Raw genomic sequence first — 55,912 nt, forward strand, 5'->3', positions numbered from 1 at the left:
CGATCAAACGCAGTTCTTCACTTCATCGCCTGTTCTTTTTCACGGCAATCTTGAGACCTTGCCTTCGAAAAGTGTCGCTGGCGCGCCTGACCAGAAAAGACAAGCTTTCATGGTCGCTCCCACCGCCAATGCAGATGCAGAAACCGATCGCCACCTTGAAAGTTCGTTCGCATTTAATCAGCTCGAGCAGGTAGCAAAAAACTTTACACACGCCGAATTCGTTATGCTTTTGGCGCCTATATTTGGCTACGACATCCCTGCAGAAACCTATATCAAGCTGTACCAAGGACTGAAGAATGGTTCACTCAAACAACCGGTCATAAAGGTAATGAAAAGTTGCCATTACCCTGCTTCATTTGACAACGAAACACGTGAAATTTTGGTACACCAGGCGGCTGCTGATCGCGCTGCAGCGGGCAACGACGACTCATGGGAACTGCTGACCGCGTTGATGCATGAATTTGGCCACTATATTGATTTAGTGCTACGCAGCGATTTGGCCGAGAAAAACCCGGATGGCACTTCTACACTTGCGCCAGATGCAGAAGGCGATGAGGGTGCGAAATTTGCCTACAACATTGCTTTCCTTGATTTTTGCAACAGCAGTGCAACGCCATATGCAAGTTATCGCTCCCCCGCCTTTAACGGCGAACTTAAAGTCGATTACCACGCGGTACAGCAAGCCATACAAAAATCGCAAAATGATGATGCACAGCGTAACGAAGGAAAGGATGGCAACATTGAATTTTTTGGCGCAGGCATGGGCGAACATAATGAAGATCGACCCAGCTCATCGTTCGGCCATCAATCGATCGAACGTGCTTTACGTGACGTCTCAGAACATTTTAGAGTAAGAAAGGTACTTGACCAGATTTATTTCGGGAACTGGTTGCGCGATTACTCACAGTTACTCGATCCTTCTATCGTACGAAAGCCTGAAGCGCCTAGAAACTTTCCCAGAGCGTTTTCTCGCCAAGAGCTAACAGAGCTAGTAGACATTTTTGCCGAATCCGAGTTTGTCGCGAGTCCAGAGGACAAGCCCATATTCAAAGTAACCCCTTCCATATTGGGAGTGTACCGACCTGTAGAGCATATTGACAATCCAACCAATAACTCTCCCAACGGGCCGGATCCGCATACTATCGACAAGGATTTCCAACCAAAAGCCTCCGTTGAATATACTTCTATCGATCCACAAAAGTCGATGAAGAGATATATCGATTTTTCAGCCACATACATGTCTAGTGAGATAAACAAGGCGCTAGCCGCTGGCCCAGGGCCAGAAGGATATCGGCACTTTGGCGCAGCACTTCATGTACTTGAAGATTATTTCGCGCATAGTAATTTCGTCGAACTAAGCTTAAGGAAAGTGGGACACGTTCATGTTCTCCCATGGACATCATCCGCACCTGGAAAGCACAGCCTTCCCGTCATTACGGGGATGTTTGACTCTGATGACGTTATTGCTAGCACGGCAGGAACTATCGCAGATATATTATTCAAGGTGGAATGGAAATTCAAACCGATCGAATCTGGCGAGCGCACGAAATCAGATCGTATCCTACTTATATTACTGCGCGCACATAGTGACCCGCGTATGTTGCAGGCTTATGAAGATTATCTAAAAATAAGAGATAATCTTGCAAAAATACCTGGATATAAATACGTAGGAGCAATCCCGTATTACACTGTTGGATTGATCTCCAATATCCATAACTTCGTCTGCAGCACCTTGCTTCACCTTATTGGAAACAGCGTTGACGATCAACAAATTGTCCGTGTAGGCGACCCCAATACAAACGGATCGACAAACCCAACACATTCTCAACTGGCAAAAGATCACGACAATCATCCATTCCATACCCTAGCTGCGGAATTAGCAAAAATTGCTGTGAAAGAAGTCGGATCAGCCGTTGCATCCCATTGGTGGAAAGGAGAAACAACAGCCGATCCTGCACTGATTGCTCGAGGTTTTCTTACTCATCCATTCGATACGAGTTGGCAAGACAAATTAGTAGCAGATTGGGCAAGAAAACATCCGCAAGAGGTCAAACGTGGGGAGTCTGCAACAGAGTGGGAGGCGATGGAGAAAGCACATAAAGAAGAGGTACTCGACTCAATAGAAAGAGCCAAAAAAACAAACCAAGAAGCTTGGAATTACATCAATAAAAATTTCACCACGCTTTTCAACGAAAAGAATCAAATTAAAAAATGATAAAAATCTTCCTTAGTGGATCAATACTTTCGTTGTTGTTGCTCGCCACCATTTCCGAAGGTGTAGAAATTTCCGATAAATCACCTTCCACGAAAAAAAGAGAACCTACGATGTTAGATCGGTGGAACGAAGTCCGACATCAAGCTGCGCTAGCGACAGGCGCTATAAAAGACACTCCGCCCGCTCGGCATGTGAAAAGATATGCAAAGCCAGAAATCATTATAAAAGGGTCAAGTATTTTTTTTGACGGAAAACTTCTAGAACTTGGTCGCCCATTGACCTCGTGGAAAAATATACTTAAGAGAAATCCACGTTGCGACAAGAAAGAAATCGAATGGTGCGTATGGGAAGATCTAGGATTAGAAGTTTCTACAAATGAGAAGGGTAACTTTGGAGTCAGCTCCGTTACCATTAAGATAAACATCCCAGAGGATTCGCTCAATGAAACAAAAACATCATATTCTGATGGAACGCCTGACAACACATCAAAGGCTGACTGGTTAGCTCGCCACCCCTTCACCGGCTATCTAGAAATAGATGGATTCGGAATTGATAAAGAAACGAAGTTCTGGGAGCTTCAATCGAACATCGACGTTCGTCGAAATTTGAGTTGCGGGCTAAGGAACTGCGAGTTCCCTAAAGGAATATTCGGCCCCAAGAGCAATATCGCCTTACATCTAAATGGCGGAAGCGAATCGGCAACAATTGAAGAGATAGAGATTTATACCACATCTTATTAGTTCTCACGGCCGACTTTCAGGATCAAGGCACTGGCATGATCGAAATGCCTTATTCATATAATCAAGTAAAGCTAGAATTGCAATCGCAAGCCAATCCCGTTCGAATTGCGATCTCTAGCGATAAACGAATACGAACGACAAATGAAGCATCAAGGACGTGGCGTCATTCGCCTCAACGACAAAACCGATCACGGCGGCCAGGTCATCAGCGCATCCTCGGGCACAACCGTGATGGGTGCGGTCGCCGCACTTCAAGCTGACATGACGCACTGCCCAAAGTGTAAAGGTAACTTTGCAATCAAACCTGATGGCGCAGGTGCGCGACATGAAGGCAAGCCTTATGCCTATGACGGAGATGTGACCGAATGCGGCGCTAAGTTGATAACATCATTGTAAATTGACCGCTAAGAGTAGGGTCACCTCAGCCAGCAAAAGCCGCTTTTATGAGATCGTTAGTTTCAGCAGCCTGTCTAGCAATGTTATTGTGGGCCCCGCAATCGCAAGCGGCGACACTGACCAGCTACAAGGTGCGCAACAGTAAGCCGATGAAAGATGTCTTGGTTCAAAATGTGTCGTTTGACACGGCAGCCGGTTTGGACCACAGCGCTATCAAGAAGATTAACACGGCCTTGATAGCTGCGTCTGCTTCATTCGCCAAAGAAGCTAAGGACTGCAGCGCCGCCGCTCAAGGTCACCCATGGGGGTACAAATTAACACTCGAAAAGGTTCTTTTCTCTGAAAAGTATCTAAGCGTAGTTTTTGCCAAATCATCTGTGTGCGCAGGATCTCCAGATATAGAAAAAGAAGCGCGCGTCTTTTCACTTCCAGCTGGTGATCTTGTTCCAGCCAAAGCTTTATTCAAGAACAACTTCCCAGCCGTCAAACTCGTTATCGACGCTCCACCCAACAAGCAATTGATTCGGCTCGACGAGAAAACGGTCGAGACCATGATCGACGATAGCAAGGAGATTTTGAAAGTCTTTGACAAGCGCTGCGATTTTTTTCTAAAGCATACCTCATACCGGATATGGCTGGATGGAAAATATATTATTCTTTTTCCTGAATTCATACAGCCGCAATCTTTTTGCCAGAAAGAATATTTGATTCAACCCGAGGATTAAATTGTCTTGAACGGCGACCAGTTTCCTTCAAGGATCACGATTCCAAGTTGGACAGCCGGTCTGTCTTTCCGGCCGAGTAACAATCGGTCCTGGCCAAGTCGTTCTTGCCGTCGCATAAGCATGGTCAGGTAAGCTGCATGGTCCCGTCACTAGTTGCTATATAGATCTTATCAATTAATTCCAATCGCGGGCCGCAGCGGCGCCCAGCAGTGGCCCACGAGCGACTCGGTCGAACATCGGCGGTGCGCCGCAGTCCCAGCATGATCAGACTGGATGAAGCGGTTAGCCACGATGACAAGCGCCATCTATGCGATCACGCATCGAGACACGGGAACTTCTTATATTGGGATGGCACGGCAGATCGAACGGCGCTGGAGCGCGCATCGGCGCATGTTGCGCAACGGGCCCCACCATTGCGCAGCACTGCAGCGGGCCTGGAATGCGCACGGCGAGGCCGCGTCCTTTTTCTACCGCCTGGAAACTTTCCATAACACGGTCACCGAGGCATTCCTACTCCAGGGGGAGACGGCATGGCGCCAGCTCTTCCACCCAGCATTGTTCAATCCGCTAAGAAGCCGGCAGAAAGCCCGACAGTCCGTACGCGAGCGACGCAGTGGCACCGAGCGCCGCAGTGGCACGGAGCGCCGCCAGTTGCGGGGACGCCGATATAGCGATTTGGCACGCACCAGCACAGCTCGATCACCTCTCGGGCGAAAGGGCCGGCGTGCATAGATGGCAGGAGCTCCTGCCGCGCGCACCCTGCTGCACAGCTTGCTCGAGCGCTATCCGCGGGTTTGCACTGCTCGCTATAAAGGCTGATAGCGCGACAAATTCATTGTTGACGCCGGCGGTGATCAGACACGCCAGTGTGGTCGAGCCTACGCCGGGCGGTCTCCACGTAATGATCGAATGCGCTCGACCTGGCCTGACAACGACACCAAGTCGTTTCGGTCGCGAACGCTCTACGCGTTCAACAACTAACCCGGTAGGCAACCGTTTGGTGGCTATTGCTCAGACAAAATGACTAGTGTCGATTAGTTGCATATTATGGACTTCCTTTGTAGTTACCCACTCAGTTAGTTTTACGGTCCGTCCTGCACTGCAGTCAATTTGCGACGCGCTACGGCCGCAAACTTTGCAGCAAACTGCCCAGTACTAGTGGGCTAAGCTCGAAAGCGGCATAAAAGCCCCCGTCTTTCGAGCGTGCAAATTGACGCAGCAAGCTGGAAAATTGTGCACAGCAGAGCCTGCCAACGGAACAATCCCAATCGCACGTGGCGGCTCGCGCTTTCTCCGAAAGGAAAGGTAAATGCACGACAACGAAATCCTGAATCTTGACGCCGCAGCCAAGGTCGTCCATGCCACTGCGGAGACGCTTCTTCAGTACATCCGCAGCGGCGACCTCAAGGCAGCTCGCGTCGGGAAGCAATTCATCGTTACATACGTCTCCCTCATTCACTTTGTGGAGACGCTGGCCGCCAGCCAAAGCACGGAACGTCGTGCGAAGCGTCCTCAATCCGACGAGGCGAGCGCGGATGAAAGCAGGCTTAACCTGGGACGCACGCCCGCGTTTGTCCAGTTACCAGTAGCCGGAGCAGACGCCGCAGCGACGAAACGCAAGAGGCGACGGCGACAGCTTCCTGTACTGCCGCCGCTGGAGCCTTAAGCGCACCGTTTCACCACAGGTGCGCTGCCAGGTCGCTACCCCGCAAGCTCGCATATCGCCGAAGCATTCGAATATCCTTGTGCCCTGTGATTTTCGCGATCAAGACGTCCGATAGCGTCGTCCGTTCATACAAGCGGCAGGTAGCCTCATGACGCAAATCGTGGAAATGAAGACCCGGTACGCCAGCGAGTCTGAAGATCCTCGCAAACCGTATCGAGAGGTTCCGGGTTGCGACATCGAGCGCTTGTACGTCCAGGTTACCGTCCCAGAACGGAAGAAGCCGGTCTCCTCTATTGGCGATGGTTTCCCGGTGCTTGCTGACGTACTCGGAGAGAAGCGCCACCATCGGGGTTGGCAGTGGCACTTGCCGCGATGAGCCGTTCTTCGTCCGCTCAAGAAAGATCGTGCGCTTCACGAGATTCACCTGGGCGGAATGCAGCGTATAACACTCACGCATACGCATGGCGGTGTGGAGCGCGAGTTCGAACAATAGGCGCTCATCGGCGCGGTCCTGAAGGTAAGCCACGATCTTTGCCTCTTCGTCGTCGGCAAGCCGCCGGTCCCGCTCCTCGTCGACCCGCACCTTCTTGCCATGGGCCGCCAGCGCTTCGGAGTCAGCCTCGGTATAGCTGGCGAACCCTCGCTTCAACAGGCGTAGGGGGTTCTGCGCCATGATCTCAGCATGCTTCCTGGTCATCCAGTCAAAACACCGGGCAAGCGCGCCCTGCCGCTTGCGGATCGTGCCCGGGGCCAGGTGATCGATACGCTTCATGTCGCGAACCCAGGCTTCAGCCCATGCGTAGTTGAGCGAGGCAGTGCTCAGCTTTGCAATGCTCGCATGATTGTGCCGAGCAGTTTCTGGTCCGACAGCGGGACAGAGTTATGCCTGAGATACTCGACGATGCATCGCTGTACTGTCCAGATCTCCTGCTTGGGCGTTTCCCGTTCGAGCAGAGCCGCAGGTACGATCCCCTGAGCGAGAAGCCCTTCGAGTTGCCGACCGTACTGCTCGGCCGCCTCGCGCGTGTCGAAGGTTGCCCACAATGGTTTAGGCAAAAGCTTGTGGACGATGCGTAGCTGGAAGCCGTACGGGCGCTTTGTGATGTTGGCCATGATCTGCGCATCGTATGCTACGGCAAGGCCAAACTGATTGATCCTAGTCGAGCTACACCAAGATGTAGACGGCGATTTAGCCGTCTACAGCGGCGGTGCACCGCAAATTTCGTGCGGTTTGAAACCAGGCTGAACCGGCACTGAAACGCTGTCTTACTGGGGAATTTGGAGGCGAGGACGGGAGTCGAACCCGTCTAGACGGCTTTGCAGGCCGCTGCATAACCGCTTTGCTACCTCGCCCGAGGAGACTTGCTTGACACTGACCTGGCGGGTTATCGACCACATCAGCACGGGAAGGAGACTTCCCTGAATTCTGGAGCGGGAGAAGAGTCTCGAACTCTCGACCTCAACCTTGGCAAGGTTGCGCTCTACCAACTGAGCTACTCCCGCATGGAGTGTACTGCCATATTCGGAGATGAATCACTGGAGCGGGAGAAGAGTCTCGAACTCTCGACCTCAACCTTGGCAAGGTTGCGCTCTACCAACTGAGCTACTCCCGCTTAGGAGTTCATACCGATTTGTAAAACACTGGAGCGGGAGAAGAGTCTCGAACTCTCGACCTCAACCTTGGCAAGGTTGCGCTCTACCAACTGAGCTACTCCCGCATGGAGTCTTACACTTACTGCCGCTTTACTACTTACTGCTAACTGCTGCCCCAACATTGTTGGAGCGGGAGAAGAGTCTCGAACTCTCGACCTCAACCTTGGCAAGGTTGCGCTCTACCAACTGAGCTACTCCCGCGTCGCTGGAAGCTGCGATTATAACTTATTGCCATCAACTTCAGCAAACTTTGGAGCGGGAGAAGAGTCTCGAACTCTCGACCTCAACCTTGGCAAGGTTGCGCTCTACCAACTGAGCTACTCCCGCTTCGTTTCGTTTGCTGCAATGTCTCGCAACAGGCAGGCATTATAGAGATGCTGAGCTATGTGTCAAGGATGGCTCAATAGAAATTCTAAACGGAACCGGATTTTTCCTTGATCAGCGGCCAGGCGCGGCGCAGATAGTAGAACATCGACCAGACCGTCAGCACGCCGGCGATCCACAGCAGGATCTCCCCTGCGATGTGCATGTCGAGCACGGTGAACACCGAATCGTGGAACAGCAGCATCGGAATCGCGACCATCTGCACCGCGGTCTTGATCTTGCCGAGCGAGTTGACCGCCACCGACTTGCGCGCACCGATCTCGGCCATCCATTCGCGCAGCGCCGAGATAGTGATCTCGCGGCCGACGATGATGAAGGCGAGCACGGCGTTGACGCGGTCCAGCTGCACCAGCACCAGCAGCGCGCCGGCCACCATCAGCTTGTCGGCGACGGGGTCCAGAAAGGCACCGAAGGCCGAGGTCTGGTTCCAGCGCCGCGCCAGGTAGCCGTCGAACCAGTCGGTGACGGCGGCGACGATGAAGACCAGGGTCGCCGCCAGATTGCGGTCCGCGACCGGCAGCCAGTGGGTAGGCAGGTAATAGACGCCGACGACGAGCGGAATGAGAGCGACGCGTAACCAGGTCAGGAGAATCGGGATGTTAAAAGGCATAAAGCGGATCAGTGAACATAGCGCCGCTAGTCTACATGGCTCTTGCCTTTTAAACCAGTTGAGCTCATCCAGACGAACGCCGCTCCCGCCAGGCGGACTTGGGTTCCCGCCTGCGCGGGAACGACGGGGGAAGCGCGGGAACGACGGGGGAAGCGCGGAAACGACGGGGGTGCGCGGAGACGACGACGGTGACGCTCAGTGCAACTGCCGATAAATCTCTTCGGCCAGCGTGCTCGAAATGCCTTCCACCGACATCAGGTCCTCGACGCTGGCGTCGATTACCCCGCGCAGGCCGCCGAAGCGTGCCAGCAGCTTCTGGCGGCGCTTGGCGCCGATGCCCTCGATCTCTTCCAGGCGCGAGGCCTGGCGGGCCTTGGCGCGCTTGGCGCGCATGCCGGTGATGGCGAAGCGGTGCGCTTCGTCGCGGATCATCGCCACCAGCATCAGCGCCGCCGATTCCTTGCCCAGCTCCTGCGGGTCGCGGCCGTCGGCGAAGATCAGGGTTTCGAGACCGACCCGGCGCCCCTCCCCTTTCGCCACGCCGACGATATTGCTGACGTCCAGCCCCAGCTCGGAGAACACCTGGCGCGCCATCTCGACCTGGCCCTTGCCGCCGTCGATCAGGGCGATGTCCGGCATCACGCCTTCGCCGCCGGCGACCTTCTCGTAGCGCCGCATCAGCACCTGGCGCATCGCGGCGTAGTCGTCGCCGGGCGTGATGTCGTTGATGTTGTAGCGGCGGTATTCGCCGTTCTGCATCTGGTGGTGGTGGAACACCACGCAGGATGCCTGGGTCGCCTCGCCGGCCGTGTGGCTGATGTCGAAGCACTCGATGCGCAGCGCGTCGAGGTCTTCGGTGTCCAGGCCCAGCACGTCGGCCAGCGCACGCGTGCGCGCCTGCTGCGAGCCCTGCTCGGACAGCAGGCGTGCCAGCGAGATCTCGGCGCCCTTCTGCGCCAGCTCCAGCCACTGGCGGCGCTGGCCCTGCGGCTGGAACACCAGGTTGATGCGGTGCCCGCACTGCTCGGTCAGCGCGTTGATCAGCTCCGGCATGTCGAAGAAGGTGTTCAGGATGAAGGTGCCGGGGATGAACTTGTCGCCGTAGTGCTGGGCCAGGAAGGCGGCCAGCACCTCGACTTCGATCGGGCTCTCCTCCAGTGCTTCGCCGACCTGGGTCGGGAAATAGGCGCGGTCGCCCAGGTGGCGGCCACCGCGCACCATCGCCAGGTTGACGCAGGCGCGGCCGCCCTGCACCACCACCGCGATGATGTCGACGTCGGCATCGCCGACCGTCTCCATGCTCTGCGCGTGCAGCACCTTGGACAGCGCCTGGATCTGGTTGCGCACCGCTGCCGCCTGCTCGAACTTCAGGTTCTCGGCGTAGGCCAGCATCTTTTTTTCCAGGTCTTCCAGCACCTCGGTCTGGCGGCCGCGTAAAAACTTTGCGGCGTTGTCGACGTCGCGCTTGTAGTCCTCGGGCGCGATCAGGTCCACGCATGGGCCGCTGCAGCGGCCGATCTGGTGCAGCAGGCAGGGCCGCGTGCGATTGTGGAACACGCTGTCTTCGCAGGTGCGCAGCTTGAATACCTTCTGCAGCAGCTGCATCGATTCCTTGACCGCCCAGGCGCTCGGGAAAGGCCCGAAGTACTGGTTCTTCTTGTCCAGCGCGCCGCGGTAATAGGCCATGCGCGGGGCGTCGCCACCGGTGATCTTCAGGTAGGGATAGGACTTGTCGTCCCTGAACAGGATGTTGTAGCGCGGCTTGAGGGTCTTGATCAGGTTGTTTTCCAGGATCAGGGCCTCGGCCTCGCTGTGCGTGACGGTGGTCTCCAGGCGTGCGATCTGCGAGACCATCATCGCGATGCGCGGGCTCGACAGATTTTTCTGGAAGTAGCTCGACACGCGGTTCTTCAGGTTGCGCGCCTTGCCGACGTACAGGACCTTGTCCTCGGCGTCGAAGTAGCGGTAGACGCCCGGCAGGCCGGGCAGCTTGGCGACCGTCGCCAGCACCTGCTCGCGCACTTCGACGCCCGGCTTGCTGCCGAGAGCATCCTTGGTAATCGTCGCGTTGAGCTCTTCCTTCATGGCTTGCCAGGCGTCCGGACGGGCGCGCGGCGAGCCCTCGGGCTGGCCTTCGGCCTTGGCCCGGTTCTTGGCGGCGCGGGCGCGCTTGCTCGGCTCCTCGTGCGGCAGGACCGGCATCGCGGCGCCACCGGCGGCCACATACGCGGCCGGGGCCTCGTGGACTTCCGGCGCGGCCGGCGCAGCGGGGACTTCAGGCACTGCCGGGACGTCCGGCAGCTGCTCATTTGATCGAACTTCCTTGGTCACTTGGGTCCTACTCGTTGGAGGGGTGTTATGCCGGCGCCTGGGTCACGACCACGAAGGCGACGCCGTAGTCGGCTTCATCGCTGATCGTCACCTGCGCCGTGAGACGGTGTTCGCGCATGAATTCTTCGAGCGCGCCGCTGCAGACGATGATGGGTTTGCCGCCGGGGGCATTGACTATTTCAGCCGAGCGCCAGGTCATGGGCATGCGCATGCCCAGCCCGATCGCCTTCGAGAACGCCTCCTTGGCCGAAAAACGCGTGGCCAGGAAGCGCAGCCCGCGCACCTCGTTCTTGGCGCGGCGGGCAAGGTATTTCTGCATTTCCTGCGGTCCGAGGATCTTCTCGGCGAAGCGTTCGCCGTTGCGCGCGAGGGCAGCCTCGACGCGCGAGATCTGGACGATGTCGGTGCCGATCCCGTAGATCATGCGCGCCCCTTCTCAGGTCTCCGCCGACGGATTGCCGAGCGCAACGCCGAGGCGGGCATCGACCATGATCGCCTTCATCTCGCGCACCGCATGCTCCCAGCCGACGAACAGCGCGTGCGCGACGATCGCGTGGCCGATGTTCAGCTCGTGGATTTCGGGGATGGCGGCGATCGGCTGCACGTTGGTGTAGTGCAGGCCGTGGCCGGCATTCACGCGCAGGCCGTGCTTGACGCCGGCGCGCACGCCCAGCTTGATGCGGGCCAGTTCGCGCGCGATTTCTTCCTCGTCCTCGGCTTCGGCATAGCGGCCGGTGTGCAGTTCGATCACCGGCGCGCCGACCGCGGCGGCGGCGGCGATCTGCTGCTCGTCGGCGTCGATGAACAGCGAGACGCGGATGCCCTCGCCCGCCAGCTGCCTGACCGCGGCCTCGACCTCCTTGTAGTAGCGGATCACGTCCAGGCCGCCCTCGGTGGTGACCTCTTCGCGGCGCTCCGGCACGAGGCAGACGTCCTGCGGCCGCACCTGGCAGGCGAAGTCGATCATCTCCCGGGTGACGGCGGCCTCGAGGTTCATGCGCGTCAGCAGCTGCGGACGCAGGGCCAGCACGTCGGCATCCTTGATGTGGCGGCGGTCTTCGCGCAGGTGCAGCGTGATCAGGTCGGCGCCGGCCTGCTCGGCCAGCAGCGCGGCGCGCAGCGGGTCCGGATACACGGTACCGCGCGCATTGCGGACGGTGGCGACGTGGTCGATGTTGACGCCCAGGTCGATGACCGGGCCGGTTGGGTGCAGGAAGCTCATAGTGTTCTTTTTGTTTACAGCTGCATTAAGTCAAGCAAAATCTGGCGCGTATTCAGCGGCGCGCCGCCCAGGTGGTAGGCCAGCAGGAAGCGCATCAGCTGCTTGCTTTGCGCCTGGGTCTGCGGGTCGCCATAGTGTTCGTTTTCCATGTCGATCAGGGTCTTGCCGGACACCACAGGCCAGGTATCCGCCGCCTGCGCCCTGCGCGCACCGCGCTCCGGATCGACGACATACATGCCGTCCGGCTCGACCCGCGCGCGGGTACCGGTGTCGCGCACGAGATTGGCGGCAACCCCGGTCTCTTTAAGTAGGGCCAGTTCGAACTTTCGCAAGACGATCTGCGCAGGTTCATTGTGCGCCAATTCGTTGAGCGTCGCCACGTAGTGGTCGAACAGCTTCGGGTGCGGGTCGTCGCGCGCCAGCAGCTTGACCAGCAGTTCGTTCAGGTAGAACCCGCACAGCAGCGCGGTCTTTTCGATCGGCAGCATGCCGCCGACCCAATCGGCGTCGATCAGGGTGCGCAGCTCGGACTTGCCGGAAAAGGAGATCGACAGCGGCTGGAACGTCTGCAGCACCCCGCGCAGTTTCGACAGCGGCCGCTTGGCGCCCTTCGCCACCACGCCGATGCGCCCATGGTCGCGCGTGAACATGTCGACGATGAGGCTGGTTTCCTTGTAGGGATAGCTGTGCAGCACGAAGCCGGGCTGGCCCAGCACCCGGGTGTCGCGCGCCGGGGTGCGGCGGCGTGCTTCGGGCTTGGCTGGCTGGACGGGCGCGGGCGGGCGCGCAGGCACCGGCGCATGCGCCGGTGCGGGTGCGGGCGCCGGTGCGGGCACGGATGCCGGCTCGGGCACCGGATTCGGCAGCGGCGCAGGCGGCAGTGGCGCCGCAGCGGCGGACCGTACGACATAAGGCGCGGCTGCTTCCTGTGCCTCGTCCGGGCGCTCCTTGCTTTGCTCGTCCTGGCCGGCCATGTGGCGGGAGACTGGCTTACTCGTAGCCGTAGGCGCGCAGGCCGGCTTCGTTGTCGGCCCAGCCGGATTTCACCTTGACCCAGATTTCCAGGTACACAGGGCCGCCGAACAGCTTTTCCATGTCCAGACGCGATTGGGTCGAGATCTCTTTCAGGCGCGCGCCCTTGTTACCGATGAGCATGGCCTTGTGCGTATCGCGCTCGACCAGGATGGCGGCGAACACGCGGCGCAGGTTGCCCTCCTGCTCGAACTTCTCGATCAGCACGGTGCTGGTGTACGGCAATTCGTCGCCGACCAGACGGAACACCTTTTCGCGCACGATCTCCGCGGCCAGGAATTTCTCGCTGCGGTCGGTGATGTCGTCCGGGCCGAAGATCGGCGGGTTTTCCGGCAGATGGCGCTGGATTTCCTTTTCCAGCGCATCGACCTGGAAGCGCAGCTTGGCCGACACCGGCACGATGGCCGTGAAGTCACGCATCGCGGCCAGTTTGGCGGCGAAGGGCATCAGCTCGGCCTTGTCCTTCATGCGGTCGGATTTGTTGATCACCAGGATCACCGGCTGGTTCTTCGGCAGCAGGTCCAGCACTTGCTGGTCGGCCGGGCCGAAGGTGCCCGCCTCGACCAGGAACAGGATCACGTCCGACGCCGTGAGCGTGTTCGAGACGGTCTTGTTCAGGGTCTTGTTCAGCGCGTTCGCGTGGCGGGTCTGGAAACCGGGCGTGTCGACGTAGATGAACTGGGCGTCGTCGCGGGTCTGGATGCCGGTGATGCGGTGGCGCGTGGTCTGGGCCTTGCGCGAGGTGATCGACACCTTGGCGCCGATCAGCACGTTCATCAGCGTCGACTTGCCCACGTTGGGGCGGCCGACGATGGCGATGTAGCCGCAACGGAAATCTGCGGGGACGCCCTCGTCCTGTTGGTTGTCGGTCTCGATGTTCATGCGGGTGTTTCCTGTAGATTCATTAATGCGGGCGCTCGCCCTGGTTGCCGGCCTGGTCGGCGCTTTGGTCGGTCGCGATACCGGCCAGCTTCAGCTGGGCCGAGCGCGGGCGGCTCTTGCGGGCGCCGCCGGGGTTCTTCTGCACCGCCTGTTCGGCGACGTCGAGGGCCAGGCGCGCGGCCGCCTGCTCGCCGGCACGGCGGCTGCCGCCGCGGCCAAACACCTGGATGCCGAGCTTGGGCACCAGGCACTCGATCTCGAATTCCTGGCTGTGCGCGGCGCCATGGGTCGCCACCACGTTGTAGGTCGGCAGCGAGATCTTCTTGGCCTGCAGGAATTCCTGCAGCAGGGTCTTGGCATCCTTGCCGAGGGTGCGCGGGTCGACCGAATCCAATAGCGGGATGTAGAAGGCGCGGATCACGTCGCGCGCGCTGTCGAAGCCGCTGTCCAGGAAGATCGCGCCCAGCAGGGCTTCCAGCGTGTCGGCCAGGATCGACGGGCGGCGGAAACCGCCCGACTTCAGCTCGCCCTCGCCCAGGCGCAGGAACTGCGACAGCTCGAGCTTCTGGGCGATTTCGTACAGGGTCTGCTGCTTGACGAGGTTGGCGCGCAGGCGCGACAGGTCGCCTTCGGCCAGGTCCTTGAAGCGCTCGTACAGCACCGAGGCGACCACGCAGTTGAGGATCGAATCTCCAAGGAACTCCAGGCGTTCGTTATGCAGACTGCTGTGGCTACGGTGGGTCAGCGCCTGTTGTAGCAGGCTGGGGTCCCGGAACGTATGACCGAGGCGCGTTTGCAATAACTGAAGATTCATTGTCGTTTCATTGTGTTACGCGGCAGCTTATTTGGCTGCCGTACCATCCTTTGCAGCCACCGCGCCGCTCGGGTCGGTGGTACCGGCAAAGTCGATCAGCAGGCTGACGTTGCCTGCCACCGGAATGCGCTTTTCGTAGGCGAAGCTGACTTCAGCCTGGCCGTTGTCGCGGGTGATCACGAGGTCCGTCGGCGCGATCGCCGTGATGTTGTTGACCTCGGCGTTGCGGACGAAAGCCTGCTGGATCTCGCGGGTACCGGGGCCGGCCGCCTTGGCCGCCGCGATGCCGTTCTTGATCGAGCGGTACTCGGCCCAGGCCGGGAAGATCTTCATCGCCATCACAGCGATGAAACCCAGCACGATCAACACCACGATCAGGCCGGACAAGGAAAAACCGGCCTCCCTGTGCATCTTTACTTGTCGCATCTGCGCCCCCGAAAGAATCAGTGGATACCGCCGATGCGCTTCAGGTTGCTGAAGTTCATCCAGACAAACACAGCCTTGCCGACGATGTTCTGGTCGGGCACGAAGCCCCAGTAGCGGCTGTCTGCGCTGTTGTCGCGGTTATCGCCCATCATGAAATAATTGCCCTCCGGTACGATACAGGTAAATTTATCGTAGGAATAGGTGCAATTCTCGTGATGCGGGAAGTCCGGATCGACCGCAGCGAGGTTGATCGTGCGCTGCCCGTCCATGTTCAGGATACGGTGCGGCGCGTTCGACAGCTTCTCCACGAACTGCTTGTGGTACACCGGGCGCTCGTCGTCGAGGTAGTCGTCCATCGGTTCGTACTGGACCGGCACACCGTTCACGGTCAGGCGCTTGTTCTCGTAGGTGATTTTATCACCGGGCACGCCGATGACGCGCTTGATGTAGTCCTGGCTCATGTCCTTCGGGTACTTGAAGACCATGACGTCGCCGCGCTGCGGGTTGGCGACGTCGATGATTTTCTTGTTGATCACCGGCAGGCGGATGCCGTAGTCGAACTTGTTCACCAGGATCAGGTCGCCCACCAGCAGGGTCGGCACCATCGACGAGGATGGGATCTTGAACGGCTCGAACAGGAAGGAACGCAGGAAGAATACCAGCGCGATGACCGGGAAGAAGCTGCCCGAGTACTCGACCCAGGTCGGCTGGCGCAGGATCGAGGCTTCCAGTGCGGCGCGGTTGCCGTTGTCGACCTTGATGCCGTCCGCGGTCAGCTTCGAGCGGTGGGCGTCGTACTCGGCCAGGGCGGCGTCGGCACGGGCGCGGCGCTGCTTGGAGAGCACGAACAGGTCCAGGAACCAGATGATGCCCGTGACCACCATCGCCACGAAGAGGATTAGCGCAAAATTGCCGAGGATCGGTTGCAGATTCATCGCTTGTTATTCTTCCCGTATTCTTATTTCTCTTCCACCTGCAGGATGGCCAGGAAGGCTTCCTGCGGGATCTCCACCGAGCCGACCTGCTTCATGCGCTTCTTGCCGGCCTTCTGCTTTTCCAGCAGCTTCTTCTTACGCGAAACGTCGCCGCCGTAGCACTTGGCCAGGACGTTCTTGCGCAGCGCCTTGACGTTTTCGCGCGAGATGATGGTCGCGCCGATCGCGGCCTGGATCGCCACGTCGAACATCTGGCGCGGAATCAGTTCGCGCATCTTGGCCGCCACCTGGCGTCCGCGGTAAGGGGCGTTGGCACGGTGCACGATGATCGCCAGCGCATCGACCTTCTCGCTGTTGATCAGCATGTCGACCTTCACCACGTCGGCGGCGCGGTTTTCCTTGAACTCGTAGTCCATCGACGCGTAGCCGCGCGAGGTCGACTTCAGGCGGTCGAAGAAGTCCAGCACGATCTCGGCCATCGGGATCTCGTAGTGCAGCTTGACCTGGCGGCCGTGGTAGGCCATGTCCATCTGGATGCCGCGCTTGCCGTTACACAGGGTCATCACCGCGCCCACGTACTCTTGCGGCATGTACAGGTTGACGTCGACGATCGGCTCGCGCACTTCGTTGATCTTCGACGGTTCCGGCATCTTGGACGGGTTGTCGACGCGGACGATGCTGCCGTCGCGCATCTCGACCTCGTAGACCACGGTCGGCGCGGTGGTGATCAGGTCCATGTCGAATTCGCGCTCCAGGCGCTCCTGCACGATCTCCATGTGCAGCAGGCCCAGGAAGCCGCAGCGGAAGCCGAAGCCCAGCGCCTGCGAAACTTCCGGCTCGTACATCAGGGCGGCGTCGTTCAGCTTCAGCTTTTCCAGCGAGTCGCGCAGCGCGTCGTACTGGTTGGCCTCGACCGGGAACAGGCCGGCGAACACCTGCGGCTGGACTTCCTTGAAGCCCGGCAGCGGCGCCGGCGCCGGCTTGGCCGCGTGGGTCACGGTGTCGCCCACCTTGGCGGCGGTCAGTTCCTTGATGCCGGCGATGATGAAGCCCACCTGGCCGGCCTTCAGCTCCGGCAGCGAGACCGAGCGCGGCGTGAAGATGCCGATGTTCTCGACCAGGTTCACCGACTCGGTCGCCATCAGCAGGATCTTTTCTTTCGGGCGCAGGGTGCCGTTGACCACGCGCACCAGCATGACCACGCCCACATACGGGTCGTACCAGGAGTCGACGATCAGGGCCTGCAGCGGCGCATCCGGGTCGCCCTCGGGCGGCGGCACCTTGGCGATCAGGGTCTCCAGCACGTCTTCCACGCCCAGGCCGGTCTTGGCCGAGCAGACCGTGGCGTCGCTGGCGTCGATGCCGATCACGTCCTCGATCTCTTTCTTGGCGTTGTCCGGATCGGCGTGCGGCAGGTCGATCTTGTTCAGGATCGGCACCACTTCCACGCCCAGGTCGAGCGCGGTATAGCAGTTGGCGACCGTCTGTGCCTCCACACCCTGGCTCGCATCGACCACCAGCAGCGCGCCTTCGCAGGCCGACAGCGAACGCGAGACTTCGTAGGAGAAGTCGACGTGGCCTGGGGTGTCGATCAGGTTCAGGTTATAGGTCTGGCCGTCGCGCGCCTTGTACTGCAGCGCGGCAGTCTGGGCCTTGATGGTGATGCCGCGCTCGCGCTCCAGGTCCATCGAGTCGAGCACCTGCGCGTCCATTTCGCGGTCCGACAGGCCACCGCACAGCTGAATGATGCGGTCCGCCAGCGTCGATTTACCGTGGTCGATGTGGGCGATGATGGAAAAGTTACGTATGTTTTTCATTAACAAAATTCAAAACCAAAAGAGCGGCAGGCGGTATCGCGAGTGCGCTGGGGTGCCGGGAAAATCCAAACCCTGCATTTTACCGGATTTCAGGTCAGAAAGCCCGGATTGCCTACCATCAAGTATTTATCGACATGGCCGATAAGCATGCAAGACCTATAAGTTCATCACATGCAAAGCGCCGACCATGATTATCGCCCCTGACCCGCAAGCCTGGAAAGCACGCCAGCGCCTGCCGCTCCACGAACGCATCCTGGCGCTGCCGCCCGAGGTCTGCGACCTGGTGCGGCAGGTGAACCTCGCATCGAATCTGGACGCGCTGCCGGTGCCGGTGGCGCCGACCCCTGCCCTGCGCCGCGAGCTGGGCGATGCCATCGCCGGCATGCCAGCCGTGGTGCGCGGCCTGGTCGACCCGCTGCTGCTTGGCGTCTGCCTGGGCCATGGCCTGGGCTCCTCGGGCATCACCGACATCGTCGCCGATGCCGAAGGGCGGATCCTGGGCTGCGTGGTGCTGCTCGACATCGGCATGCTGGGGCCGCATGGGGCGAATTCCTGGGCCAGCTGGAAGGAAAACCTGCCCTTCCTGCCGGACGGCGACTTTACGCTGTCGGCGACGATCGCCACGCCCGCGCAGGACACGCGCAGCGGTGCCATGCAGTACCTGCTGCTGCACGAGTTCGGGCATGTCTTGAGCGCTGGCTATTCCTTCCTGCCGGCCTGGTGGGCGCCGGTGCCGGACCAGGCTTTCGCCTGGCTGGACCTGAGCTGGGGCGTGGATGCGGATGGACGCTTCCTGCCTTTATCCGGGTCCGATTTCGAACTGCGCGGCATGGTGGATTTTTACGGCAAGCACAAGCTGGACGGCGATGCATTGGTCACCGCCTGCGCCGGCCTCGAACAAAGCGATTTTTCCAGCCTGTACGGCGCCACCAATCCCTACGACGACTTCGCGGAATGCTTCGCCAGCTATGTGCATGGCGAGCTGCTGGGCAAACCGCAGGTGCTCGAAGTGCTGGCCGGCGGCCAGGCGGTGGCGCAGCTGGAACATTTCTGGCGCAGCCCGCGCAGCCTGGCGAAGCGGCGTTTCATGGAACTGCTGCTGGATGTGGAAGCGGAGTTGACATCCGAAGCCGGCAGCGTGCCGGAGGCGCTGGCGGCCTGAGTTCGCTTCGGAGCGCGCTCAGGGCTCAGGCCGGCTGTTCGAGGCCGAGGTGGCGCCGCAGCGCGGCCTCGTCGAAGAAATAGTGGCACAGTTCGGGCGCGTTCAGATCCTCGCCGAACAGCACCGGCACCAGCTCGTCGAAGCGCGCCACCAGGCTCGGGTCCGGGCTCGCATCGATGTCGACCACATCCACGCTGAAGGGCAGCCCTTCGCGCGCCATGAAATGGCGCAGGGCTGCCAGCATGTCTTCGCACAGGTGGCACCAGCTGCGCGAATAGAGCGTGAACTGCGGAGTGAAGCGAAGCGGCCGGCTCATTTGCTGCGCTTATTGACGCGGCTTGATGACGACATAGCGCGTGACGTTCTCGCGCCGCACCAACAGGGCCACCGGCTTTTTCGGATCGTGCTTGGTCACCAGGCTGTTGAACTGGGCCGCGCTGTTGACCACGGTGTTGTCGATCTGCAGGATCAGGTCGCCCGCCTGGATGCCGGCGCTGGCGGCGCGGCCATCGGCGAAATCGACCTGCACGCCGGCATCGACCTTCAGCTCGCGCTTGTCGGCGGCCGGGATGTCGGACACCTGCAGGCCCAGCGCATTGGTCGACTGCTCCGGCGCCTTCTTCTTCGGCTGCGCCTTGTTGGCGGCCGCCGCCTCGTCCTGCAGCTCGACGATGGTCACCGGCAGGTCCAGCTGCTGGCCACGGCGCCAGACGCTGACGGTGGCGCGGCTGCCGACCGCCGTGCCGCCGACCAGGCGCGGCAGGTCCGAACTCTTCTCGATGTCCTTGCCGTTGAATTTCAGGATGATGTCGCCGGTCTTGATCCCGGCCTTTTCCGCCGGACCGCCCGGTTCGACCATCGCCACTTCCGCGCCGCGCGCACGGCCCAGGCCCAGCGATTCGGCGACGTCGCGCGTGACCTCGCTGATCTGCACGCCCAGGCGTCCGCGCGTGACCTTGCCGGTCTTCTTGATCTGGTCGGCAACGCGCATCACCTCGTCGATCGGCACGGCAAAGGAGATGCCGTTGTAGGCGCCGGACAGGGTCGCGATCTGCGAATTGATGCCGATGACTTCGCCGCGCATGTTGATCAGCGGGCCGCCCGAGTTACCGGGATTCACGGCGACGTCGCTCTGGATCAGCGGCAGGTATTCGCCGGTGTCGCGCGCCTTGGCCGAGATGATGCCGGCGGTGACCGTGTTTTCCAGGTTGAACGGCGAGCCGATCGCGATCACCCATTCGCCGACGCGGATCTTGTTCGAATCGCCGATGCGCAGCGACGGCAGGTTGCGCGCATCGACCTTCAGCACGGCGACGTCGCTGCGGGCATCGGCGCCCAGCACCTTGGCCTTGAATTCGCGGCGGTCGGTCAGGGTGACCGTGACCTCGTCCGCGCCTTCGACCACGTGCGCATTGGTCATCACATAACCGTCATCGGAGACGATGAAACCGGAGCCGACGCCGCGCTGCACCTGCTCTTCCTGGGGTTGCGCCCCACCGCGACCACCGCGACCGCCGCGCGGCGGCATCTGACCGCCGAAGAAGCGGCGCAGGAATTCCTGCATCTCTTCGTCCGGCCCGCCCTGCCCCTGGCCGAGTTTCACGCGCTCGGTGGTGCGGATATTCACCACCGCCGGGCCGACCTTGTCGACCAGGTCGCTGAAATCGGGCAGCCCGGTGACGGGCGCCGTGACGACCGGTGCGGCGCCGGCGCCGGCAGCGGCCGGGACGGCCGCGTGGGCCATGGGGGACATCATCAGACTCGCGCCCGCAAACATGAGGGCCGACAGGAGCGTGCTTCCGTTTTTGCTGGTCATGGGATCGATGGGTGTTGAGGCTTAAATTGATGTAATGGTAAGCCAAAATACCAACCTTGTCGCCACTGTACGGGCCGATTGGGATCGGCTGCCCGGCGCGCGACGGCGTGGACCGTTGACGCAGCCAGGCCAGGCCGGGTCCGCTCAGCGCGGCGCGGCGACGGCGCTGCTTGCGGCCGGCTCGGCGCTGCCTGCCACCCGTTTGGTGGGCGTGGGCTCATCGGCCAGGCGCGCGGCGAGCCGCTCGCTGAAGCCCGGCGACAGGTCGGCGGTGGCCTCGGCGCGCAGAACGTCGCCGATATGGTTGAAGATGTCCCAGGCTTGCCGGCCGTCCGGCTCGCCGAGCGCGGCCATGGCCAGTTCCTGGTCGGTATCGGGGATCTCGCCATCGAGCAGCAGGGAGATGTATTCGCGGTTCTTTTTGTTCGTGTCCATCTTGGGTTCCATTACATCGGTTCGGTGGCAAGATTCCTTATATTTCCTGTGCGCTGGCTACCGACGCTTGTCAGCCGGAATATCGAGCAAGGGCCTCAATTTCTCGGCAATCACTTCGCGCGCGCGGAATATCCTGCTGCGCACCGTACCGATTGGACACGCCATCACCTCGGAGATTTCCTCGTAACTCAAGCCTTCTATTTCACGCAGCACAATCGCGGTCCGCAATTCCAGCGGCAGCGCTTCCATTGCGGCGTTCACCGTGAACGCGATCTGCTTGCTCGCCAAAACGGACTCAGGCGTATTAATGTCTCGCAAGCTGTCCGCGTCGTCAAATCCTTCCGCGCGCTCGGCATCGGCTTCGGTCGAGGTCGGCGCACGCCGGCCCTGGGTGACCAGGAAGTTCTTTGCCGTGTTGATGCCTATCCTGTACAGCCAGGTATAGAACGCGGAATCGCCGCGGAAGTGGCGTAGTGCGCGGAAGGCCTTGATAAAGGTTTCCTGCACCACGTCTTCCGCCTCGGCCGGGTCGTGCACGAGGCGCGACACCAGCCGCATCAGCCGGCGCTGGTATTTCGACACCAGCAGGTCGAACGCCCGGCGATCGCCAGCCTGGACGCGTTCTACCAGCAGTTGATCACACTCGCGTTCGGTTGTCACTGAACGTCCTTGTTGCTTAAGAATTGGCCCGCTGCATCGAATGTTTGCTGCGCCGCCCGGTCGCCAACAGCGCGACCGTCAGCGCCCGCCAGACCCCCGGCCCGACGCTGTCGCGCCACACCGGCAGCACCTGCACGCGGGCGCCGGCGTCGTCCGGCTGCAGCCGCAGCAGCATCAGCGGCGGCCAGACGACGGAACCCGGCAACAGGGTCACGGCCGTCGCGGCTGGCCCGCGCAGCCCTTGTTGTACCGTCAGGACCACCTCGCCGGTTCCAGAAATATCAATCCGGTGCGTCTTTGGCCTGCGCGACCCGGCATGCATCAGCACGGCACCGGCGCCGGCCAGGAGCAGGGCTTGAAACGTGCTCGAGTGAAAGTGTGCGGACGCAAGAAAGCCCACCGCGAGCGCGGCGGCAAACAGGGACAGGCCGGCGCCGGCGAGCAGGCAACGATGGATGCGCGACGGCCCGACGATGGCGGAAACCGCTATCGACATAGGCGATCGACACTTTTGAAAGAATTAAAAACAAAACGCCCGTCCCTTAGACAGGGACGGGCGTTTTTGGTTCAGACCTTACGAGCTGCTCAGACCTTGGCGAACACCAGCGTACCGTTGGTTCCACCGAAACCGAAGGAGTTCTTCACCGCATAATCGATCTTCATTTCACGCGCGGTATTCGCGCAGAAGTCCAGGTCGCATTCCGGATCCTGGTTGAAGATGTTGATCGTCGGCGGCGACACCTGGTTGTGGACTGCCAGCACCGTGAACACCGACTCGAGGCCGCCGGCGCCGCCCAGCAGGTGGCCGGTCATCGACTTGGTCGAGTTGACCACCAGCTTGCTTGCGTGATCGCCGAAGGTGCGCTTGATGCCCTTCACTTCAGCGACGTCGCCGACCGGGGTCGAGGTGCCGTGCGCATTCACGTACTGCACCTGGTCCGGGTTGATGCCGGCGTAGTTCATTGCCGACACCATGCAGCGCGAGGCGCCGCTGCCGTCTTCGAGCGGCGCGGTGATGTGGTTGGCATCCGCGCTCATGCCGAAGCCGACGACTTCCGCATAGATCTTGGCACCGCGCGCCTTGGCGTGTTCGTACTCTTCGAGCACCATCACGCCGGCGCCCTCGCCCAGCACGAAGCCGTCGCGGTCGCGGTCCCAGGGACGCGAAGCGGTGGCCGGATCGTCGTTGCGCGAGGACAGCGCACGTGCCGAGGCGAAACCGCCCAGGCCCAGCGGCGAGATGGTCGACTCGGCGCCGCCGGCGATCATCACGTCGGCATCGCCGTACTCGATCAGGCGCGCTGCCGCGCCGATGCAGTGCAGGCCGGTGGTGCAGGCGGTGACGATGGCCAGGTTCGGGCCGCGCAGGCCTAACTTGATCGACAGGTCGCCCGAGATCATGTTGATGATCGAGGCCGGCACGAAGAACGGCGAGATGCGGCGCGGGCCGCGGCTGTCGTACTCTTCCTTGGTCGCTTCGATCATCGGCAGACCGCCGATGCCCGAACCCACCATCACGCCGATACGATCGGCATTCTGCTCGGTGACTTCGAGCGCCGAATCCTGCAACGCCTGGATACCTGCGGCCATGCCGAAATGGATGAAGGTATCCATATGGCGACCTTCCTTGCCGGGCAGGTAGTCCTCGACGTTGAAGTTCTTCACTTCGCCCGCGAAACGGGTCGAAAATGGCGTTGCGTCGAAACGGGTGATATTGGCGATGCCCGATTTGCCCGCCAGGGCGCTTTCCCACGCTTCGGCAATGCTGTTACCGATCGGGGAAATGCAACCCAGGCCAGTTACGACGACACGACGGTTGCGTGAACTCAAGCGTTTCTCCTGAATTACTGTATGGCTTAGGCCTTGACGTGCGCTTGTGCGTACTCGATGGCTTGACGGACGGTGGTGATCTTCTCGGCCTGCTCGTCCGGGATTTCCATTTCGAATTCGTCTTCCAGTGCCATCACCAGTTCAACGGTGTCCAGGGAATCAGCGCCGAGATCGTCAACGAACGAGGAATCGATTTTGATGTCTGCTTCCGCAACACCCAGTTGCTCAGCGACGATTTTTTTAACGCGTTGTTCGATATCCGACATGTTATAGCTCCATTAGGTATGTGTTGCGGAAAGTGCGCGCATTTTATCAGGGTTTGCGCGTTGAAAAACTATTTTCAGCGTTTGACGCTATTTCTATTGAAACTACTGCTAAAAGCTGAGATCTGGTTTAATTCATGTACATGCCGCCGTTCACGTGCAGCGTCGTGCCCGTGATATAAGCGGCTTGCGGACCGGCCAGGAAGGCCACTGCGTGCGCAATATCTTCCGGCTTGCCCAGGCGGCCCAGCGGAATCTGGGTCAGCAGCGCTTCGTGCTGGCCTTCGCCCAGGGCCTTGGTCATATCGGTATCGATGAAGCCCGGCGCCACCGCATTCACGGTGATGTTGCGGCTGCCGATCTCGCGCGCCAGCGCGCGGCTCATGCCTTCCACGCCGGCCTTGGCCGCCGCGTAATTCATCTGGCCCGGGTTGCCGCTCGAGGCCACCACCGAGGTGATGTTGATGATACGCCCCTGCTTCGCCTTCATCATCCCGCGCAGCACGGCGCGCGACAGGCGGCCGACGGCGCTCAGATTGGTGGCGATCACGCTGTCCCACTCCTCGTCCTTCATGCGCATCGCCAGGTTGTCCTGGGTGATGCCGGCATTGTTGACCAGGATGCCGATGCTGCCGACGTTCTTGCTGACATCGTCGATCACGGCCGCGCACTGGGCGGCGTCGGTGACGTTCAGGACCATGCCCTTGCCGCCGAATTCGGCCAGGTAGGCGGTGATGGCTTCGGCGCCGGCGTCGGTGGTGGCGGTGCCGACCACTTTCGCGCCCTGGCGTGCCAGTTCGAGTGCGATGGCCTTGCCAATGCCGCGCGATGCGCCGGTAACGAGGGCGACTTGGTTTTGCAGGTTCATGCTAAATCCTTGCTCTATTTGTTCTTATGTCAGACGGCGTTATTGCCTTGAATCGAGGCCAGCACGCGTTCCAGCGATGCCTGGTCGACCAGGGCTTCGCCAACCAGCACCGGGTCGATGCGCTTGGCCATGCCGATCAGGGTCTTGCTCGGCGCGCACTCGATCACCTGGGTGACACCGTCCGCTGCCATCTTCTGCATGGTCTCGACCCAGCGCACCGCGCCGGCCGCCTGGCGCACCAGGGCGTCCTTGATCGCTGCCGGATCGTGCAGGATAGCGACGTCGACGTTATTGATCAAGTCGATCTGCGGCGCATGGAAGTTCAGGCCGGCCATGTACTCGCGCAGGCGGTCCGAAGCGGGCTTCAGCAGCGAGGAGTGGAAAGGCGCCGACACCGCCAGCTTCATGGCGCGCTTGGCGCCCTTGGCCTTGGCGACTTCGCAGGCGCGCTCGACCGCGGCGGTATGGCCGGCGATCACGATCTGGGTCGGCTCGTTGAAGTTCACGGCTTCGACGATTTCACCCTGCGCCGCCTCGGCGCAGACTTCGCGCACGGCATCGGCCTGCAGGCCGAGGATGACGGCCATCCCGCCCTGCCCCACCGGCACCGCGTCCTGCATCGATTGGGCGCGGAAGCGCACCAGTGGCACCGCGTCCTTGAAGTCGATCACGCCCGCGGCCACCAGGGCCGAGTATTCGCCCAGGCTGTGGCCGGCCACGACGTTGGGCTTCGGGCCGCCGGCGGCGATCCAGGCGCGGTACACGGCCACCGCCGCGGTCAGCATGACCGGCTGGGTGTTGGTGGTCAGGTCGAGGTCTTCCTTCGGGCCTTCGGCGATCAGCTTGCCGAGGTCCTGGCCCAGCGCGTCCGATGCTTCGGCCACGGTCTGCTCGACGACCGGGTTGCCGGCGAAGCCGTTCAGCATGCCGACGGCCTGGGCGCCCTGGCCCGTAAACAGGAATGCGAAGTTCTTCATTTCTAGTCTCTTTCTTGTTGGTTCTTTACATGCGCGCGAGAACCGCGCCCCAGGTAAAGCCGCCGCCGACACCTTCCATCAGGATGTTCTGACCGGCCTTGATGCGGCCGTCGCGCACCGCCTGGTCGAGCGCCAGCGGAATCGACGCGGCCGAGGTATTGCCGTGTTCGTTGACGGTCACCACCATCTTCTCCGTCGGCAGGCCGAGCTTTTTCGCGGTGCCGTTCATGATGCGGATGTTGGCCTGGTGCGGGATCAGCCAGTCGATATCCGACGGCGGCATCTGCGCGTGTTCCAGCGCCTCGTAGGCGACCTTTTCCAGCACGGTCACGGCCAGCTTGAACACCGCCTGGCCATCCATGTACAGGAATTTTTCGCCCGAGATGGCGGCATTGGTCGGATTCGTCGGGCCGCACAGGATGTCGCCATGGCTGCCATCGGCGTGCAGCTTCACCGCCAGCACGCCCGGCTCTTCGGACGCGCTCATCACCACCGCGCCGGCACCGTCGCCGAACAGCACGCAGGTGCCGCGGTCGTTGAAGTCGAGGATGCGCGAGAACACCTCGGTGCCGATCACCAGCACATTCTTCGCATTGCCGGCCTTGATGAAGGCGTCGGCCGTGGACAGCGCATACACGAAGCCGCTGCAGACGGCCGCCACGTCGAAGGCGCCGCCGTTGTTGCGGATGCCCAGCTTGTTTTGCACGATGCAGGCCGTGCTCGGGAAGTTGCCGTAGAAATCGGGGGTCGAGGTGGCGACGACGATCAGGTCGATCTGCTCGGGCGCCAGGCCGGCTGCTTCCAGGGCCCTGGTGGCCGCCTTGACGCCCAGGTCGGAAGCGCTCTCGTCGGCAGCGGCGTAGTGGCGCGCCGAGATGCCGCTACGGCTCACGATCCACTCGTCCGAGGTCTCGATGCCCTTGGCGGCCAGCTCTGCCGCCAGGTCGTGGTTGGTGACACGCCGCGCCGGCAGATAGCTGCCGGTGCCGATGATTTTGCTGTACACAGTCATTGCTTAGCCCTGCTGAGTGGTTGCGCCTGGCGCCTGCGGGTCGGATGCCTGCGGCATCAGCTCGCTGATCATCGCCGACAGCTGTTCCTGCACGTTGTATTGCGCAGCATTATATGCGCGCCTGATTGCCCAGTCGAAAGCAAATGCATTCGCGCCGCCGTGGCTCTTGAAGACCAGGCCTTTCAGGCCCAGCAGGCCGGCACCGTTATAGCTTTCCGGGTTCAGCTTCTTCAGCGATTTGCGGGCCAGCAGCGCGCCCAGCTTGGACATCGTGGTCTCCATCAAGGTTGCCTTGACGAAGCGCGACAGGCCCTCGACCGCCTTCAGGGTCACGTTGCCGACGAAGCCGTCGCAGACGATCACGTCGACCGTGCCCTTGAAGATGTCGTTGCCTTCGACGTTGCCGTGGAAATTCAGCACGCCGCGCTCATGGTCGGCGCGCAGCAGCGCGGCGGTGGCCTTCACCACTTCGTTGCCCTTGATTTCCTCGGTGCCCACGTTGAGCAGGCCGATGCTCGGGCGGCGCTGCTCCATCGCCTGGAACAGCACGGCGCCCATGATGGCGAACTGGTGCAGGTGATGGGGCTCGCAGTCGACGTTGGCGCCCAGGTCCAGCATATAGGTCGGGCTGCCCTTCTGGTTCGGCATGATCGAGCAGATCGCCGGACGGTCGACGTCGGCCAGGGTCTTGAGGACGTAGCGCGAGATCGCCATCAGCGCGCCCGTATTGCCGGCGGAGACGCAGACATCGGCCTGGCCCTCCTTGACCAGCTCGATCGCGACGCGCATCGACGAATCCTTCTTGCGGCGCAGCGCCACCTCGATCGGATCGTCCATCGCCACGACTTCGGTGGCGTGCTTGATGCGCAGGTTCGGATGCTTGTCCGCGTGATGTTTCTTGAGTTCGGCGCGTACCTGGTCCTCCAGGCCGACCAGGATCAGCTGGGCCTGCGGTTGTTGCTTGAGGAAGGCGAGCGCGCCGGGAATGGTAACTGAGGGGCCATGATCGCCGCCCATGCAGTCAATGGAAATTGTAATTGTCATTTTTCGGGATGAACCGCGCTGCCTCAGGGACGGGCGGCGGCGTGTCCTCGCGCGGCGAGTTGCCGGCCGGACTCAGCGGGATCGAAAACGACGGTACACACAGCAGGTATGCAACCGGAATCAATATCGCAAAAGAGAAAACGGTGCCACGCACTTGACATACGTTGCACCGTTTTCATGGAACAAAACAGCAAGACGCCGATTACTCGTCGTTCTTGGTCTTGATCACTTTGCGACCACGGTAGAAACCGTTCGGGCTGATGTGGTGACGCAGGTGGGTTTCACCGGTGGTCGGCTCGACGGCCAGATTCGGTGCAACCAGGAAATCGTGCGAACGGTGCATGCCGCGCTTCGACGGGGACTTCTTATTCTGCTGAACTGCCATGATGACTCCTAAACATAAGTTCTAAAATTCTAACACAATCGACTTGCAATACCATGCTAATCGAGTATCCCAGCGGCAATTAACTACCTTGCCGACATGTTTTAACGCTGCCTACATCTTGCTGACGCTGCCATACTCGACTGCTGCACGCGTTTGACACGTCTCTTGAGCGCCCGAATGCTTTACCGGCATCCGCTACGCAAAACTTTCAACTACCAATTATTCTGATTTGAGGTTCTTCAGTGCCGCGAATGGCGATACCTTCTCGGACTTCAAGGAGTCCATCAACTTGGTATCAGGGCACACCTCATGCTTCGGTGCCTGCGGCAGGGCCAGCAGGGCTTCATCTTCCAGCAACTGCATGATATCGGCGCTATGGCTGCCGACGATCACGTCGATGGTTTCATCGTCGAGGATTTCCTCGATCTCATCCGCTTCCTGGTCGTCCTTGCCGAGTACCAGCATGGTCGACGAATCGAGTTCATAGCCGAACGGGGCCAGGCAACGCTGGCAGACCAGCTGGACGGTGCCGGAGACGGACAGCGTCATCGACGGGTAACCCTGCTTGGTCTGGCCGCCCTGGATGGACCAGGTAAGCTGGCCCGACGCATCGGCGCAATCGGCTGCCAGGCGGGGCATGTCAGCCACCGGTGTGACACCTTCTCGATAGCCGTTGTTCCGACAAAATTCGAAGGCGTCGATGACAAAAGCGCTCATTTGGAAAAGCTTCCCCGGAAAACCTGCGATAATAACAGGCTTCTTCCCGCTCAGTCAAAGAATTCCGCACCGCAGTCGCACTGGCGTCGCATCCCGACCCCGCCGGTTGCAAGAACCATCGGATTTGCTTGCCGGGAAGGCCTATCTATTTGTTTTGCTTATGAATATTGGACTGGCCGACATGATACCAAGTTCCGCCGCAGCCGGCACGCCCTTACGCTTAATCCTCGCTTCCAGCTCCGCCTACCGGCGCGAACTGCTGTCCCGGCTCGGCCTGCCCTTCGAGGCGATCGCCCCGGATATCGACGAAAGCCCGTTGAACGGCGAAGCGCCGGAAGCGACCGCCCTGCGGCTGGCGCGCGAAAAGGCCGCCGCCATCGCGCGCAGGCATCCGGGCGCGCTCGTCATCGGCTCCGACCAGGTCGCCACGCTGGACGGCGAACAGATCGGCAAGCCCGGCGACCACGCCCGTGCCCTGGCCCAGTTGCAGAAGATGCGCGGACGCCGCGTGACTTTCCACACGGCGCTGTGCCTGTGGGACGGCCGCGACGGCAGCGCGCAAGTGGAGAACGTGCAGGCCTTCGTCAGCTTCCGCGACCTGCCCGACCACGAGCTCGACGCCTACCTGCGCATCGAGCAGCCCTACGACTGCGCCGGCAGCGCCAAGAACGAAGGTCTCGGCATTGCCATTCTCGAACGCATCGACAGTACCGACCCGACCGCCCTGACCGGCCTGCCGCTGATCGCCCTGACCGGCATGCTGCGCCGCGCGGGCGTGCGCTTTTTCGAATAACAAAAAATCTTATGCCAGGCACTCTCTACCTCGTCCCCAACACCCTCGGCCCGCTCGAGGCCGCACCGAACGCCCTCTCGCACATCCTGCCCGAACAGGTGCAGGATATCGCCTCGAAGCTGGAATATTTCGTGGCCGAGAACGCCAAGACGGCGCGCGCCTTTTTGAAACTGGTCGCGGTCGACCATCCGCTGGCGCGTCCGCTGCAGGAAATCAAGATCTCGGAACTGAATGTGAACACGCCGCCGGCCGCCCTGAGCGCCCTGCTGGCGCCGCTGCTCGACGGGCACGACATGGGCCTGGTGTCGGAAGCCGGGGTGCCGGCGGTGGCCGATCCGGGCGCCGACCTGGTGCGCCTGGCCCACCAGCATGGCATCCAGGTGCGTCCGCTGGTCGGCCCGTCTTCGCTGCTGCTGGCCGTCATGGCAAGCGGCCTGAACGGCCAGAGCTTCGCCTTCAACGGCTACCTGCCCACCGATGCGGCCCAGCGCACGAAGCGCATCCAGCAACTGGAACAGCGCTCGCGCAGCGAGAGGCAAACCCAGCTGCTGATCGAGACGCCCTATCGCAATGCCGCCATGCTGGAAGCCCTGGTGAATGCCTGCCAGCCGGGCACCCTGGTCTGCGTGGCGACCGATTTGTCGCTGCCGACCGAATCGGTACGCACGCTGACGGCGGCAAAATGGAAGGCGGCGCTGGCAGCGAACAAGGGGCCGGACTTCCACAAGAAGCCGACCGTGTTCCTTTTATTGGGTCAATAAGAGTCAGTGCGTGGTGGCGTGGGCGCCGAGTCCACGTACCCAATCGAAGGCCGCCAGCTCGATCTCGCGGATCTGCTTGACCGACAGCCCGAGCTTGCCCAGCGCGCGCGCCAGACTGCGCCCGCCCTGCTTGCCCTCCAGCTCCTCGGCCACGCTCAGCATCGCGCCGTAGTTGCCGGCGCGGTCCAGCAGCGCCGCTTTCACTTCCTGCGAAACGTCGACGCGGTCGAGGATGGCCGCCATCGGGATCGCCAGCAACGCATCCATCAGCGACATCATGCCGATCGTGAACGCGGTTTCGGCGCTGGCCGTGTCGCCCGGATGCAGGGCCTGGCTCATCAGCTCGAGCAGGCGGCCGCGCGTGGTGGCCATCTGCAGCAGCGGCGAATTCAGTTCGACGCGGCCATCCGGCGTGCTGTACAGCAGGATCTGCAGCCAGCGCTGCAGCTGGCTGCGGCCGAGCTGGACCACGGCCTGCGACACCGATTCGATATGGCCGTCGGGTCCGGCGGCGCGGCTGTTCACCAGACGCAGCAGGTTCAGGCTCAGCAGCGCATCGCGCTTGACCGCGGCTTCGATGGCGGCATTATCGGCATTCGAGCCGATCAGCTCCAGCAGACGCAGCACGACCAGTTCGGACGGCGAAATCTTCTTGCCCGACAAAATGGCCGGACGCGCGAAATAATAGCCCTGGAAATATTCGAAGCCGAGTTCCAGGCACAGACGGAACTCTTCGACCGTCTCGACCTTCTCCGCCAGCAGCTTCTGGCGGGCGCCGCGCAGACTGATGGCCAGGCGCGTCAGCTCATCCCTGCTGACGCCCTTGAGGTCGATCTTGATCACGTCGACGAGGTCGATCAGCTTGCTAACCTGCTCGGAATGGCCTATAACATCGTCGAGGGCGAACTTGAAGCCGAGCTCTTTCAGCTCCCGGACCCGCGCCAGCACCGCCTCGGTGGGCAGCACGGTTTCCAGGATCTCGAGGATCACCCGGTCCGGCGACAGGAAGCGGACAAAGTCGCTCATCAGCACCACTTCGTCGACGTTGACGAAGGCAAGCTGCTCACCCACCACCTGCTCCATGCCCAGTTGGGACGCATGGGAAATGACGGTGGCGGTCGCGGCGGCGTAATCGGTCAGTTGCGCGTCCTCGTGCTCCGGGGCGGCGCGAAACAGCAGCTCGAACGCCACCAGCTTCTGGTCGCGCCCGAGTATCGGCTGGCGCGCCAGAAAAAATTCTTCGGACGGCATGGACGTGACAGCCGTTGCATCCGCGTGCATCGTAAAAAACTCCTGAAAATCAATTTCGGCAGGCACACGCGCGCCGGGGCCGGGGCGAAGCCCGGCACCAATGGAACTATACTACAGAGTCGAAAGTCTTTACATTTCGATATCGTATCAAATCGTTACTTGCGCTTCGGGCCGCGGGCGGACGATGTCGCCTGTTTGGCCTGGTCGGCGTAACGGAAAGCGGGCGTGCGCTTTTTGGCGGGAGCGGCGGGCGCCTCCCCTTCGGCTTTGGCCGCCGCTTTGGGCGCGCGGTCGCCGTAGGGCTGACCGGGCAGGCGCAGGCTGCCGGCACCGGACAGCGGGCTGGCGCGGCGCGCATTGCCGATCGGCTTGCGCGGGCCGCCGGTATCCAGGCCGCGCGGATTGGCGGTGCCGGTCACCTGGGTACCCTTTTCGATACGGAAAGTGGCGCCGCTGTCCTGGCCCAGCACCTGCACCAGGTAGGGCATGGTCTCGCGCAGCGTCGCTTCCAGCGTGTAGGGCGGATTCAGGATGAACATGCCGCTGCTGTGCATGCCGGTGCCGTCCGGGCCCGGCGTCGCCACGGTCAGGGTCACGTGCAGCCATTCCTTGGCCGGCAGGCGCTTCAGGCGGTCGGCGAACTGGCGCGACTCCATGCGCTGCAGCACCGGATACCAGATCGCGTAGATGCCCGACGGGAAACGGCCAAGGGCTTCCTCGAGCGCGTCGCGCACGTGCTTGTAGTCGAGCTTGACTTCATACGGCGGGTCGATCAGCACCAGCGCCCGGCGCGAAGGCGGCGGCAGCAGCGCTTTCATGCTCTGGAAACCGTCGGCGTGCTCGATCAGGATGCGGCGGCCGCGGGCGCGCTCGCCCTGCTCGGCCTTGTGCGCTTCCAGCTTGCGGAAATTCTCGACCAGCAGCCGCGTATCCGCCGGATGCAGTTCGAACAGGCGCAGGCGGTCCTCGGGACGCGCCACCTGTTCGGCCACGTAGGGCGAGCCCGGGTAGTAACGCAGCTTGCCGCTGGGGTTCATGCCGCGCACCAGGTTCACGTAATCGGCCAGCGGGGCCGGCAGATCGTCGCGTTCCCACAGGCGCGCGATGCCCTCCAGGTACTCGCCGCTCTTGACCGCCTGCGCACTGTCGAGCGCGTACACGCCGGCACCCGAATGGGTGTCGATATAGGTGTAGGCCGTGTCCTTCTGGTTCATGTACTGGTGCAGTTGCACTTGTACAAAATGCTTCAGGACATCGGCGTGATTACCCGCGTGATAGGCGTGGCGGTAGCTGAACATGGTATTTCCAAGGATGAGGCGAGAAAGCCGCCATTATCGCTTAGATGCGCCCCGTTCCCAAAAATTAAAAAACCGCAGCGTCTTGCGAGCGCTGCGGCGGTCCGCGAACAACGGAGGAAACTGATTAAAAGCGTTTAGCGCTACGCGACTTTTTTCTCGTCGAAGAACTGCTCATCTTCAGTCGAGCCATGGAGAGCGGTCGTCGAGCTCTGGTTCTGCTGGATGGTCTGGGTCACGGCATCGAAGTAGCCGGTACCGACTTCGCGCTGGTGCTTGACCGCGGTGAAGCCTTTCTCGGCGGCGGCGAATTCCGCTTCCTGCAGCTCGACGAAGGCCGACATGCCGCGCCGCGCATAGCCATGCGCCAGGTTGAACATGCCGTAGTTCAGGGCGTGGAAGCCGGCCAGGGTGATGAACTGGAATTTGTAGCCCATCGCGCCCAGCTCCTTCTGGAACTTGGCGATGGTGGCGTCGTCCAGGTTCTTCTTCCAGTTGAACGAAGGCGAGCAGTTATAGGCCAGCATCTTGCCCGGGAATTTCTCGTGGATGGCTTCGGCGAAGCGCTTGGCGAAGGCCAGGTCCGGCTTGCCGGTCTCGCACCACACCAGGTCGGCGAAGGGTGCGTAGGCCAGGCCGCGCGAAATTGCCTGCTCGACGCCGGGCTTGACGCGGAAGAATCCCTCGACGGTGCGCTCGCCGGTGCAGAAAGGCTGGTCGTTGGCGTCGACGTCGGAGGTCAGCAGGTCGGCCGCTTCGGCATCGGTGCGGGCCACCAGGATGGTCGGGGTGCCCATCACGTCGGCGGCCAGGCGTGCCGCGGTCAGCTTCTCGACGGCTTCGCGCGACGGCACCAGCACCTTGCCGCCCATGTGGCCGCACTTCTTGACCGAGGCCAGCTGGTCTTCGAAGTGGACGCCGGCGGCGCCCGCTTCGATCATCGACTTCATCAGTTCGAAGGCATTCAGCACGCCGCCAAAACCGGCCTCGGCATCCGCGACGATCGGTGCGAAGTAATCGATGTCGTCCTTGCCTTCCGACCACTGGATCTGGTCGGCGCGCTGGAAGGTGTTGTTGATGCGCTTGACCACCATCGGCACCGAATTGGCCGGATACAGCGACTGGTCCGGATACATCTCGCCGGCCAGGTTGGCATCGCCCGCCACCTGCCAGCCCGACAGGTAGATCGCCTTCAGGCCGGCCTTCACCTGCTGCATGGCCTGGTTGCCGGTCAGCGCGCCCAGGGCGTTGACATAGGGTTCGTTATTGATCAGGTCCCACAGCTTTTCGGCGCCGCGGCGCGCCAGGGTGTGCTCGATCTGCACCGAGCCGCGCAGGCGCACGACGTCCTCTGCCGTGTAGTTGCGGGTCACATTCTTCCAGCGCGGATTGGTGTCCCAGTCCTGCTGCAGGGCGGCGATTTGCTGTTCACGAGTTGCCATGCTGTTTCTCCTGATGATGAATGGTGAAAACCGGGTTGGAGGGAAGCGTCGTTGGGAACATCATAATCTTGGTTGTGCACAGCACAAACACTCTTATATAAGACAAAGGATCATTTTTATTTCTATTTCAATCAATGACTTGCGCTGATCATTTCATGATACGAGAACAGATTTCTTAAAATGGAAACGGGTCCACCCATTCTTTTCGTGCGGTTTTCATATTCGTGGAGAGCATTCCGGATGGTGAAAAATGATCGCCGTGAGCCGATCTTGCCTATCCACGGCCCAGCCGATCATAAGTTGCCACCCAGAATTAAAAATTGAAGAGCGTCAGCGATTCAAAAGAAGTGAACGATCCCAAGCTGCAGGCCGCGCGCATCGGCACCGGCATAGGCCAGCGGCAGACCTGCCACCGCGGCGCCGTTCAGGGTGTAATTGCCGATGTTGCGGTTGCGCAAGTAAGACAGGGTGGAATACAACTGCGTGCGCTTGGAAAGCGTATAGATCAGGATCGTACCCAACTGGGACGCGCCGCTGTCCCGGCTGCTATGGTCGCGCAGGTGCGTGTAGCCGACGCCGAGGTCCAACGCCGCCGTCAGGTGGTAGCGAACCGAGCCCGTCAGCACGTCCTTGTCGATCTGCGCCAGCGGCGACCGGGCGCGGTGATAGCCGAGGTAGACGGTGGCCGGTTCGAATTCGTAGTGGCCGCCCGCGTACAGGGCTTTCTGGGTATCGGTATCCTGGGCGTTGCGCACCGCCTGATGGACCAGCGACAGGTGCAGCCGCTGGCGGTCGTAAGTGAGCGCGCCGGAATAGCTGCCGTTGGCGGACTTGGCGCCGCCGGTGGTGCCGAAGCCGTAGTAAAGCTGGAAGCGCACCGGCCCCAGCGCCGGCGAAAAATAGGATACCGTGCGGTCGGTCCGCACCGTGTAGGTCGAAAAATTGTTCAGGCCGGAGGCCATCGAGGCGCCGACGAAGGCGTCGAGCCGGTTCTCGTTCAAGAACATCAGCGCGTTCTGGCGCCCGACGCGGATCTGGCCCATGGCACCGCCGACGCCCACCCAGGCTTGCCGCGAAAACACGCGTGTCGGGTCGGCCGCGGCGCCGGTGTCGGACTTGAAGCCCTGTTCAAGCACGAACTCGACGTTGTTGCCGCCGCCCAGGTCTTCCCTGCCTTTCACGCCCCAGCGCGTGCCGTACAGGCCGCTCGAGTCGATGGCGGTCTGGTAGCCCTTGCCGGTGTTGGTATGCTGGGCGAAGGTATCGATGACACCGAACACCTGGACGCTGTTCTGGGCCTGGGCAGTGGATGCGGCGCACAACAGCGCGATGCCCGCGGATAAAGCCTTGTACATGAAGTCTCCGGAAGGTGTTATGTTTTTCGCGGGCGCAGCGGGACCCGGCATGGCCTGGTGGCCATGCGCTCTCGTTCTCAGGAAAAAGCGGCCGCCGTACCGGCCGCGCCTCAGGTGCGCTTCAGGGGCGCGGCACAGCAGCTGCAGCTGCAGGCGTGCGCGGACCGCGCAGTTTCGGCATGGCGAGGGCCGCCAGCATGCCGAGCACGATCACGCCGGCCAGCACGACCAGTCCCAGGTCGAGGCGCTGGGTGGCCTGCTTGACCAGGCCCAGCATCCAGGGCGCCGCGTAGCCGCCCAGGTTGCCGATGGTCGCCATCAGGGCGATTGCGGCCGCCGCCGCCGGCCCGACGAAGAAGTAGGAAGGCAGGGTCCACATCACGGCGAACGAGGCCAGGATGCCGCCGGCCGCCAGCGAAAGACCCAGCAGCGAGACGACGATTTGGCTGGAAAACGCCGCGCTGAGCAGCAGGCCGCCGGCGCCGGCCAGCGCGGCCAGGATCATGTGCCACTTGCGCTCGCCCCGGCGGTCCGAGCGCTTGCCGATCACGATCATGGCAATGGCGCCGAAGCCGAAGGGAATCGCCGTGATCAGCCCGTTCGTCAGCAGGCTGTTCACGCCCAGGTCCTTGATGATCTGCGGCAGCCAGAAGGTCACGCCGTACAGGCCGGCCAGCAGGCTGAAGTTGGCGAAGGCCAGCAGCCAGGCATTCGGATCCTTCATCACATGGCTGAACTTGTGGCCGGCGCCGCTGGCCTGCTGGGCCCGGGTTTCCTGCGCCAGTTCGCTGGTCACCACGTTCTTTTCGGCCTCGCTCAGCCACGCTGCATCGGCGGGGCCATTGTTCAGGAAGAAGAAGCAGACAATGCCCAGCAGCATGGCCGGCGCGCCTTCGACGATGAACATCCACTGCCACCCTGCCAGCGACAGGTAGCCGCCGAAGGTGCTCATGATCCAGCCGGACAGCGGCGCGCCGATGACGACCGCAACCGGCATGCCGAGGAAGAACAGTGCGCTCACCTGGGAGCGCAGGCGCCCCGGGAACCAGTAAGTCAGGTACAGGATGATCCCCGGGTAGAAGCCGGCCTCCGCCACGCCCAGCAGGAAGCGGAACAGGTAGAACATGCCTGGCGACGAGACGCAGGCCATCGCCATCGAGATCAGGCCCCAGACCACCAGGATACGCGCAATCCAGAACTTGGCGCCGACACGCTGCAGCATCAGGTTGCTCGGAATCTCGAACATGCAATAGCCGAAGAAGAAGATGCCGGCGCCGAGGCCATAGGCGGCGTCGCTCAGACCGACGTCGGCCGCCATTTGCAGCTTGGCGAAGCCGACATTGACGCGGTCGAGGAAGGAAATCACGTACAGGAGGATCAGGAAAGGCAGCAGGCGCGCCGCGATCCGGTTGTAGCTCTGCGCTTCGAGCGGTGTGGTGAAGCTGTTCTGGTCCAGCAAGTTCATAGTGGTCTCCGTTATCGTTTTAAATGCGCCCTGGCGGCGCGCGGAAGGTCATTCCGGGACATGCGTTCTATGGCGCCTCGTGCCCGGACGTTTCAGAAGCTGACTGCGTGCGCTCCCTTGAGGCCGAGCATGGCGCGGGCCTCATCGGGCGTGGCGACGTCGAGCGACAGCGCTTCGAGGATGCCGCGGATGCGCCTGACCTGGACCGCGCTGCTGGTGGCCAGCCGGCCCGGGCCATCCCACAGCGAGTCTTCCAGCCCGACCCGCACATTGCCGCCCATCGAGGCGGCCATGGATGCGATCGGCATCTGGTGGCGGCCGGCGCCGAGCACCGACCAGATGTAGTCGGCGCCGAACAGGCGGTCCGCGGTGCGGCGCATGTGCATCACGTCCTCGGGGTGGGCGCCGATGCCACCACGCAGGCCGAACACGGACTGGATCAACAGCGGTCCTCGCAGCAGGCCCCTGTCGAGGAAGTGCGCGGCCGTGTACAGGTGGCCGATGTCGTAGCACTCGATCTCGAAGCGGGTCTCGTTCGCGCCGCAGGATTCCAGGATGTAGGCGATGTCGCGGAAAGTGTTCCTGAAGATCAGGTCATCGCTGTTCTGGAGGTAGGGGCGCTCCCAGTCGTGCTTGAATTCCTTGAAGCGGTCGAGCATCTCGTACAGGCCGAAGTTCATCGACCCCATGTTCAGCGACGCCAGCTCCGGCCTCAGGCGCAGAGCCGGCTGCAGGCGTTCCTCGATCGCCATCGCGGGCGAACCGCCGGTGGTGAGGTTGAGGACGACTGGCGACGCATCCCGGATGGGGGCAAGGAATTCGCGGTACAGGCCGACGTCCTGGCTCGGCCTTCCGGTCGAGGGGTCGCGGGCATGCAGGTGCACGATGGCGGCACCGGCCGCGGCGGCGTCGATCGCCGCCTGCGCGATCTCCGCCGGCGTCACCGGCAGGTAGGGCGACATCGAGGGTGTATGGATGGCGCCGGTGACGGCACAGCTGATGATCACTTTTCTCATGTCGATCCTCAATCAATCGAATATCGGACAACTCACCGGCGCCACCGCGCCGCTAACGCGCCATGTAGCCCAGGCTGGCGGAAATCGCCCGGGCCGCGTCGGTCAGTTGCTGCAGCAATTCTTCCGGCGGCGGCTCCGGCAGGAACTGCACCGAATCCACCACCGCGAGGGTGCCGATCAGGATGCCCGCGGCGTCGAACAGCGGCGCTGCCACGGCGTTCAGCCCGGTCACCGCCTGGTTCGGCGCACTGGCCCAGCCCTGGCGCCGGACTCGCGCCAGTTCTTCCTTGAGCTGGGCCGGGTCGACGATGGTCTGCGGCGAGTGGGCGACCAGCGGTTTGCTCAGCTGCCGCGCCAGCAGCTCGGGTTGGCCGAAGGCCAGCGAGACCTTGCCCTGCGCACTGGCATGAAACCCCATCAGCGAACCCGGCCGGACCGTGATCTCGATCTGCGACTGCCCCAGGCCCTGCACCACCGACAGCACGCGCACGCCCTCGTCCTCGGAATGGCAGAGCACCACCGAACTGCCGACCCGGTCGCGCAGGGCCCGCATCGTGGCTGACGACACCTGCACCAAGTCGAAGTTGCGCATCACGGCATTGCCCAGCGCGACCAGACGCGTTCCCACCTTGTAGCGCCCGGCATCGTCCTGCACGATGTAGCCCTGCAGAAGCAAAGTGCGCAGGTGACGAAAGATCCGGCTCTTGGTGGTGCCGAAAGCGGTCGCCAGTTCGGTCACGCCGATCGCCTCGCTCTGGCGCGCCATGAATTCCAGGATGTGCAGCGCGAACACCACCGCCTGCACGCCCTCCGCCGCCTTTGCCGTACCCTCGCTGCCGCCGGCGTCCACATCGTTCTCCTTCGTCGCGTTCGTCATTTGGTGTCATTAGGAAAGTTAAAGGTCGCCCAGTATACTTTCCGCGCCACCCTTTGCGGCGATGCGATCACGCTGGCGCCGTCCATGCGCCCTCCCCGACGTTCCCAGCCGTTTGCGCCAGCGACAGGTCGTCGGCACCGGCCGCCGCGCGCTTGGCCCACCAGTCCGGGTCGCCGGCCAGCGCCAGCACGCGTTCGCGCCATTCGTCCAGCATGCGCAGGCGCTCGGCCGGCGCGACCCGCGGCGCCGCATAGGCAACGAAAGGCGGCGCCGTCTCCAGCCCCAGGTATTCGAGCATGCAGTGCTGGGCGCCATGCAGTACCTGGACGATCTCGCCGTAGCTGCCCTCGCGCGTGAAGCGCTGCGCCGTGCCGCCGGTTGCGATGCCCAGCAGCGCCCGGCGTCCCCGGAAAAAGCCGCTGTCGTAGCGCTTGCCGTCGGCATACGCAAACCCATACGCCAGCACGCGGTCGAACCAGCCTTTCAGGATGGCCGGCATGCCGCCCCACCACAGCGGGAAGGTGAACAGCAGCAGGTCGGCAGCGGCGACGCGTGCCTGTTCGCGCCGCAGGTCGTCGGCAAAGCCATCGTGGCGGCATGCGTGGGCCTGCTCCGTCTGGTAGTGGAAACGCTGCGGATCCGCCACGGTGACGAAGTCGTGGCGTCCGCCGACCGGATCGAAGCCTTCCGCATACAAGTCCGACACCTGCACGGCATGCCCGGCAGCTTCCAGCGCCTCCCTGGCCACGTCCTTCATGGCCGAGGTGAACGCCGACGGCTCCGGATGCGCGTGCACGATCAGGATGTTCACAGGGCCAGCCCCATCAGCTGCGCCGCATTGGTCGACGTCATCTTGCGCACGTCGTCTTCGCTGTAGCCCAAGTCGAGGCAGATCTCGATGACGTTGCGGAAGCCGTCGGCGATCTTCGGATTGCCCGCCTGGCCGAGGTCGGAGCCGAGGATGGTGCGTTCCACCGTACCCGCCTCGATCAAGCCGCGCAGCGTCTCCGGATCGTAGAATTTGAATTTCGAGTTCTCGGCGAACATGCACATCGAATGCTCGATGTAGACGCCCATGCCGACCAGGCGCCGGATATCGTCCAGGTTGGCATCGACGATGTAGGTCGGATGGTTGGTCAGCAGCCGCTTGACGCCGCGTTTCCTGGCCTCTTCAAACAGCGGCCAGATCTCGCTGATATGCAGGTGGCCCGACGACAGCACGACGTCGTTTTCCGCGATCATGTCGAGGATCGGCAGCACTTCCGGCAGCAGCTTGCCGTCGGCGTCGAGCACGGTCAGCGGCGCCGGCGCCATCATGCGCTTGTCGGACTTCGGGAACTTGAAGTTGGCATCGGCCTTGTGGTGGGCGATGTGGTTGGCCGAGGAAAAGGTCGGCATCCAGATCAGGCGCGCGCCGAGTGCGATGCCGTGCTCGACCGCGTAAAGGTTGAGTCCGCCCGACTGATTGTTCAGCGGCACGCCTGACAGCAGTTCGACGTTCAGGTGGCCGTAATGCTTGTTGAGCATCTCGGTCACCGGCGTGGCCGAGTAGTAGTGGTCCTTGATCAGCAGCGCGCGCAGTCCGGCTTCGGACGCCTCGTGCATCGCTTCATGGTGGTCGCAGTAGCGCGGCATCACCGACGGGCCGCTGTGGCAGTGCAGGTCGATCGCGCCTTTCATCAGGCGTTGCGACATTCCGGGGTCGCGCTCGCGCCATGCAGGGGTAAATTCGCTCATGGTTGTCTCCTTGTTGGTTTGATTTTCAGGCAGATGCCGGGAAGCGCAGGCCGGCGGCCGCAGCGCGCAGCAGCGACTGGTCCGAACCGACGACGAACAGGCTCACGCCCATGTCGAGGTATGCCTGCGCTTCGCGCATGTGGCCGATGTGGATGCCGACCGCCTTGCCGCGGCTGCGTGCGGCTGCGCACACGGTCCGCACCGCCTCCTTGACCGCGGGATCGCCGACGTCGTCGACGCCGTAGGACACCGCGAGGTCGGCGCGGCCGATGAACAGGCAATCCGCCTCATCCATACCGGCGATGGCCTCGATGGCCTCGACCGCTTCGCGGTCCTCGATCTGGCAGACCGCGACACTGTCGCGGTCCGAGCAGGCAATGTGCTCGGCCATGCCGGTCGCGCCATAGCCGCCGGCGCGCGGCGAGTTGGAAAATCCGCGCACGCCGCCGCGATAGCGCACTGCGGCGCCGATGCGGCGGACCGTGGCCGCGTTGCGCGCATGCGGCGCCACGATCCCGGTAGCGCCGAGGTCGAGCGCGCCCTGGATTTCCGGGCCATCGACGCCGGCCACCCGGACCAGCGCGGGCAATCCCGCAGCGCGCGCCGCCAACAGGCAGGGGTCGAGCGCGGCACGGTCGAAAGGCGCGTGCTCGGCATCGATGACGATGAAATCGAGACCAGCGCCGGCCAGCACTTCGACCAGTTGGTGCGAGGGCGTCTTGAAGAAAGTTCCGACCAGCGGCTGGCGCTCGCGCAGGCGCTGGCGGAACGTCGGGGTGGCGTCGGTCATGGCTGCACCGCTGCCGCTTGGACCTGCTCCTGTTCCTGCTCCTGGTAGGCGACCAAGTGCTTGTAGTCGTCGCGGATCGGCGAGAACAGGTCGAGGTTGTAGACCACTTCGTCACCGATTGGCTCGGCGTAGTGCATGGTATGCGGCGGGATGCGCAGCATCGAGCCCGGCGTCATCTCGAACTTTTCGTCGCCCACGTAGTAGTTCATCCGGCCTTGTACGCAAATGGCGATCTGCTCGAAATCGTGCTGGTGCGGACGCAGGTCCATGCCCGGGGTCGCGAAGTTCATCACGGCCATGAGGTTGTCACCCCGGTAGCCGACTCGCTCCACACCCTTGCGCACGACTTCGCGTGGCAGCGAGTTCCAGTTGTACATCCGGATTTTCGGTTTCGTCTCCATTCGTCCTCTCCTCTATGTTGTTTCGCAGGGCGAAACAGTGTTTCGCCAGTGATTACAGTGTAGAAGCTTGATTTTTTCTTGTCAACGAAAACCTGCGTCCTGAAAAGCCTGCCTTCTCAAACGGGCCCTGATCCACTATGTTGTGAATTTGTTGATTTATGTCACTCAAAAGTTCAATTAAGAAAGAAAAATTGACAAAAATCATCAATTTCATCAATATGTGACTTGCCTGTCATTACAGAGAATCAAGAAAAACATGAACAAGACCATCAAGAAGTTCCTGCTGGGCAGCCTGCTCGGCGCCGCCAGCATTACCAGCGCCCAAGCGGGCCTGCTCACCTACCAGGGCGTCACCTTTACCTCGGCCTGGTCCGGCAATGTGCTGACCCTCGAGATCGATGCCGCTGGCCGCAGCGGCGACTGGACCCGTGCGACGGGCCTGGCGGCCCTTGGATTTAATGGCATCGGCAATTACACCGGCGTGAGCGTCAGCACGGCGCCCGGCGGCACCAGCGCCTGGAAGACCTCGAGTTCCGAGCTGAACGCCAGCGGCTGCTCGGGCGGCACCAATGGCCAGGCAGGCAGCCGCCTGTGCTTCTCCGGCCAGCAGATCGCCCTCGCCGACAACATGGTGTTCAGCTTCACCTTCAGCGGCAGCGACATCCAGGCGGTCGATCCGCACGTCAAGGTCGAGTTCGTGAGCAGCAAGGGCAAGAAGGTCGGCAGCCTGCTGTCGCAGACCTTGCCGGCGTCGCCGAAGACCAGTGCGCCCGCCGCCGGTGCGGCCGCCAACAGCCCTGTCCTCGAGATTCCGGCCGAGGACATCCTGCCGAGCGCCGCACTGCCGACGGCCGACGCGAGCAGCCCGCTCGAGGCCGGTGATCCGACCGCAATTGACGCCAACCCGGCCGCCGTGCCGGAACCGCAGAGCATCACCCTGCTGCTGGGCGGCCTCGGCCTGATGGGCTTGATCGTGGGCCGCAAGCGTCGCGCCTGAATCTGGCCACGCCCTGCAATAGGCCGCCCTGTGCGGCTTTTTTTGTTTTCCCGTCAATATATTTGTTACAAAGGCTGAGTTAGCTGCCTAACAGAGACCGGGGCTTCCTTCCCCCTACCCTGTGTTCGCGGACTCATCCGTATCGCCGGTTCGTTCGCAGGACGCGAAGGGCCGGCACCCGAAACACAAAGAAAAGGAGAAGGATCGGCGCCTTGCAGCTGAAGGACATCGGCCGCTTCGACAACGTGAGCCTGACCGCTGTCCCGGGCGGCGCGGCCAACTGTACGCTGTCGAGCAATGCGCTGAACGCGAACGGCTGCGGCGGCGGCGCCCACATCGGCAGCGGCCTGTGCTTCTCGGGCCAGCACGACGCCCTGTCCGATTTCTCCTCGCTGCTGGGTGGATTGGCGCTGCTGGGGGCGACGGCAAGGCGGCGCCAGCCTAAGCGTCAAAGCCAACTTGGGTTCCCGCCTTCGCGGGAACGACGTTCCAAAAAAATACGCCCTGCCCGGCTTCCCGGACAGGGCGTTTTCACATCGTAGCGGCCGGCTTACTTGGCCAGCTCGACGGTCTTTTCTTCGCCAAAGGTCAGTTCGCTGCCATTCACGCCGACATGGATCGTGTCCTTCGGCCCGAAGCGGCCGGACAGGATCGCCTTCGACAGCGGATTCTCGATCTGCTGCTGGATCGCTCGCTTGAGCGGGCGGGCGCCGTACACCGGATCGAAGCCGGCTTCCGCGATCTTCTGCAGGGCGGCGTCGCTGATGTCGAGCGACATCTCCATCTTCGCCAGACGCTGCTCCAGACCGGCCAGCTGGATCTTGGCGATCGCGCCGATGTTCTTCTCGTCGAGCGCATGGAAGACCACGATCTCGTCGATACGGTTGATGAACTCGGGGCGGAAGTGTCCGCGCACCTCGGCCATTACCGCCAGCTTGACCACCGCCGGCTCGTCGGTGTCCATCGACTGGATCTTGTGCGAACCCAGGTTCGAAGTCATGACGATCACCGTGTTCTTGAAGTCCACCGTGCGGCCCTGGCCATCGGTCATGCGGCCGTCGTCGAGCGCCTGCAGCAGCACGTTGAACACGTCCGGGTGCGCCTTCTCGATCTCGTCGAGCAGGATCACGCTGTAGGGCTTGCGGCGCACGGCCTCGGTCAGGTAGCCGCCCTCTTCATAGCCGACGTAACCCGGCGGCGCGCCGATCAGGCGGGCCACCGAATGCTTCTCCATGAACTCGCTCATGTCGATGCGGATCAGCGCCTCCTCGGTATCGAACAGGAAGGCGGCCAGCGCCTTGCACAGCTCGGTCTTGCCGACGCCGGTCGGGCCCAGGAACATGAAGGAGCCATACGGCCGGTTCGGATCGGCCAGGCCGGCGCGCGAGCGGCGGATCGCATCGGACACGGCTTCGATCGCCTCGTCCTGGCCGACCACGCGCTCGTGCAGCTTCTCTTCGATGTGCAGCAGCTTGTCGCGCTCGCCTTGCATCATGCGTGCCACCGGGATGCCGGTCGCGCGCGAGACCACTTCCGCGATCTCCTCGGCGCCGACCTGGGTGCGCAGCAGGCGCGGCTTGCCGTCGGGCGTTTCAGCCTGCTCGCCGGCCACCTCGGCATCCTTCAACTGCTTTTCCAGTTCCGGCAGGCGGCCGTACTGCAGCTCGGACATGCGGCCGTAGTCGCTCTTGCGCTTCGCTTCCTCGATCTGCAGACGGATCTGCTCGATCTCTTCCTTGATATGCGCAGTGCCCTGCACGGCTGCCTTCTCGGCCTTCAGGATTTCCTCGAAATCGTTGTACTCGCGCTCCAGGCGCACGATCTCTTCCTCGATCAGCTCCAGGCGGCGCTGCGAGGCCTCGTCGGTTTCCTTCTTGACCGCTTCGCGCTCGATCTTCAATTGAATGAGACGGCGGTCCAGCTTGTCCATGACTTCCGGCTTGCTGTCGATCTCGATCTTGATTTTCGAAGCCGCCTCGTCGATCAGGTCGATCGCCTTGTCGGGCAGGAAGCGGTCGGTGATGTAGCGGTGCGACAGCTCGGCCGCGGCGATGATCGCCGGATCGGTGATCTCGACCTTGTGGTGCAGCTCGTACTTCTCCTGCAGGCCGCGCAGGATGGCGATGGTCGCCTCCACGCTCGGCTCGTCGACCATGATCTTCTGGAAGCGGCGCTCGAGCGCGGCATCCTTCTCGACGTACTTGCGGTACTCGTCGAGCGTGGTCGCGCCGATGCAGTGCAGCTCGCCACGCGCCAGCGCGGGCTTGAGCATGTTGCCGGCGTCCATCGCGCCTTCGGCCTTGCCGGCGCCGACCATGGTATGGATCTCGTCGATGAAGACGATGGTCATGCCTTCGTCATGGGCCAGCTCCTTCAGCACGGCCTTCAGGCGTTCCTCGAATTCGCCGCGGTACTTGGCGCCGGCCAGCAGGGCCGCCATGTCGAGCGACAGCACGCGCTTGCCCTTCAGCGAATCGGGCACCTCGCCGTTCACGATGCGCTGGGCCAGGCCCTCGACGATCGCGGTCTTGCCCACGCCCGGCTCGCCGATCAGCACCGGGTTGTTCTTGGTACGGCGCTGCAGCACCTGGATCGCGCGGCGGATCTCGTCGTCGCGGCCGATCACCGGGTCCAGCTTGCCCATGCGGGCGCGCTCGGTCAGGTCGAGGGTGTACTTCTTCAGCGCTTCGCGGTTGCCTTCGGCATCCTGCGAATTCACGTTTTCGCCGCCGCGCACGGCGGAGATGGCCGATTCGAGGGCTTTCTTCGCCAGGCCGTGTTCGCGCGCCAGGCGGCCGGCGTCGGATTTGTCATCAAGCAGCGCCAGCAGCACCATCTCGCTGGACAGGAACTGGTCGCCGCGCTTCTGCGATTCGCGGTCGGCCAGGTTCAGCAACTGGACGAGCTCGCGCCCGACCTGGACGTCGCCGCCGGTGCCGGACACTTTCGGCAGGCGCTCCAGCGCATTGCGCAGCGCGGTCGCGAGGCCGCCGACGTTCACGCCGGCGCGCTGCAGCAGCGAGCGGGCGCCGCCGTCGTCCTGGTTCAGCAGCGCACTCAGCAGGTGCGCCGGTTCGATGTATTGGTTGTCATTGCCGACCGCCAGGCTCTGGGCATCCGCCAGCGCTTCCTGGAGCTTGGTCGTCAGTTTGTCTTGCCGCATATTCTTATCCCCTAGTGTGGTTGGGTGGTTCTCAAGTTGGAACCAAGTTAGGGATGCGGCAACGAATTTTCAAGATGCGAAACCTGAAGCGGGGCTTAGCCCACGCTCCGGCTCCGGTTCCACTTCCTCACGCGGCGTCGGCGGCGCGCTCCGGCATGCTGTCATGGGTGGCCAGGTCGCGCACATTCTTCTGCACCGCGACGATGGCAAACAGTACCAGCACGAAGGACATTGCATAGAAACCTTTTTCGCTCAGCAGCAGGCTCGCATTCCACAAGCCCACCGTCAGCAGCAGCACGGCGGCCGCCAGCGACATCCAGCACAGGCCGACGTACATGCCGGTCACCGGCAAACCTTCGGCGCGGTCGCGCACGGTCTTTTGCAGGGAGACCGCGGCAAAGCAGCCGTACAGCAGGAGCGTGAGGTAATACCCTTTTTCGTTGAGCTGCATCTGCGCATTCCACAGGCCGACCAGGTAAGCGAGCATCCCGATGAGCATGGCGCCCCAGGAAGCGCCCACGAAAGCGACACTGGGACGGGCATTCATTTGTTGCTGCATGGCATTCTCCAATCAGAAAAAGTTAAACTTTGTCAGATTGCAATGCCAGCGCCTTGCGCGCAAGCCAACACTTCTCAGGTATTACGCAATAGCCCGCCAGGTAGCAAACCCCGCGGCGCAGCAGCCAATCGAGCCCAGCAGGTGCAGGCTCGAATGCGCCAGCGCCCAGCCATAATCGCCGCGCTGCAGCAGCACCATCGCCTCGCCGGAAAAGCTGGAAAAGGTGGTCAACCCGCCGAGGAAGCCGGTGATGGCGAACAGCCGCCACTCGGGCGACAGGCCGGGATGCGAGCCGAAGAAGCCCAGCGCCAGCCCGATCAGGTAGCCGCCCACCAGATTGGCCACCAGGGTGCCGATCTGTATATGTGAGTGCAATTGGCCCAGGAAAATACCCAGGCCCCAGCGCAGCCAGGCGCCGAGGGCGGCGCCCACGCCGACGGCCACCCAGCTCATTGTCCAGGCACCTTCGCAGCCCACTTCGCTTTGGCGGTGTCGTCGCTGACGCGGGCGTCGACCCAGCGCGCGCCGTCCGGCGTCTGTTCCTTTTTCCAGAACGGCGCCTCGGTCTTGAGGTAATCCATGATGAATTCGCAGGCCGCGAAGGCTTCGCCGCGGTGGGCCGCGCTGCAGGCGACGAGCACGATCTGCTCCAGCGGCGCCATCGGCCCGACCCGGTGCACGACCAGCGCGCCGTACAGCGGCCAGCGCGCCCGCGCCTGCTCGACGATGTCCTGCAGCGAGCGCTCGGTCATGCCGGGATAGTGCTCCAGCTCGAGCTCGGCCACCTTTGCGCCGTCGTTCAGGTCGCGCACCGTGCCGACGAAGGAAACGACGGCGCCGATGCGCGGGTCGCCGGCGCGCATGCGTGCGACTTCCGCGCCGAGGTCGAAATCGTCCTGCTGTACCCGGACTTCATTGAAGAATGCTGCCGAACCCTGCGTCATTTGCCCTCCCGGGCCAGGCGCATGAACAGCTGTTCGATGCGCGACGCGGTGCGGGCATCCGCCAGGGCCGGCAGCGCGGCCAGTTCGCGCACCTGGGCGCTGCCGCTGGTCTGCCCGCCCTTTTGTCCGGACTTCAGCGAGGATTGCAGCACCTCGACCTGCAGTTTGAGGCGCTCGCGGGCGAATTCCGGACCGCTGTCGATGCCGGCGCGGATCTCGGCGCGCAGCAGTTCGTGCAGCAGCTTGTCGCGGTTGCGTTCCAGCAGCTGGGCGTAGCCGTCGCGGCCCTCCGGCAGCGCGCGCAGGGCGGCGTCGAAGCGGCCGCGCAGCGTGCGCTCCAGGTCGGCGTCGAGCGGCGGCAAGGCGTTCCAGCGCGCTTCCCAGTCGGTATCAAGCGCGCCCTGGCCGGCGACCGCCTGCTCGAGTTCCTGCACCAGGCGCAGCTTGTCGCGCAGCTGGCCGGCCTGGGCCACGCCGGCGGCACGTTTCGCGGCCTCGAGCTGGTGCTGGACCTGGGCCACGGCGGCGTGGTAACGCTTCTCGACCCTGGCCTCGTGGGCGCGCGGCACCGGGCCGATCGCCTGCCATTCGGCCGCCGCTTCGCGCAGCAGCTTGCCGGCGGTGGCCGGGGTGACGGTCGGGGCCGCCGCTTCCAGGCGCGCGCTGATCGCTTCCTTGGCGGCTTCGTGGGCGCGGCGCTCGATGTCGGCCTCGTGCATGCTTTCCTTGCGGCGCTGGAAGACGTCGTCGCAGACCGCGCGGAAGCGCTGCCACAGAGCCTGTTCGCTCTTGCGCTCCAGAGGCAACGCGCGCGCATGCTCCTGCCAGCGCTGCTGGAGCGCGCGCATGGTATCGAGCGCGTGGCGGTCGTGCGGATCGATCGCGGCGGCGGCCTCGATGATCGCTTCGCGCTCCGCCATTTCGCCCTTGCGCTGCTGTTCCAGCGGCCCCTGCAGGGTGTTCAGGGCGTCGGTGAACAGCGCATCCAGGCGCTTCTTTTCCTTGCGGTCGATGGCGCCCAGGTGGCTCCAGGCCAGGCGCAGGCGCTGCACGGTGCCGGCCACGTGCTTCCACTCGGCTTCGCCGGACTGCAGGCGGGCGATCTCGGCATTGGCCTCGTCGATCAGGGCCTGACCGCGCGCGGCATTGGCGTGGCGCTCGTCGGCCAGATGGCGGAAGTGGGCAGCCGCCGGCGCATAGGCGGCGGTGCAGGCGGCGTCGAACCGCTCCCACAGGCTTTTCGGGGCCGCGCCGGACAGGCTGTCGAGCGCCTTCCAGCGTTCGCGCATGCTGCCGACCTTCTTGGCCAGCTCGCTCATCGCCAGGTTCTGGGTCGGCAGCGCTTCCACCGATTTGATCAGTTCCTCGCGCGAGACATTGCCGCCCCAGCGCGCCCAGTCGGACAGGCGCTTGAGCTCGGCGCGCACATGGGCCAGGCGGTCGGACTGGGCCGGGCTCAGGCGCATGCCCTTGTCGCGCGCTTCCTTCAGCGACTTGTCGAGTTCGGCGGCGGTGCCCAGCGAACCCTGCTGCAGGGCCGCTTCCATCGCGTCCATGGTGTCGAGGAAATGCTGGTCGGCGCCGCGTTTTGCCTGCTCCTTGCCCTGCTCTTTCGCTTCCTTCGGTTTGGCGGCGGCCTCCTTGTGCTCGCGCGGCTTGCGCGGCTCGGGCTGCGGCAGGGTTGCCAGCAGGGCGTCGAAGCGCTGCTGCAGCGCGGCCAGGGCTTCCTGCTGCGTGCCCTGCTGCGGCTGCGGCAGGCGGTGCCACTCCTTGCGCAGCGCATCCGCGTTCAGCTCGGCGACGGGCTTGTCCTGCTGGGCGGCAAGAAACGCCTCGCGCGCTGCCAATGCGGCCTGGCCGGCTTCGATTTCATGCAGGCTGGCCTGCAGCTTCTGGGCTTCGAGACCGAACTCGGCCACCAGGCTGCGCGGCAGCGACGGGTGTTCCGGTGACTGCAAAGCCTGGGCCTGCTCCTGGGTCAGGGCGTCGAGCCTTGCCGCCAGCTCGGCCGCCGGCAAGGATTCGGACGGCAGCCGGCGCAGGCTGGCCAGACGGTCGATCATGGCGCGCTGCAGCTGCACCTGGGCTTCCAGGCGCTGGCCCAGCGCGGCACGCACCTCGCCGAATGCCTCCTGCAGCTCGGGCGCGGCGATCACCGCCCATTTGCGGTCGAGATCGGCAACATGGTTGGGGGTCAGCTGCGCATCCTTGAGCAGCGTGCGCGCCTGTTCGAGCATGGTCTCGCCGCGCCGGTGCTCGGCCTCGCGGTGCCGGTGCGCATCCAGGCGCGACTGCATCAGCTTGGCGACGCGGCGGTCGGTATTGCGCATCGCGCTGTGGACACGCTCGAGCAGCTCGGGCGTATGGATGCATTCGGCTGCGCTCAGGCGCAGCTCGGAAAATTCGCATTGGAGGATGAATTCCACCGCGGCAGCTTCGTCGCCCTGGATCTGGCTCAGCTTTTCCGCCTGCAGCGCGCGTTGCGGGGCCGCAGCCGAACCGCCGCCGGATGCGGCGGCCTGTTCCGGTTGCGGCTCCTGTCCGGCCGGCTGCTTGTCGCCGGACTTGTTGTCGCCCGGCCGCTTGAATAGGAACTCGAACATGATGAAATCGCACTTCCAAAATCGCCATCATAACAAAGAACCTGATGGCCTCGCGCCACCGGACTGGCGCGTGTACCTGGGTGCGCTGCGGTGAGCCTCAGTGCAACAGCGACAGCATGCCATGGCGCCGGCCGAAATCCGTCCCGGCATCGATGGCCGGCCCATGGCCGTGCAGCTCGTGGAAGGCATGACGCGGCGCGGGCGGCGCGGCGCGCTGCTGCCGCCCTGCCCCACGCCGTTCGCGGGCGACGGCGTCGTGCGCCAGCATCTGGTTGGCGATCGCGAACCAGGCTTCGCCGTGCACCAGACTGCGCGCCAGCGGAAACAGCTCGTGCTCTTCGCGCTCCAGGCGGCAGCGCAGGGCGCCGATGCAGCGCTCGACGGCTTCGTCGAAGGCATCGCGGTCGACGCCGCGGCTGCCCGCATCGACGCAGGCTTCGGCCGCGGCCAGCGCCTCGCCCGCGGTCCGGCTGATCTGCTCGAGATCGCGCAGCAGGCCATCCGCGGCTCCGGTCACGCGGCGCAGCGCGGGCACCAGGAACTTGTCCAGCTTGCGCCAGTGGCAGTCGCTCACCACCTGGCGCAGTTCCGCACACAGGCCGGCCGCCTGGCCGGGCGGCAGCAGGCCGTCTTCGTCCGGGATCGCGTGCAGCGCGCGCATCAGCGACTGCAGCGCCGAACGCACGGCGGTGTGTTCCACGGACAGGGCAACGAGGGTGTAAGTCGACGTCAGCATTCGGTCTCCGCTCAGTTTTTTGCCAACAAAAAGGTCTGCCTGACCGGCATGGTCGGGACAGGGACCTGAATGGGAGGCGTTGTTTTGAACAGGCCTGAAGGGAGGATGAACCCTGTGTTTAGTTCTGCATCGGCCTGAAAGAGCGTCTAGTGTACGAATCGCGCCCCGGGCCAGGTTTGATCTAGCACAAACCACAACCCCTCGCCCGCCCATCGCCGGCGGGCGGAAAAACGCTCAGGCGGCAGCTTGTTCCGGCGTGGCAAACAGGGCACGCAGCGCCGTCGCCACGCCCTCGGGATCGGTGCGCGTCAGCGCGACCGTCGGGCAGCCATGCCAGCGCGCGCAGCGTGTGACGGCGGCGGCGAGATCGCGCAGCAGGCGCTCGCCGACGCGCACGCCGAGCTCGAACACAAGCGATTTCAGTTCGAACACCCCGGCGGCGCGATGGGCCTTGGCGTCTATCCGTCCGATCAGTTGTCCGCGGCGCAGCACCGGCAACGTGAAATAGCCGTACTGCCGTTTCTCGGCCGGCGTGTAGCACTCCAGCCGGTAATCGAAGCCGAACAGCTCCAGCGCGCGGCGGCGGTCCCAGACGATGGGGTCGAAAGGCGACAGCAGCGTGCTCACGGTCGGATTCAGGCGCCCCTCCACCGTCTGCGCCAGCAGCGCGGCGTGCTCAGGGTGCACGAACCCCGGCTCCTTCCAGCCTTCGACGCGGGCGCGCAGCAGCAGGCCTTCGTCGGCCAGCGCCTGCGGCGCCAGGTGCGGCGGTCGGGTGCGGTGGTAGTCCGGGATCCAGTTTGCCTTGGCCAGCCCGAGCGCCTTCACCGCGCGCAGCACGAACGCGCGGCGGACCTCTTCCAGCGCCGGGGCCTGGCTGTCGTCCCAGCCGGGCAGCACGCGTTCGGCCAGGTCGTAGACGCGGTGGAAATTCTGGCGCCGCGCCACCATCACTTTGCCCGCCGTGAACAGCGCCTCGAGCGAACGCTTCTCGGGTTTCCATTCCCACCAGCCGCCGCTCTTGCCGTCCGTGCGCTCGAAGTCCGCCGCCCGTGTCGGGCCGTTCGTGCGGATGTGTTCGAGCACCCGCTCGACCTGTTCGGCATGCCCCTTCATCCACGACGCGCCCGACTTCCAGCCCATCGAGTCCGGGTCCAGCATGCGGTGGCGGTACAGGCCGTAATCCTCGGCCGGGATGAAGCAGGCTTCGTGCGCCCAGTATTCGAACAGCCTGCCCTCGGCCAGCAGTTGCTCCAACCAGGTTGGATCGTAGTCGCCGAGCCGGCTCCACAGCACCAGGTAGGGGCTGCGCGCGACCACGCTGATGGTATCGATCTGCAAGACGCCCATGCGACGGATGGCGGCCAGCACGTCCGCTTTGGTGGCGCGGGCGCGGCGCGGCTGTAGCATGCCCTGGGCGGCCAGATGCAGGGCGCGCGCGGCGTTCAAGCTGATGGTGAGTTCGCTCATTCGTGCATTCTATTGGAGCTATTGTCAGCTTGCTCATCTGTCCAAGAACTTTTGTCAGGCGCCGACGGTCTGCGATATAGTGAGCGCCCTGGCTCCTCCACACCTTCCTGTAAGAAACCCATGCGGCTGCTGCACACCTCCGACTGGCACCTCGGCCAGACCCTGCACAACTTCGACCGGACCCACGAACACCAGCGCTTCCTCGACTGGCTACTGGAGACCATCGTGGCCGAGCAGGTCGACGCCCTGCTGATCGCCGGCGACATCTTCGACAACTCGAACCCGTCGGCGGCCTCGCAGCGCCAGCTCTACCGTTTCCTGCAACAGGCGCGCGCGCAGTCGCCGCAGCTGGACATCGTGATCGTCGCCGGCAACCACGATTCGCCGGGCCGCCTGGAGGCGCCGGGGCCGCTGCTCGAAGCCCATGGCACCCGGGTGGTCGGCCACGTGACGAGGAACGGCGATGGCCAGATCGACCTCGAACGCATGGTGGTGCCGCTGACCGGCCGCGACGGCAGCGTGAAAGCCTGGTGCGTGGCGATCCCCTTCCTGCGTCCCGGCGACGTGCCGCGCGTCGATGCCGACAGCGGGCCTGACAATGCCGCGATCGACGCCTACCTGTCCGGCATCGCCCTGCTCTACCAGCAAGCCTATGCGCTGGCGCGCTCGCGGGCGACGAAGGGCGAAGCGATCCTGGCGATGGGCCATTGCCACATGGTGGGCGGCGATTCCTCGCCGGATTCCGAGCGCCGCATCCTGATCGGCGGTACCGAGGCGCTGCCGGCATCGATGTTCGATCCGGGCATCGCCTACGCCGCGCTGGGCCACCTGCACCTGGCGCAGAAGGTCGGCAAGCAGGAGCACCTGCGCTATTGCGGCAGCCCGATCCCGCTGTCCTTCGCCGAGATCAATTACCAGCACCAGGTGCTGCGCATCGACCTGGACGGCGACAAGGCGCGCGAGATCGTCCCGCTGCAGGTGCCGCGCGCGGTCGAGCTGCTGCGTGTGCCGAGCCAGCCGGCGCCCTTGCCCCAGGTGATCGCCGAACTGGTGGGCCTGGACCTGCCGGACGCCCCGCTGCACGAGCAGCCCTACCTGGAAGTGCGCGTGCTGCTGGACGGCCCCGAGCCCAGCCTGCGCGCCCAGGTCGAGGCGGCACTGGAAGGCAAGCCGGTGCGCCTGGCGAAGATCGAACCGACCCGCAAGGTGATCGCCGCGCCCGGCTTCGAACCGGCCCTGAGCCTGGACCAGTTGGCCCAGCTGCAGCCCGACGACATCTTCCGCCGCCTGTGGCAGCAGCGCTTCGGCGATGACGCACCGGCCGACCAGCTGGCGGCGTTTGCGGAACTGCTGATGGCCGACGAGCGGGGGCTGGCATGAAGATCCTGCGCATCGGCGGCAAGAACCTGGCTTCGCTGGCCGGCGAGTTCGAGGTCGACTTCGAACGGGAGCCGCTGGCCTCCTCCGGCCTGTTCGCGATCAGCGGCCCGACCGGCGCCGGCAAGAGCACCCTGCTCGACGCCCTGTGCCTGGCCCTGTACGACGAGACCCCGCGCCTGGACAAGAAACGCACCGGCAACTACCTGCCCGACGTCGGCGAAGACGTGCTGTCGGTGCAGGACCGCCGCACCCTGCTGCGGCGCGGCACCGCCGAGGCCTATGCGGAAGTCGATTTCGTCGGCAACGACGAAGGCCGCTACCGTGCGCGCTGGAGCGTGCGCCGCTCGCGCAACCGCGCCGCCGGCGCGCTGCAGCCGGTGACCATGAGCCTGCAGCGCCTGCCGGAAGGCCAGCCGATCGGCGCCACCAAGACCGAGGTGCTGGGCGAGATCGAACGCCGCATCGGCCTGTCCTTCGAACAGTTCACGCGCTCGGTGCTGCTGGCCCAGAACGAGTTCTCGGCCTTCCTGCGCACCGACGAGAACGAGCGCGGCGAGCTGCTCGAGACCCTGACCGGCAGCGCCGTCTACAGCGCGATCTCGCGCCGCGCCTTCGAGCGCTGGCGCCAGGAGCAGGAGGCGATGCGGCGCCTGACGGCGCGCCTGCAGGACCATGCGCCGCTCGCGCCAGCCGAGCGCGAAGGCCTGGAACAGCAGCTCGAACAGGCCAACGCGCAACTGGCGGCGGTGGACACGCGCCGCGCCGCACTCGAGGAGCGCCTGCGCTGGCACCAGGAGCTGGCGCGCCTGCAGGCCGCGGAAACCGCCGCCGAGGGCGCGCTCGGCGCCGCCAACGCCGAGCTGCAAGCGGCCGGCGAACGGCGGCGGCGCCTGGGCACGCTCGATGCCGTGCAGCCGGCGCGGCCGCTGATGGCCGACCTGGCGCGCCTGGCCGACGAGCAGCGCCAGGTCCAGTCGCAGCTGGCGGCCGGCGAACAGGAGCTGGCGCGCGCGCTGGCGGCCCAGCAGGAAGCGCTGCGCGGCCAGATGGAAGCCGAGCGCAAACTGGAAGCCGCCGAGGATGCCCAGCGCGCCGCGGCGCCGCAACTGGACCGCGCCAAGCTTCTGGATGCGACGCTGGACACGCTGCTGCCGGCGCACGCAAAAGCCCGTACGGCGCGCGACGAAGCGGCCGCGGAAGCATCCCAGGCCGAGGCGCAGCAGCAGGCCAAGGCGCGCGAACTGGCGGCCGCGCGCGAGTCGCTGCAAACCACCGCCGCCTGGCTGGACGGCCAGCGCGCACTGGAAGGCCTGGCCGGCCAGTGGAACCGCTGGGAACAGCGCCTGGCGCAGGCCGAGGAAGCCGCGCGCCTGGACCGCCAGTCCGCGGCCGCGCTGGTCGACGCCCAAGCCGGCGCCGCGCAGGCCGAGCATGCCGCCCAGCGCACCGCGGTGGCCCTGGAATCCGCCACCGGCCTGCTGGCCACGCGCGAGGCGGCGCGCCAGGCCGCCGTCGAGGCCCTCGCCGCGATCGACTCCGACCTGCTGCGCGACGAACGCCGCCAGCTGGACGCACGCCGCGAGCGCCTGGCCGCGCTGGAGCAGGCCTGGAACGTGATCCGCAATGCCCGCCAGCGCCTGGCCGAGCTCGACGCCGGCGCGCAGCAAACCGAGCGTGCCCGCAGCGCCGCCCAGGAAGCGCTGGAGGCCGCGCGCGCCGCCGGCATCGCGCTGGACGCCCAGGTGGCCCAGGCCGAGCGCCTGCTCAAGGGCGCCCAGCTGGCTTGCGCCGACGGCGTCGAAAGCCTGCGCGCGACCCTGGTCGACGGCGACCCGTGCCCGGTGTGCGGCGCCGGAGACC

The 55,912-nt window shown here is 63.4% G+C and carries 56 protein-coding genes and 6 tRNA genes (1 of these 62 cut by a window edge); 13 read left to right on the forward strand and 49 right to left on the reverse strand.

Annotated features, from left to right (window positions below; all coding sequences use genetic code 11):
* From NX782_RS12885 to NX782_RS12905, 6 genes are all read left to right on the forward strand, one after another.
* The coding region (locus NX782_RS12885) for an HET-C-related protein (protein WP_258845877.1) at positions 1-2,215 on the forward strand (2,215 nt) is incomplete at its 5' end.
* Entirely contained in the window at positions 2,212-2,955 is a 744-nt protein-coding gene (locus tag NX782_RS12890; RefSeq protein ID WP_258845878.1) for a DUF7738 domain-containing protein, read from the forward strand. The genes NX782_RS12885 and NX782_RS12890, both read left to right, overlap by 4 nt.
* A gap of 141 nt (positions 2,956-3,096) precedes the next feature.
* Entirely contained in the window at positions 3,097-3,351 is a 255-nt protein-coding gene (locus NX782_RS12895; protein WP_258845879.1) for a PAAR domain-containing protein, read from the forward strand.
* Between the two features lie 80 nt (positions 3,352-3,431).
* Positions 3,432-4,076, forward strand: a complete 645-nt coding sequence (locus NX782_RS12900) for a hypothetical protein (protein ID WP_258845880.1) — start codon at positions 3,432-3,434, stop codon at positions 4,074-4,076.
* Positions 4,077-4,367: 291 nt separating this feature from the next.
* On the forward strand, positions 4,368-4,808 hold the full coding sequence (locus NX782_RS26530) for a GIY-YIG nuclease family protein (RefSeq protein WP_370661791.1): 441 nt from the start codon (positions 4,368-4,370) through the stop codon (positions 4,806-4,808).
* Between the two features lie 577 nt (positions 4,809-5,385).
* On the forward strand, positions 5,386-5,742 hold the full coding sequence (locus tag NX782_RS12905) for a helix-turn-helix domain-containing protein (RefSeq protein ID WP_258845881.1): 357 nt from the start codon (positions 5,386-5,388) through the stop codon (positions 5,740-5,742).
* Positions 5,743-5,752: 10 nt separating this feature from the next.
* On the opposite strand, the gene NX782_RS12910 is transcribed toward NX782_RS12905, so the two are convergent.
* The 18 genes from NX782_RS12910 to lepA form a co-directional block, all read right to left on the reverse strand.
* On the reverse strand, positions 5,753-6,514 hold the full coding sequence (locus NX782_RS12910) for a site-specific integrase (protein WP_258845882.1): 762 nt from the start codon (positions 6,512-6,514) through the stop codon (positions 5,753-5,755).
* Between the two features lie 47 nt (positions 6,515-6,561).
* Positions 6,562-6,855: a hypothetical protein gene (locus tag NX782_RS12915; RefSeq protein WP_258845883.1), complete on the reverse strand. Its 294-nt coding sequence runs from the start codon at positions 6,853-6,855 to the stop codon at positions 6,562-6,564.
* A 166-nt stretch (positions 6,856-7,021) separates the two neighbouring features.
* A tRNA-Cys gene (locus NX782_RS12920) sits at positions 7,022-7,095 on the reverse strand.
* A 74-nt stretch (positions 7,096-7,169) separates the two neighbouring features.
* Positions 7,170-7,245, reverse strand: a tRNA-Gly gene (locus NX782_RS12925).
* Between the two features lie 34 nt (positions 7,246-7,279).
* Positions 7,280-7,355 (reverse strand) — tRNA-Gly (locus NX782_RS12930).
* A gap of 29 nt (positions 7,356-7,384) precedes the next feature.
* A tRNA-Gly gene (locus NX782_RS12935) sits at positions 7,385-7,460 on the reverse strand.
* Between the two features lie 60 nt (positions 7,461-7,520).
* A tRNA-Gly gene (locus NX782_RS12940) sits at positions 7,521-7,596 on the reverse strand.
* Positions 7,597-7,646: 50 nt separating this feature from the next.
* A tRNA-Gly gene (locus NX782_RS12945) sits at positions 7,647-7,722 on the reverse strand.
* 85 nt (positions 7,723-7,807) lie between these two features.
* Positions 7,808-8,389 (reverse strand): CDP-diacylglycerol--glycerol-3-phosphate 3-phosphatidyltransferase, encoded by a 582-nt coding sequence (gene pgsA, locus NX782_RS12950; RefSeq protein ID WP_258845884.1) that lies wholly within the window; start codon positions 8,387-8,389, stop codon positions 7,808-7,810.
* Between the two features lie 195 nt (positions 8,390-8,584).
* Positions 8,585-10,474 carry an excinuclease ABC subunit UvrC gene (gene uvrC, locus NX782_RS12955; protein WP_258845992.1) on the reverse strand — a complete coding sequence of 630 codons (1,890 nt, stop codon included), beginning with the start codon at positions 10,472-10,474 and terminating at the stop codon, positions 8,585-8,587.
* A gap of 271 nt (positions 10,475-10,745) precedes the next feature.
* On the reverse strand, positions 10,746-11,144 hold the full coding sequence (gene acpS / locus NX782_RS12960; protein ID WP_258845885.1) for a holo-ACP synthase: 399 nt from the start codon (positions 11,142-11,144) through the stop codon (positions 10,746-10,748).
* A gap of 12 nt (positions 11,145-11,156) precedes the next feature.
* Positions 11,157-11,942: a pyridoxine 5'-phosphate synthase gene (pdxJ, locus tag NX782_RS12965; protein WP_258845886.1), complete on the reverse strand. Its 786-nt coding sequence runs from the start codon at positions 11,940-11,942 to the stop codon at positions 11,157-11,159.
* 14 nt (positions 11,943-11,956) lie between these two features.
* On the reverse strand, positions 11,957-12,916 hold the full coding sequence (gene recO / locus NX782_RS12970) for a DNA repair protein RecO (RefSeq protein ID WP_258845887.1): 960 nt from the start codon (positions 12,914-12,916) through the stop codon (positions 11,957-11,959).
* A 16-nt stretch (positions 12,917-12,932) separates the two neighbouring features.
* Positions 12,933-13,856 (reverse strand): GTPase Era, encoded by a 924-nt coding sequence (era, locus tag NX782_RS12975; protein WP_258845888.1) that lies wholly within the window; start codon positions 13,854-13,856, stop codon positions 12,933-12,935.
* Between the two features lie 22 nt (positions 13,857-13,878).
* Positions 13,879-14,670, reverse strand: a complete 792-nt coding sequence (rnc, locus tag NX782_RS12980) for a ribonuclease III (protein WP_258845889.1) — start codon at positions 14,668-14,670, stop codon at positions 13,879-13,881.
* Between the two features lie 27 nt (positions 14,671-14,697).
* The gene (locus tag NX782_RS12985; RefSeq protein WP_258845890.1) at positions 14,698-15,096 is read right to left on the reverse strand and encodes a DUF4845 domain-containing protein; all 399 of its coding nucleotides are present in this window, start codon (positions 15,094-15,096) and stop codon (positions 14,698-14,700) included.
* A gap of 17 nt (positions 15,097-15,113) precedes the next feature.
* Entirely contained in the window at positions 15,114-16,031 is a 918-nt protein-coding gene (gene lepB / locus NX782_RS12990; RefSeq protein WP_258845891.1) for a signal peptidase I, read from the reverse strand.
* Between the two features lie 23 nt (positions 16,032-16,054).
* Positions 16,055-17,848 (reverse strand): translation elongation factor 4, encoded by a 1,794-nt coding sequence (lepA, locus tag NX782_RS12995; RefSeq protein WP_258845892.1) that lies wholly within the window; start codon positions 17,846-17,848, stop codon positions 16,055-16,057.
* 187 nt (positions 17,849-18,035) lie between these two features.
* Between lepA and NX782_RS13000 the strand changes: the two genes are divergently transcribed.
* Positions 18,036-19,010 (forward strand): hypothetical protein, encoded by a 975-nt coding sequence (locus NX782_RS13000; protein WP_258845893.1) that lies wholly within the window; start codon positions 18,036-18,038, stop codon positions 19,008-19,010.
* Between the two features lie 25 nt (positions 19,011-19,035).
* On the opposite strand, the gene NX782_RS13005 is transcribed toward NX782_RS13000, so the two are convergent.
* From NX782_RS13005 to NX782_RS13065, 13 genes are all read right to left on the reverse strand, one after another.
* Positions 19,036-19,326: a glutaredoxin family protein gene (locus tag NX782_RS13005; RefSeq protein WP_258845894.1), complete on the reverse strand. Its 291-nt coding sequence runs from the start codon at positions 19,324-19,326 to the stop codon at positions 19,036-19,038.
* 9 nt (positions 19,327-19,335) lie between these two features.
* Positions 19,336-20,766 (reverse strand): DegQ family serine endoprotease, encoded by a 1,431-nt coding sequence (locus NX782_RS13010; protein ID WP_258845895.1) that lies wholly within the window; start codon positions 20,764-20,766, stop codon positions 19,336-19,338.
* Between the two features lie 204 nt (positions 20,767-20,970).
* Complete coding sequence (locus NX782_RS13015; protein WP_258845896.1) at positions 20,971-21,261, reverse strand: sigma-E factor negative regulatory protein; 291 nt, start codon at positions 21,259-21,261, stop codon at positions 20,971-20,973.
* Between the two features lie 57 nt (positions 21,262-21,318).
* Positions 21,319-21,921: an RNA polymerase sigma factor RpoE gene (gene rpoE, locus NX782_RS13020; protein WP_047826430.1), complete on the reverse strand. Its 603-nt coding sequence runs from the start codon at positions 21,919-21,921 to the stop codon at positions 21,319-21,321.
* A gap of 16 nt (positions 21,922-21,937) precedes the next feature.
* Positions 21,938-22,417, reverse strand: a complete 480-nt coding sequence (locus NX782_RS13025) for a protein YgfX (protein WP_258845897.1) — start codon at positions 22,415-22,417, stop codon at positions 21,938-21,940.
* 89 nt (positions 22,418-22,506) lie between these two features.
* Complete coding sequence (fabF, locus tag NX782_RS13030; protein WP_258845898.1) at positions 22,507-23,751, reverse strand: beta-ketoacyl-ACP synthase II; 1,245 nt, start codon at positions 23,749-23,751, stop codon at positions 22,507-22,509.
* Positions 23,752-23,777: 26 nt separating this feature from the next.
* A complete protein-coding gene (acpP, locus tag NX782_RS13035) occupies positions 23,778-24,017 on the reverse strand; it encodes an acyl carrier protein (RefSeq protein ID WP_036168404.1) in 240 nt (79 codons plus the stop codon).
* A 127-nt stretch (positions 24,018-24,144) separates the two neighbouring features.
* On the reverse strand, positions 24,145-24,882 hold the full coding sequence (fabG, locus tag NX782_RS13040; RefSeq protein WP_258845899.1) for a 3-oxoacyl-ACP reductase FabG: 738 nt from the start codon (positions 24,880-24,882) through the stop codon (positions 24,145-24,147).
* A gap of 29 nt (positions 24,883-24,911) precedes the next feature.
* A complete protein-coding gene (gene fabD, locus NX782_RS13045; RefSeq protein WP_258845900.1) occupies positions 24,912-25,859 on the reverse strand; it encodes an ACP S-malonyltransferase in 948 nt (315 codons plus the stop codon).
* 25 nt (positions 25,860-25,884) lie between these two features.
* Positions 25,885-26,871: a beta-ketoacyl-ACP synthase III gene (locus NX782_RS13050; protein WP_308632945.1), complete on the reverse strand. Its 987-nt coding sequence runs from the start codon at positions 26,869-26,871 to the stop codon at positions 25,885-25,887.
* A gap of 3 nt (positions 26,872-26,874) precedes the next feature.
* A complete protein-coding gene (gene plsX, locus NX782_RS13055; protein WP_258845902.1) occupies positions 26,875-27,915 on the reverse strand; it encodes a phosphate acyltransferase PlsX in 1,041 nt (346 codons plus the stop codon).
* 202 nt (positions 27,916-28,117) lie between these two features.
* Positions 28,118-28,300, reverse strand: coding sequence for a 50S ribosomal protein L32 (gene rpmF / locus NX782_RS13060; RefSeq protein ID WP_036168414.1), 183 nt, complete (start codon positions 28,298-28,300; stop codon positions 28,118-28,120).
* Between the two features lie 219 nt (positions 28,301-28,519).
* Positions 28,520-29,017, reverse strand: a complete 498-nt coding sequence (locus NX782_RS13065; RefSeq protein ID WP_258845903.1) for a YceD family protein — start codon at positions 29,015-29,017, stop codon at positions 28,520-28,522.
* A gap of 181 nt (positions 29,018-29,198) precedes the next feature.
* Between NX782_RS13065 and NX782_RS13070 the strand changes: the two genes are divergently transcribed.
* Positions 29,199-29,810 carry a Maf-like protein gene (locus tag NX782_RS13070; RefSeq protein ID WP_258845904.1) on the forward strand — a complete coding sequence of 204 codons (612 nt, stop codon included), beginning with the start codon at positions 29,199-29,201 and terminating at the stop codon, positions 29,808-29,810.
* An 11-nt stretch (positions 29,811-29,821) separates the two neighbouring features.
* Complete coding sequence (locus NX782_RS13075; protein ID WP_258845905.1) at positions 29,822-30,571, forward strand: SAM-dependent methyltransferase; 750 nt, start codon at positions 29,822-29,824, stop codon at positions 30,569-30,571.
* A 3-nt stretch (positions 30,572-30,574) separates the two neighbouring features.
* On the opposite strand, the gene NX782_RS13080 is transcribed toward NX782_RS13075, so the two are convergent.
* The 11 genes from NX782_RS13080 to NX782_RS13130 all read right to left on the reverse strand — a co-directional run bounded on the left by NX782_RS13080 (position 30,575) and on the right by NX782_RS13130 (position 42,200).
* Positions 30,575-31,852: an EAL and HDOD domain-containing protein gene (locus NX782_RS13080; protein WP_258845906.1), complete on the reverse strand. Its 1,278-nt coding sequence runs from the start codon at positions 31,850-31,852 to the stop codon at positions 30,575-30,577.
* 125 nt (positions 31,853-31,977) lie between these two features.
* Complete coding sequence (locus NX782_RS13085; RefSeq protein ID WP_258845907.1) at positions 31,978-33,120, reverse strand: 23S rRNA (adenine(2030)-N(6))-methyltransferase RlmJ; 1,143 nt, start codon at positions 33,118-33,120, stop codon at positions 31,978-31,980.
* A gap of 140 nt (positions 33,121-33,260) precedes the next feature.
* Positions 33,261-34,559 carry an isocitrate lyase gene (gene aceA, locus NX782_RS13090; protein ID WP_258845908.1) on the reverse strand — a complete coding sequence of 433 codons (1,299 nt, stop codon included), beginning with the start codon at positions 34,557-34,559 and terminating at the stop codon, positions 33,261-33,263.
* Between the two features lie 338 nt (positions 34,560-34,897).
* Positions 34,898-35,914 carry a porin gene (locus tag NX782_RS13095; RefSeq protein ID WP_258845909.1) on the reverse strand — a complete coding sequence of 339 codons (1,017 nt, stop codon included), beginning with the start codon at positions 35,912-35,914 and terminating at the stop codon, positions 34,898-34,900.
* A gap of 121 nt (positions 35,915-36,035) precedes the next feature.
* Complete coding sequence (locus tag NX782_RS13100; protein ID WP_258845910.1) at positions 36,036-37,379, reverse strand: MFS transporter; 1,344 nt, start codon at positions 37,377-37,379, stop codon at positions 36,036-36,038.
* Between the two features lie 92 nt (positions 37,380-37,471).
* Complete coding sequence (gene kce / locus NX782_RS13105) at positions 37,472-38,395, reverse strand: 3,5-dioxohexanoate:acetyl-CoA acetone transferase (protein WP_258845911.1); 924 nt, start codon at positions 38,393-38,395, stop codon at positions 37,472-37,474.
* Between the two features lie 52 nt (positions 38,396-38,447).
* Positions 38,448-39,272, reverse strand: coding sequence for an IclR family transcriptional regulator (locus NX782_RS13110; RefSeq protein ID WP_258845912.1), 825 nt, complete (start codon positions 39,270-39,272; stop codon positions 38,448-38,450).
* Between the two features lie 67 nt (positions 39,273-39,339).
* On the reverse strand, positions 39,340-40,083 hold the full coding sequence (locus NX782_RS13115; RefSeq protein ID WP_258845913.1) for an NAD(P)H-dependent oxidoreductase: 744 nt from the start codon (positions 40,081-40,083) through the stop codon (positions 39,340-39,342).
* Positions 40,080-41,009: a DUF6282 family protein gene (locus NX782_RS13120; protein ID WP_258845914.1), complete on the reverse strand. Its 930-nt coding sequence runs from the start codon at positions 41,007-41,009 to the stop codon at positions 40,080-40,082. Before NX782_RS13120 ends, NX782_RS13115 begins: the two co-directional genes overlap by 4 nt.
* 25 nt (positions 41,010-41,034) lie before the next feature.
* The gene (locus tag NX782_RS13125) at positions 41,035-41,799 is read right to left on the reverse strand and encodes an HpcH/HpaI aldolase family protein (RefSeq protein WP_258845915.1); all 765 of its coding nucleotides are present in this window, start codon (positions 41,797-41,799) and stop codon (positions 41,035-41,037) included.
* Positions 41,796-42,200, reverse strand: coding sequence for a cupin domain-containing protein (locus tag NX782_RS13130; protein WP_258845916.1), 405 nt, complete (start codon positions 42,198-42,200; stop codon positions 41,796-41,798). The genes NX782_RS13125 and NX782_RS13130 overlap by 4 nt, the downstream gene beginning before the upstream one ends.
* A gap of 256 nt (positions 42,201-42,456) precedes the next feature.
* Between NX782_RS13130 and NX782_RS13135 the strand changes: the two genes are divergently transcribed.
* The gene (locus NX782_RS13135; RefSeq protein WP_258845917.1) at positions 42,457-43,197 is read left to right on the forward strand and encodes a PEP-CTERM sorting domain-containing protein; all 741 of its coding nucleotides are present in this window, start codon (positions 42,457-42,459) and stop codon (positions 43,195-43,197) included.
* A gap of 212 nt (positions 43,198-43,409) precedes the next feature.
* A complete protein-coding gene (locus tag NX782_RS13140) occupies positions 43,410-43,739 on the forward strand; it encodes a hypothetical protein (RefSeq protein WP_258845918.1) in 330 nt (109 codons plus the stop codon).
* Between the two features lie 8 nt (positions 43,740-43,747).
* On the opposite strand, the gene clpB is transcribed toward NX782_RS13140, so the two are convergent.
* The 7 genes from clpB to NX782_RS13175 form a co-directional block, all read right to left on the reverse strand.
* On the reverse strand, positions 43,748-46,360 hold the full coding sequence (clpB, locus tag NX782_RS13145; RefSeq protein ID WP_258845919.1) for an ATP-dependent chaperone ClpB: 2,613 nt from the start codon (positions 46,358-46,360) through the stop codon (positions 43,748-43,750).
* A gap of 127 nt (positions 46,361-46,487) precedes the next feature.
* Positions 46,488-46,919, reverse strand: coding sequence for an inner membrane protein YiaA (gene yiaA, locus NX782_RS13150; protein WP_258845920.1), 432 nt, complete (start codon positions 46,917-46,919; stop codon positions 46,488-46,490).
* An 81-nt stretch (positions 46,920-47,000) separates the two neighbouring features.
* Entirely contained in the window at positions 47,001-47,372 is a 372-nt protein-coding gene (gene crcB, locus NX782_RS13155) for a fluoride efflux transporter CrcB (RefSeq protein ID WP_258845921.1), read from the reverse strand.
* A complete protein-coding gene (gene moaE, locus NX782_RS13160) occupies positions 47,369-47,863 on the reverse strand; it encodes a molybdopterin synthase catalytic subunit MoaE (RefSeq protein ID WP_258845922.1) in 495 nt (164 codons plus the stop codon). Before moaE ends, crcB begins: the two co-directional genes overlap by 4 nt.
* A complete protein-coding gene (locus tag NX782_RS13165) occupies positions 47,860-50,466 on the reverse strand; it encodes a DUF349 domain-containing protein (protein ID WP_258845923.1) in 2,607 nt (868 codons plus the stop codon). The genes moaE and NX782_RS13165 overlap by 4 nt, the downstream gene beginning before the upstream one ends.
* 97 nt (positions 50,467-50,563) lie before the next feature.
* Positions 50,564-51,202, reverse strand: coding sequence for a hemerythrin domain-containing protein (locus NX782_RS13170; RefSeq protein ID WP_258845924.1), 639 nt, complete (start codon positions 51,200-51,202; stop codon positions 50,564-50,566).
* A 234-nt stretch (positions 51,203-51,436) separates the two neighbouring features.
* The gene (locus NX782_RS13175) at positions 51,437-52,672 is read right to left on the reverse strand and encodes a winged helix-turn-helix domain-containing protein (RefSeq protein ID WP_258845925.1); all 1,236 of its coding nucleotides are present in this window, start codon (positions 52,670-52,672) and stop codon (positions 51,437-51,439) included.
* A gap of 120 nt (positions 52,673-52,792) precedes the next feature.
* Here NX782_RS13175 and NX782_RS13180 point away from each other — a divergent pair, with 120 nt between their 5' ends.
* Together NX782_RS13180 and NX782_RS13185 are read left to right on the forward strand one after the other, a co-directional pair.
* Positions 52,793-54,052 carry an exonuclease SbcCD subunit D C-terminal domain-containing protein gene (locus NX782_RS13180; RefSeq protein ID WP_258845926.1) on the forward strand — a complete coding sequence of 420 codons (1,260 nt, stop codon included), beginning with the start codon at positions 52,793-52,795 and terminating at the stop codon, positions 54,050-54,052.
* A protein-coding gene (locus NX782_RS13185) for an AAA family ATPase (protein ID WP_258845927.1) crosses the window boundary here: on the forward strand, positions 54,049-55,912 show its 5' end (the start). The gene runs 1,931 nt beyond the window's last position; the window shows 1,864 of its 3,795 coding nt (coding positions 1-1,864); it begins with the start codon at positions 54,049-54,051; its stop codon lies beyond the right edge, outside the window. The genes NX782_RS13180 and NX782_RS13185 overlap by 4 nt, the downstream gene beginning before the upstream one ends.

The sequence above is a fragment of the Massilia norwichensis genome (genome assembly GCF_024753245.1).
Classification (GTDB): Bacteria; Pseudomonadota; Gammaproteobacteria; order Burkholderiales; family Burkholderiaceae_D; genus Telluria; species Telluria norwichensis.

Coding starts and splice junctions, on each gene's coding strand:
- NX782_RS12890 (WP_258845878.1), top strand. CDS start 2,212: ATGATAAAAATCTTCCTTAGTGGATCAATACTTTCGTTGTTGTTGCTC.
- NX782_RS12895 (WP_258845879.1), top strand. CDS start 3,097: ATGAAGCATCAAGGACGTGGCGTCATTCGCCTCAACGACAAAACCGAT.
- NX782_RS12900 (WP_258845880.1), top strand. CDS start 3,432: ATGTTATTGTGGGCCCCGCAATCGCAAGCGGCGACACTGACCAGCTAC.
- NX782_RS26530 (WP_370661791.1), top strand. CDS start 4,368: ATGACAAGCGCCATCTATGCGATCACGCATCGAGACACGGGAACTTCT.
- NX782_RS12905 (WP_258845881.1), top strand. CDS start 5,386: ATGCACGACAACGAAATCCTGAATCTTGACGCCGCAGCCAAGGTCGTC.
- NX782_RS12910 (WP_258845882.1), bottom strand. CDS start 6,514: ATGAAGCGTATCGATCACCTGGCCCCGGGCACGATCCGCAAGCGGCAG.
- NX782_RS12915 (WP_258845883.1), bottom strand. CDS start 6,855: ATGGCCAACATCACAAAGCGCCCGTACGGCTTCCAGCTACGCATCGTC.
- pgsA (WP_258845884.1), bottom strand. CDS start 8,389: ATGCCTTTTAACATCCCGATTCTCCTGACCTGGTTACGCGTCGCTCTC.
- uvrC (WP_258845992.1), bottom strand. CDS start 10,474: ATGAAGGAAGAGCTCAACGCGACGATTACCAAGGATGCTCTCGGCAGC.
- acpS (WP_258845885.1), bottom strand. CDS start 11,144: ATGATCTACGGGATCGGCACCGACATCGTCCAGATCTCGCGCGTCGAG.
- pdxJ (WP_258845886.1), bottom strand. CDS start 11,942: ATGAGCTTCCTGCACCCAACCGGCCCGGTCATCGACCTGGGCGTCAAC.
- recO (WP_258845887.1), bottom strand. CDS start 12,916: ATGGCCGGCCAGGACGAGCAAAGCAAGGAGCGCCCGGACGAGGCACAG.
- era (WP_258845888.1), bottom strand. CDS start 13,856: ATGAACATCGAGACCGACAACCAACAGGACGAGGGCGTCCCCGCAGAT.
- rnc (WP_258845889.1), bottom strand. CDS start 14,670: ATGAATCTTCAGTTATTGCAAACGCGCCTCGGTCATACGTTCCGGGAC.
- NX782_RS12985 (WP_258845890.1), bottom strand. CDS start 15,096: ATGCGACAAGTAAAGATGCACAGGGAGGCCGGTTTTTCCTTGTCCGGC.
- lepB (WP_258845891.1), bottom strand. CDS start 16,031: ATGAATCTGCAACCGATCCTCGGCAATTTTGCGCTAATCCTCTTCGTG.
- lepA (WP_258845892.1), bottom strand. CDS start 17,848: ATGAAAAACATACGTAACTTTTCCATCATCGCCCACATCGACCACGGT.
- NX782_RS13000 (WP_258845893.1), top strand. CDS start 18,036: ATGATTATCGCCCCTGACCCGCAAGCCTGGAAAGCACGCCAGCGCCTG.
- NX782_RS13005 (WP_258845894.1), bottom strand. CDS start 19,326: ATGAGCCGGCCGCTTCGCTTCACTCCGCAGTTCACGCTCTATTCGCGC.
- NX782_RS13010 (WP_258845895.1), bottom strand. CDS start 20,766: ATGATGTCCCCCATGGCCCACGCGGCCGTCCCGGCCGCTGCCGGCGCC.
- NX782_RS13015 (WP_258845896.1), bottom strand. CDS start 21,261: ATGGACACGAACAAAAAGAACCGCGAATACATCTCCCTGCTGCTCGAT.
- NX782_RS13025 (WP_258845897.1), bottom strand. CDS start 22,417: ATGTCGATAGCGGTTTCCGCCATCGTCGGGCCGTCGCGCATCCATCGT.
- acpP (WP_036168404.1), bottom strand. CDS start 24,017: ATGTCGGATATCGAACAACGCGTTAAAAAAATCGTCGCTGAGCAACTG.
- fabG (WP_258845899.1), bottom strand. CDS start 24,882: ATGAACCTGCAAAACCAAGTCGCCCTCGTTACCGGCGCATCGCGCGGC.
- fabD (WP_258845900.1), bottom strand. CDS start 25,859: ATGAAGAACTTCGCATTCCTGTTTACGGGCCAGGGCGCCCAGGCCGTC.
- NX782_RS13050 (WP_308632945.1), bottom strand. CDS start 26,871: ATGACTGTGTACAGCAAAATCATCGGCACCGGCAGCTATCTGCCGGCG.
- plsX (WP_258845902.1), bottom strand. CDS start 27,915: ATGACAATTACAATTTCCATTGACTGCATGGGCGGCGATCATGGCCCC.
- rpmF (WP_036168414.1), bottom strand. CDS start 28,300: ATGGCAGTTCAGCAGAATAAGAAGTCCCCGTCGAAGCGCGGCATGCAC.
- NX782_RS13065 (WP_258845903.1), bottom strand. CDS start 29,017: ATGAGCGCTTTTGTCATCGACGCCTTCGAATTTTGTCGGAACAACGGC.
- NX782_RS13070 (WP_258845904.1), top strand. CDS start 29,199: ATGATACCAAGTTCCGCCGCAGCCGGCACGCCCTTACGCTTAATCCTC.
- NX782_RS13075 (WP_258845905.1), top strand. CDS start 29,822: ATGCCAGGCACTCTCTACCTCGTCCCCAACACCCTCGGCCCGCTCGAG.
- NX782_RS13080 (WP_258845906.1), bottom strand. CDS start 31,852: ATGCACGCGGATGCAACGGCTGTCACGTCCATGCCGTCCGAAGAATTT.
- NX782_RS13085 (WP_258845907.1), bottom strand. CDS start 33,120: ATGTTCAGCTACCGCCACGCCTATCACGCGGGTAATCACGCCGATGTC.
- aceA (WP_258845908.1), bottom strand. CDS start 34,559: ATGGCAACTCGTGAACAGCAAATCGCCGCCCTGCAGCAGGACTGGGAC.
- NX782_RS13095 (WP_258845909.1), bottom strand. CDS start 35,914: ATGTACAAGGCTTTATCCGCGGGCATCGCGCTGTTGTGCGCCGCATCC.
- NX782_RS13100 (WP_258845910.1), bottom strand. CDS start 37,379: ATGAACTTGCTGGACCAGAACAGCTTCACCACACCGCTCGAAGCGCAG.
- kce (WP_258845911.1), bottom strand. CDS start 38,395: ATGAGAAAAGTGATCATCAGCTGTGCCGTCACCGGCGCCATCCATACA.
- NX782_RS13110 (WP_258845912.1), bottom strand. CDS start 39,272: ATGACGAACGCGACGAAGGAGAACGATGTGGACGCCGGCGGCAGCGAG.
- NX782_RS13120 (WP_258845914.1), bottom strand. CDS start 41,009: ATGAGCGAATTTACCCCTGCATGGCGCGAGCGCGACCCCGGAATGTCG.
- NX782_RS13125 (WP_258845915.1), bottom strand. CDS start 41,799: ATGACCGACGCCACCCCGACGTTCCGCCAGCGCCTGCGCGAGCGCCAG.
- NX782_RS13130 (WP_258845916.1), bottom strand. CDS start 42,200: ATGGAGACGAAACCGAAAATCCGGATGTACAACTGGAACTCGCTGCCA.
- NX782_RS13135 (WP_258845917.1), top strand. CDS start 42,457: ATGAACAAGACCATCAAGAAGTTCCTGCTGGGCAGCCTGCTCGGCGCC.
- clpB (WP_258845919.1), bottom strand. CDS start 46,360: ATGCGGCAAGACAAACTGACGACCAAGCTCCAGGAAGCGCTGGCGGAT.
- yiaA (WP_258845920.1), bottom strand. CDS start 46,919: ATGCAGCAACAAATGAATGCCCGTCCCAGTGTCGCTTTCGTGGGCGCT.
- crcB (WP_258845921.1), bottom strand. CDS start 47,372: ATGAGCTGGGTGGCCGTCGGCGTGGGCGCCGCCCTCGGCGCCTGGCTG.
- moaE (WP_258845922.1), bottom strand. CDS start 47,863: ATGACGCAGGGTTCGGCAGCATTCTTCAATGAAGTCCGGGTACAGCAG.
- NX782_RS13165 (WP_258845923.1), bottom strand. CDS start 50,466: ATGTTCGAGTTCCTATTCAAGCGGCCGGGCGACAACAAGTCCGGCGAC.
- NX782_RS13170 (WP_258845924.1), bottom strand. CDS start 51,202: ATGCTGACGTCGACTTACACCCTCGTTGCCCTGTCCGTGGAACACACC.
- NX782_RS13175 (WP_258845925.1), bottom strand. CDS start 52,672: ATGAGCGAACTCACCATCAGCTTGAACGCCGCGCGCGCCCTGCATCTG.
- NX782_RS13180 (WP_258845926.1), top strand. CDS start 52,793: ATGCGGCTGCTGCACACCTCCGACTGGCACCTCGGCCAGACCCTGCAC.